Raw genomic sequence first — 56,533 nt, 5'->3', positions numbered from 1 at the left:
GTAGGTGATGGCGGGGTAAATGAACGGAACTGTCGGTTCAGTGATGCCCGCGTCTGCCAGAAGTTTCTTGGCTTGGTCGATGTCCTGCTTGGGGGCATCTGATGAAGGCAAGGAACCCGGGTAAACATCGGCGATGAGTCCGCCGAGCGTCGATCCGCCCGGGCCCATCAGCGCTGCGAGGCCTTCATAGTCAACGGCCGACTTGAAGGCGGCAACAAAGGCGGGGTTGGAACTGATCGACGAAACTGTCGGATCGGCGTTCGCCCACGCGAAGAAGATGTTGTCCTTCTTTTCCGAAACGTTCAGGGAATCCGGCAGATCCTTGAGAAGGTTGCCCGTCAGGTCCAAGGCAATTTCAGGGGCCTTTGACCGTGACAGTGTCAGCTTCTGGTTCTGGATGTCAATGTTGCGCAGGACAACGCGCCCGTACGCCGGCTTTTCGCCCCAGTACTTATCGTTGGCGACAAGAACCAGTTCCTGGCCGGGATCGTTGCGCTCCAGGACATAGGGTCCGCTGCCGGCCGAAGCGGAATCGAGGTACGACTGGGCCGTGTCGGCTGTAGCGGCATCTGGAGTATTCGTACCGCCCTTCTCCTTCACAACCTTCGAATTGACGATGCTGCTTGCCGGCATGGCCATTAGCACCGGAAGGTTCGGCGAGGCCTTGTCCGCCTTGACCACCACAGTGCGGGCGTCCGGTGCTTCGAAGGTCAGCCCTGCGAAGAACGGTGCGGAGCCGCCCTTGAGATTCTGCAGCCGGGTAAGGGAGAAAACCACGTCTTCAGAAGTGATCGGCGAATCATCGGCAAACGTTGCGCCCTCCCGAAGCTTGAACGTGTGCGTCATGCTGTCCGCGGACGATTCAACGCTTTCAGCGAGGTCCGGAACAGGGGTCGTGATGTCATCGCCTTCGAAGGTCATCAGCGTGGAATAAAGGGAGTGCAGGGCTACGTAGGCGGTCTGCTCGTAGGCCCGGCCCGGGTCCAGTGTCTTGTACACGAAGGTAGTATTGGCTACCAGAGTTTGGTTGCCTGCGGAAGAGTTCGAGGAACCACCACCGCCGCATGCGGTAAGGGTCAAGAGCGCCGTGAGCGCCGCTGACACAAGAATCTTGGACGATTTCTTAGCCGGGAGTTGCGATGCTAATGGCATAGGAAAGACTCCTTGAGAGGGGTGTGTGAGGCGGATTACGCGTCCTAATTTGAGAGTGCCAGACTCGGCAGGTCTTGTAAAGCCTTTTCATACAATGTTTACTGTGACTATCCATTTTTAGTGTGTGCGGCGTGCTATACCGGCCCCGCCCGTAGCGTCAGATTTTGCTTTGGAGGGATGACGGTTGATTAGCGAAAGAGTTCGGAACCTGCGCAAAGAGCGGGACATGTCGTTGAGGCAGCTCGCGACGGCGACAGGTCTGTCCGCCGGCATGCTGAGTCAGATTGAGCGGGGTACCACTGATCCCAGCCTTGCAACGATCAGGAAGCTCGCGGCAGTTTTCGGCGCGGATCTTGCGACCCTTTTTGCTGACCCGGCACCGACAGCCGTTCACCATTCAAAAGTCGGAAAGCGTCCGGTGCTCGCCTCCGCGGAAGGCCACATCCCGTACGAACGGCTTACTCCTGGTCGTACCGATCTGGAAGTTTTGCATGGCACCCTGGGCCCCGGAGAAGCCACGTCCGAGGAGGGGTGGTCGCATCCGTCGACCGAATGCGCCTATGTGACCGTCGGAACTCTGACCGCCGAGGTCGGAGGCGTTTTTTATGAACTGCTGACGGGCGAGAGCGTTACTTTCGACTCAAGGGCGTCCCACCGCTATGTCAACCGGGGAGATGTCCCTGCCGAGTTCATCTTGGCTGTCACACCGCCCAATCCTTAAGCGCCGTCCCGCACAAGCCCGCTTGCGGGCAGCGCTCGTGCGGGGGCTAGGCAGGGCTCATCCGTTCAGAGTGGCGGTGGACGATTTTCCAGTTGGCACCGTCCCACCGGAAAACTTCGGTGACGCGTGAACGCCGGACCTCACTGTGGTCTGATGCACTGGCCCCCGTGAGGATGTATCGGACCAGGGAGGTAGAACCCCACGTGTCGATGAGGTGCTCGCTGGCGGTGAGGTAGCTCAACTTTTTGGGTGCCGGCCGATTCTGTCGGTAGGCGTCAAGGTCACCTTGCCCGCGGATCATCCCGGGAAGGTGTGTTTCCCAGGCGGTCAGGTCGGGATCCAGATGACTGTTGAATCTTTCCCAATCAGATTCCAGGAACGCGGAGTACATGTCGTTTAGGGCGCCCACAATCTGCAGGGCGGCTTCATCCCCTTGGGGAGGAGCCGCCCTTTGAGTGCTCATGCAGAAAATTCCCTGATATTGGAGGCGAAGTCGTCCCTGGCGATCTCACCGTCTTTCATGACCCAGGACAGGCTGCGGTAGGCGCTCGTGTCCGTGCTGGGGTCACCGTCGGTGGCAATGAGATCCGCGAACTTGCCTGCCTCCACTGTGCCGAGTTGGTCATCGGCCCCCAGCCAGGTGGCTGGGACAACGGTTGCCGCGGCGAGAGTGGCGCGTGGCCCAAGGCCATTTTCTGACATGTGTTCCAGCTCCCGGACGGCTGCCGATGTTCCCTCGAAATGCCAGAACGGGGGCATGTCACTGCCCAGCATCACGGTGACTCCGGATTTGAGGGCGCTGCGGTAGCTGGCCATGTGCCGCTCTCCTGCGCCGAGTGAACGCTGCTGCATCCACTCGGGCACACCGAGCTCGTCAAAGAATTCTTTACACCGCGTTACGACCAGTGTGGGCACGAGAGCGCAGTCGTTGGCGGCCATCAGGTCGGTGACCTCGTCGGTGAGCTCGTAGCCGTGCTCGACGCAGTCAAGACCGAATTTGACTGCTTCGGCGATTATTCCGGAGGGGCCGGCGTGGGCAGTAACTTTCTTGCCCCAGTCATGGGCGGTGGTGATTGCGGATTCAAGTTCATCGACAGTGACCTGGCGGGTGGTGATGGTCTCGTGCTGACCAGAAATTCCGCCCGAGATCATGATCTTGATGAGGTCCGCTCCGGCTTTGACCTGCTGGCGGACTCCTCTCCGGAATTCGGTGGCCCCGTCGCACTCCAGTGCTCCGGAGGAGGTGTGGCCGTGGCCTCCAGTGCAGGATATTGGCCGTCCTGCCGTGAAGATGCGGGGGCCGGGCACATATCCGGCATCTATGGCTGCGCGCAGGGCGAAATCGGCGTGCCGTTTTTCCCCGACGCAGCGGATTGTTGTCACGCCATTTTGCAGGGAACGGGCGGCGCCGTCCGCCATATAGAGCGCCAGTTCAAAGTCGTTCATGCCTTTGACCAGCGCCCCGCGTGGCCCCGGCAGTGAGAGGGACAGGTGGGTGTGCATGTTGATAAGGCCGGGGGAGACGTACCGCCCGCCCATATCGACCTCGTTTGGGAGGTTGTCCCCGAGCTGGCCGCGGACCTCCACTTCGGGGCCGGCTGCTGCAATGATGTTCTCTCGAACCCAGACGGCTGCCGAAGGCAATGCGTCCTCACGCGAAGCGTCAACGAGGGTCAGGTTGTGAAGCAGGTATTGTTCAGGCATCAGGATCGTGCTTTCTCAAGGTTGGGGCTTAGGGATTCGGGGCTGGTCCAGGCTGGAGTGCCGGATATAGCCACCAGATCCGGTGAAAGGTCGGCCCACAGTTCCGGGTCGGTCTCGAGGGGGTTCTGCGGCCACACGACAAAGTCTGCGACGGCCCCTGCTGACAGGGTGCCAACGTCGGACCTGTTGATGTACGAGCCGGCGTCGCGGGTGTACATGGTCAGAGCCTGCTGGGCATCTATCGCTTCATGGCTTCCCAGCGTGCTGCCATCCCATGCTTTCCGCAGTACTGCCATGGCGGCGCCCGCCAGTGGTGCGCAGGGATGGGTGTCGGATCCGCCGGCAAAAGGGATACCCAGGGCCGACAGTGTCGCCAACGGAACGGCCCTGGCGGCCAAGGGTCCCCAGGCGGCGCGTAGTTCGTCGCTGTAGACGTATGCCAGTGGCGGGTTCAGCGACAGTTTGATGCCCAGATCGGCGCATGCTTTCATGTCCGGGACATCCATCAGAAAGGCGTGGGCGATATTGATTTGTCCGTCGAAGAATTCGACTCCTTCGCTGCGCAACTCTGCAACGGTTCCGTAGACCTCCTCGATCGCGCCGCCGCCCATGGCATGAATGCAGACCGGCCAGCCCCGTTCGGCGGCCAGCGAGAGGATGTCCCTCACTTCCTCATGGGTGTAGTGGGCGCTGCCGGGTGATTGAACGGTCTCGCCATCACGCATCCAAGCGTTCGTGAATTCACCGTCGAGCAGGACCTTGAGTGCCCAGGCCGAGAGCCGGTCGTCGCCGGCCCCTGGGAGGACTGAGCTGCCAAGCACCCTGGCGCGCTCATCAGTTAACGGCTTCCGCCAGTCAAACCGGTTCATCAACAGAATCCGTTGCGGCAGGTTGCTGCGCTTGGCGGACTCCTGGTAGAGGCTCCAGGATGAGTCGAAGGCCCCGGCCAGCCCGGGATCAACAATGGTGGTCAGACCCATGGCAAGCAGTTTCTGGCAGGCTTCGGCGAGGATACTCTCGCGGTATTCCATATCTGCCATGCTCAGGGTGTAGATCGCATCGTTGATCACCCGGACTGGGGGACCCGAAAGGTATCCTGTTTCCGCGTCGTATCCTTCAGTGAAGGCCTGCAGCTTTCCAACCATAAGAGCGGCACCAACGGTGTTGATGACTGCCCGGTCCGGCCGGCGGTAGAGATACACGGGCACATCTAGGGAGACCGCGTCGAGCTCGGACCGGGTGGGCAGGCGGCCCTCGGCCAGGTTTTTTTCGTTCCAGGCAGCGTTGTCAGCCAGGCACCGGATCCAGGCGCTGTTGTTCCCGGCATCGGTCAGCTCCCGGGCCCGCTCACCCACGATGTCCAAAATTTCCGGAATCGAGCGGGCGTGTTCCAGTCGCAGCATGGTGAATTCGTGGGAGACCTTTTCCAGGTGCATGTGCGTATCGATGAAACCAGGCAGAACAGTCCGCCCGGCGAGCTCGCTCCGCTGTGTGCTGTCCCCGCTTAGGGCCTCGATATCGGCATCGGAACCTACAGCGAGGACCCGTCCATCGGCGACGGCCATGGCGGTCTGCGGCGCGGAGTGCTGCCCGAAGGTTTCTATTCGTCCACCCGTGAGTATCCAGTCTGCGATCATGCCCTTATTCCTATCAAGAAAAATCTGTTGTGGCTATAAAACGTCTAGTTTCACTAAACATTCTTGATTCGCGGACCCGGCCATGGCCGCCGTCACTGCTGTCTCTTGGTGTGCCTGCCTCAACCCGCGGCTAGGGGGCCAAGACAGATTCTGATGTGTCTCGTGCCGGTGTCCATCGCAGGTGGGTGCCGGGGGACTGGCTTTCGGGTTCTTTAAGCAGTGACAGCCTCGGCCGCACGGCATCGGTCCTGGCGCTGGGGGGCTTGCGGCGGCCGGCGCGGAACTGGGAGATCCAATCGGCGCCTGCGCCGCGGTATTCCTGCTCGGCCGCGGCGTGCAGGGTCCATTGCGGATCGTACAAGTGAGTCCGTCCCAGGGCTACGAGATCGGCCCGGCCGGCGAGCAGCACGGAATTAACGTCGTCGTAGGTGGAGATCGCTCCTACGGCGATGACCGCTACACCGGCAGGAGCGGCGACTTCCTGTCGGATTCGGTCAGCGAACGGCGTTTGGTAGCTTCGCCCGAATGCGGGAACTTCGTCTTTGGTGATTTGTCCCGTGGATACGTCAATTCCTTCCGCACCATGGTCGACGAAGGCCTGGGCAATGCCGATGGAGTCATCAGCCGTGTTGCCGCCCTCCGCCCAGTCCGTGGCCGAAATCCTTACCGTGATTGGCTTGTGCGCGGGCCAGGCGGCCCGCACGGCGTCGAAGACTTCCAGCGGGAAGCGCAGCCTGTTCTCCAGGCTTCCTCCGTACTCGTCCGTGCGCTGGTTCGAGATGGGGGAAAGGAAGGAAGAGAGAAGGTAGCCGTGGGCGGCGTGGATCTCTAGGAGATCGAAGCCTGCCTCTTCTCCCCGGCGGGTGGCGTCCACAAACTCAGCCTTGATCCGGTCCATTTCGGCGCGGTCAATTTCCCGCGGGATCTGGTTGTCAGGACCGTAAGGCAGGGCAGAGGGACCAACAACCTCCCAGTTGCCGGACTCCAGAGGCTGGTCGATGCCTTGCCACATGAGACGTGTTGATCCTTTACGGCCGGAGTGGCCGATCTGCAGGCCAATTTTCGCTGTGGAGTTCCCATGCACGAAGTCGACCACCCTCTTCCAGCTATCCCGGTGCCGGTCGTTGTAGAGGCCTGAGCAGCCCGGGGTGATGCGTCCCTCGGCGGAAACGCAGACCATTTCTGTCATGACCAGTCCCGGGCCCCCCAATGCTTTTGAACCTAGATGGACAAGGTGGAACTCGCCGGGGTCCCCGTCAACGGCAGAATACATGTCCATGGGGGATACGACGACGCGGTTTTTCAGTTCCAGCCCCCCAATGCGGAAAGGCTGGAACATCGCAGGCGCTGGCGTCGAAAGGCCCTGGGCCGCGGCGAACTGCCGGTCAACGGCCTCAGCGAATTCTGGGTCACGAAGGCGGAGATTTTCCTGTGTGATGCGGCGGGACCTGGTGAGTAGGTTGAACGCGAACTGGGTGGGATCCTGGTCCTTGTACTGGCCGATCCGCTCGAACCATTCCAGTGACGCCTGGGCAGCTCTCTGGGTCGATTCGACTACGGGACGGCGCTCGGTTTCGTAAGCTTTCAGTGCTGCTTCAAGGTCCTGGTGTTCATGGAGGCAGGCAGCAAGGGCCAGTGAGTCTTCCATGGCGAGCTTCGTGCCGGAGCCAATGGAGAAGTGGGCAGTGTGGGCGGCGTCGCCGAGAAGAACGATGTTGTTGTGGCGCCAGCTGCGGTTGCGCACAGTGGTGAAGTTCAGCCACTTGGAGTTGTTGGCCAGGATTTCATGGCCGTCCAGTTCCTCAGCGAAGATTGCCTGGATTTTGGCAATGGCCTTCTCGTCGGAGACACCGGGCGGGAAGACCTCGCCGGTTGTCTCGTCAAAGCCTGCTGCCGCCCACACGTCGGGTGACATTTCGACGATGAACGTTGAGCCCTCGTCTGAGTAGGGGTAGCCGTGGATCTGCATCGTCCCGAAGGGGGTGTCCTTGATGAAGAACTTGAACGCTTCAAAAACCTGGTCGGTGCCGAGCCACATAAACTTGTTTGGCCTCGGGTCAAGGCTTGGACCGAATGATCCCGCGTGGGCAGCACGGATCTGGGAATTCACACCGTCGGCCGCGAGGACCAGGTCGTGCCCGGCTTCGAGTTCACCGATGGGCGGGGCCACGGTACTGAATCGGACGTCGACGCCGAGTTCGATGCAGCGCCGTTGTAGAAGCTCCAGCAGTTCTTTGCGGCTCATTGCCGCGAACCCCTGGCCTCCCACAGTGGTTGTCTGATCCCGGAAGTGGATGTCGATGTCAGACCAGCGGGCGAAGCGCCGGCTCATGTATTCGGCCACGACCGGGTCGGCGTTGCCGATACCTCCGAGGGTTTCATCGGAGAAGACCACGCCAAAGCCGAACGTGTCAGACGCTGCGTTACGCTCCCAGAGCGTGATGTCGTGGGACGGATCGAGTTGCTTCATCAGGGCTGCGAAGTACAGGCCTCCGGGCCCGCCTCCAACGATTGCGATCTTCATAATCTTTTTACACTCTCTCTAGGACTGCGGCGCTGCAGCGTCGGCCAGCATGGTGATGTCGTGCTCAAGGTGTTCGCGCAGCTTGAAATGCTGCAGCTTGCCGCTGGGGTTTCGGGGCAACTCATCGACAAACCGGATGTCACGCGGATATTTGAAGGGAGCGATGGTTGCCTTGACAAAGTCCTGGATTTCTTTGCGTTTAGCGTCGTCGCCGGCGATTCCTTCGCGCAGGACAACGAAGGCACACACCAGAGTTCCCCGTTCGGGGTCCGGTCGGCCTACCACGGCGCTTTCGACCACATCGGCGTGTTGGTCGATGGCGGCTTCGACTTCTGGCGCTCCAATGTTGTACCCGGAGGAAACGATCATGTCATCGGATCGGGACTGGTAGATGAAGTAGCCATCCTCATCCCGGATGAAGGTGTCCCCGGTGATGTTCCATCCGTTGCACACGTACTTCTTTTGCCTGCTGTCATCGAGGTACCGGCACCCTGTGGGGCCGATGACGGCCAGCCTTCCCGGCTGATTGGGACCCACTTCGGCTCCGTCGTCGTCCAGGATTGTGGCGCGGAAGCCAGGTACTGGTTTGCCGGTGGTTCCGGGGCGGATATCGTCTCCGGAAGCTGAGATAAAGACGTGGAGCAGCTCCGTGGAGCCGATACCGTTGACCAGACGGACTCCGGTTTCCTTGTAGACCGCTTCCCAGGTCTCCCTCGACAGGTGTTCGCCGGCGGAGACGCCGACTCTGAGCCGGCGGAGCAGCTCCCCCCGGCCGGCCTTCAGAATGGCGCGATAGGCGGTTGGTGCGGTAAAGAGGACGGTCACCCCAGCCGCGACGGCGTGCTCAGCCAGTTCCACCGGTGTGGCTCGTTCAGTCAGCAGCGAAGACGCGCCGAACCGAAGCGGAAACACCACGAGTCCGCCGAGCCCGAACGTGAAAGCGAGCGGCGGGGAACCGGCGAAGACATCATCGGCCGTGGGGCGCAGAATATGGCGGGCGAAGGTGTCGGCGTTGGCCAGGATGTCGCGGTGAAAGTGCATGGTGATCTTGGGCGTGCCGGTCGTGCCGGACGTTGGCCCAAGCAGGGCCACATCATCAGCCGAGGTCTCAACGTTCGAGAATTTCCCGCTCTTGGCCGCGCAAAGTGCCACCAGATCATCTGCTCCGCTGCCGCCGTATGAAAGCACGGCCACGTTTTCTCCGGCCGCCGCTGCGAGTTCGTCGGTGAAGCGATGGTCAGAAATGGCAACAACCGGCTTGGTCAGACTGATAAGCGTCGCGATCTCGGAAGACCGTAGCATCGGCATCGTGGTGACGACCACTGCGCCGGCCTTGAGAACGCCAAGCCACGCCGCCACGAGCCACGGGTTGTTCGGCCCCCGTAACAGCACGCGGTTTCCCGGTACGACTCCTAGGTCTTCCGTGAGGACCTGTGCCACCTGAGCGGCCCGAAGCTGAAGCTCGCCGTAGGTCCAGGTGATGCCGCCAGGGGTGTGCAGGGCCGGGCGGTCGGCGCCGTACTGTTCCACGGCACCGTCGATCAGTACCGCTCCGGCATTGAGTGTTTCCGGGTACTGAAGCTCCGGAAGCGTAAATTCAAGGGCCGGCCAAGTTTCGGCGGGCGGCAGGTGGTCCCGGGTAAAGGTGTCCACGTGGGCTGACGGTTGCATTGTCATGGCCCTTCTTTCTGTTCTGATAATTCGGTGGAAGATCAGGAGGCGTGGCGGACCATGCCCTCTTGGGCGACGGTGGCCAGCAGGCGTCCCTGGCGGTCGAAAAAGCGTCCCAGAGCCAGGCCCCGGCTGTTCTGTGCAGACAGGGCTTCCTGGGCGTAGAGCACCCAGTCGTCGGCGCGGCCGTCCCGGTGGAACCACATGGAATGGTCCAGGCTTGCTGTTGTCAGCCCGGGGGAGGACCAGTGCAGATTTTTGACCCTCAAAATGGGTTCGAGGATCGTGTAGTCGCATACATAGGCGAGGGCGACGCGATGCAGGTCAGCCGAAGCCTTATCCATAGCCCGGTCGGGCAACCTGCTGAATGCTTTGACCCATACCGCCTGGTGAGCCCGTGTTCCGCCCTCCACACTGACGTACAAGGGCCCGGGAACGTGGCGCATGTCGAAGCTTCGCCCGGCTGCCCAGTACTCGCTGGCGGCACCCTCTGTTCCTGACAGCACTTCCGCTGCGCTTTGCAGGGACTCGGGATCAACTTCCGCGGGGGAGTCGGGCTGGTAGTCCGGTCCCTCCTCACGCACATGGAAGGATCCCATGGCCGCGAAAACCGGCTTGCCGTTCTGATAGCCACGGACGCTGCGGGTTGAGTAGCCCCTGCCGTCACGCAGGCGCTCCACTTCGTAGCGCACAATTGCACCAATCTCGGCAGGGCGCATGAAGTAGCTGTGCATCGAATGCAGCGTCCGGTCGTTACCGACCGAACGCATCATTGCCGCGGCCGCTTGGGCCACCATGTCACCGCCATACGATTTGGGCCACGGAACATACTGGGTGGACGCTTCGTAGGCCTCGTCGGCGTGCTCGGCAGCAACAGGCCTCAGATCGATGGCCCGCAGGAACGTCTCGGACGTCGGGGCCGTCACCGTGAAGGGAGCATGGGTCACGGCTTATGCCCGGCGGTAGTCGGCGAGGGTTTCGTCGGCGACGTCTTCGAGGTTGACCACAATGTTTTCCGGGGTACGGGCAGTCAGCCAGACGAGTTCCTCGGTGACAGACATGTTCGCCTCTACATGGGGCATGAACGGCGGCACGAAAACCCAGTCTCCAGCTTTCATATCCTGGTGCTCCGAAAAGTTTTCCCCGTAGTAGATACGGCCGTGACCGCGCAGCACATATCCACCGGTCTCTGCTTCCCCGTGGTGGTGGGGCAAGGACCGATAGCCGGGGACGTTCGAAACCTGCCCGAACCAAATCTTGGTGGCGGGGGTGTGCTGAATGGAAACTCCGGACACACGGACGGCGTCTCCGGACTGCGCGGTGTTGGTATCTTCCTCTCCTGCACGGGTGACGACCGGGACAACACGGCCGTCCGGTCCTGCGTAGATGGAGTTGTCGCCCTCTGTGAGGTACTCAGTGGTTTTGATGGTCATGGTTTTCACTCCTTGATGCTGGAAGCCGCGACCGCAGTGCGTCCTGCGACCTCGGCCGGATAGATGCGGATCGTGTTCTCGAGGTGCCCAATGCCCTCAATCTCGGTGGTGAGGACGTCGCCGTCCTGAAGGAAGCGCGGGGGGGTCATCCCCATGCCCACTCCGCCGGGTGTGCCGGTGAGAACCAGGTCGCCCGGCCGCAGCTGGGTGAAGCCGGAGATGTAGGCCAAGAGGCGGGCTGGACCGAAAACGAGTGTCGAAGTGTTGCCGGACTGAACCAGTTCTCCGTTGACAAAACCCCGGACCTGGAAGTCTTCGGGGGCGTCATCGGCGGTCAGCATGACGGGTCCCACGGGGGTGCTTGCGTCAAAGGCCTTGCCTTGGAACCACTGCAGCGTCCGGTTCTGCCAGTCACGCATGGAAATGTCGTTCGCCACGGTGTACCCGGCAATTGCCCGGCGTGCCTGCTCTTCGTCTGCCTGAAACAGAGGTGCACCCACAACGACGGCAAGCTCCGCTTCCCAGTCGACCTTTTCGCTGCCACGGATCTTGATGATGTCGCGCGCTCCCGTTAGGGTGTCAGCGAATTTTGCGAACAACGTAGGGTACGTCGGCAGTTCCCGTCCCATCTCCTGAATGTGATCCCCGTAGTTCAGGCCGCAGCAGATGACCTTTCCTGGCCGCAACAAAGGCGCGAAGTCCGCCTCTCCCGCAGGAACGACACTGTCCCCGGGGTCGCTGGAAGCGGCCTGCTGCAGAGTAGTCCGCCATTCGGGGTGGGCAAGGAAGGTGCCCACATCCGTTCCGGGCAACGGGACGTATGAGCCGTTTGCTGTTGCTAGCGCTGCCGTCGTCCCGCCCCCGGACCTGCGCAATGTGGCCAGTTTCATTTCTGCATCCCTCACTGATTGGTATGTCGACTTTTTTACGATCGTCACATATGCTCAAGTTAGCACGGCGGAGGAGATCTGCACAGGACTTTTCCGAAATTTCCCAGATGCCCCTTTTCAGGAGGAACACGTGAGCAACAGGACCGTTAACCCCACCTCAATGGCCAAACCTTCCGGTTATGCCCATGGCATTCTTTCCGGAAATACAGTGTTCCTGGGCGGTCAGACTGCCCTGGACAAAGACATGCAGATCGTCCCTGGCGGCATCGTGGAACAGTTCAAGCAGGCGTTTTCGAACGTCCTGACCACGCTCGTTGAGGCAGGCGGCCAACCCGAGGATCTGGTCAGCGTGACGATTTATCTCACCGACGTGGACGACTACATGGCGAACGGGCGCGAAATCGGCCGGTTGTGGCGGGAAATGGCTGGCTCCGAATACCCCGCAATGGCAGGCATCGGCGTCAGCAGGCTATGGCAAAAAGAGGCCCTCATCGAGATTCAGGGCATTGCGGTGATTCAGGAACGCTGAAGCAAGTCGTTGGCGTAGGCCGCCGCCAACGGGGCAATCAGTTGATGGGTCGAGAGGAAGGCTCCTCTGGCAGCGGGGCCTTGCCAGCCTTCGGGAAGGTAGTCCAAAGGCAGGCTGGGGTCCCTGTAAGGAAAACGCCGCCAAAGAGTCAGCATCGGGACATAAAATCTGAAGGCTTCACGGCGTACTTCCGTCGTGGAGTCTGCCAGGGCCAGACCGGGATCATCGCCGATCCTGGTTACCCACGCCCCGTGGGCGGAGCCGTAAACCGCGAGGAACTCGGCGAACTGCGCGGAAAGGGCGTCAAGATCCCACCATTGCGAAACCTTGCCGGATACGGCCCCTTCCATCATGTAGTCCCCTCGGAAGAAGTCCACGAACTGGATCAGGTCCTTGGATTCCAGCCGGCTTTTGGCTCTATCAAGAACTGCGGCGGGTGCGATACCCACGCCTGAGGCCACGGACCCGAATCCCAGGGCGGCCAGCTCCGTGCGGAGTTGATGCCTCCGGTTTCGTAGGGGTTCGGGGACAGAGTAAACGGCCAAGGTCCACCCGCCGGTGGGCCTTGCTGCCTCTGATGCGAATATGCGCTGATCGCCCTCGAAGAAGACGTCCATGATTTGATCAGAGAGCTTGTACCGGGCAGTCCTGTCCAATTTGACGCTCTCCAGGACGCCCTTCGCTTTCAGTCTGGAGACTGAGGAACGTACACCCGGTGCGTCATAACCAAGATCTCCCAACATCTCAATCAGGACGGAGACCGGGAGTGCATTACCCAGATTCCGGCTGTAGAGGCCGAAAATTGTGATGATCAATTGTTGAATGCGTACGTGCACGGCAGGAGAAGCAGCATCCCGCATCATGTCCCGGTTAGGCTTCCAGCAGAGCAAGAACTGCCTGTCGGAAGTCATCCGGCCATGGCTCCGCTCCGTGCGCACCGGCCGGGACATGGGCGACAGTGACCGTGCCGAACGCTGCCGTTCCAGCCAGGGCCCCGGGGTGAGAATGACCCCTGACTTCAAAGGCATATGTTGCCGAAGTGCGCCCAAGTTGCTCGATTCGAACGGCCGCCGTGACGCGCTGTCCAAACCACAATTTCGCGGTGTAGTTGATCACCTGCTGCACCCGCGGAGCCGTGGGAAAGTAGCCAGGAAGATCAAGCCTGCGAAACAACTCAGCCTCAGCAGATTCGACCCACCGCATAACGGCTGAATTGTGCTGGTGCCCGGAAGCGTCAGTGTCAATCCATTCGACGGTTCGCTCAACATGAGCATGGCCCAGGCTCTCACTCACAGCTTCCAACGTCGCTCCTCCGCTCAGGCATAAACTTTCCACACTGCAAGCCTATACTAAAAATATGACGATCGTGATAGAAGCGACATAGCATAGGGCAAGTTGTCAGCGTCACCCCCAATTTTCTATAGAGGTCTTGTGACGAGCGGCAAGAAGAGAGCATACTGTGACGCACGGCACCTTCTGCCGAGCGCGCCCCAACACTTCCCCTTCGGATGGCGCGCGAGCGAGACAAGGATCAAAGTGACCATGGCTACCGCACACGCAACACAATGGCCCGTCCCACAAAAAACCACTAACCGAGTGTTGTTCGCCTGCTGGCTGGCCATCCTGGCCGAGGGCTATGACGTCGGCGTTCTGGGCGCTGTCCTCCCGAGCTTGGCCGAGTATAAACAATGGGACCTCAGCCCGCTGGAGCTTGGCGGACTGGGCTCCTACGCGCTGATCGGCATGCTCATCGGCGCCATGACCATCGGCACACTTTCAGACCGTATCGGCCGGAAGAGAATGATGTTGGCCTCGGTGGCGATCTTTACCACCATGCAGCTGGCGGCGGCGCTTGCACCCACCCCCGACCTGTTTGGCATGTTCCGCCTGATCGGCGGCATAGGCATGGGCGGGATCATTCCTGTCGCCGCAGCTCTGACCATCGAGTACTCTGCCCCACGGCGCCGGTCCTTTAACTACGGCCTCATGTACTCCGGCTACTCCCTTGGCATCCTCGTTGCGGCCCTGGTCGCGATCGCCCTGCTGCCGACTCTAGGCTGGCGCTGGGTCATCGGTATCGGCTCTCTGCCGGTGCTGCTGCTGCCGATACTGGCGTGGATGGTCCCGGAGTCCCTGGAGTACCTCATGAGCAAAGGCCGCAAGGCCGAGGCAGGCAGGTTGGCCCGCAAACTGGACGTCGCTCCGTTCGTTGAGCAGGACTGGACGCCGGCCCGTCCCACCGGCGAAACCGTGGAGTCCGTCAGCTGGAAGCAATCCCTGGCGGCGATGTTCTCGGGCGGCTACCTCCGGCCCACTGTCTTCTTCTGGATCTCCCTGTTCTGCGGCATGGTTCTCGTTTACGGTCTCAATACCTGGCTGCCCTCGATCATGCGGTCTGCCGGATACGACCTCGGCTCCTCGCTGATGTTCCTTGCAGTTTTCAGCCTCGCCTCTGCTGTGGGCGGAATCGTGCTCGGTCGGGCGGCTGACGCTTACGGCAAAAAGCTGATCCTGGTGACCTTCTACCTGCTTGGCGGCGTCGGCATACTGCTGCTGATGTTCCCCAACATTCTTGTCATCAACTACGTTTTTGTCGCGATGGCCGGAATCGGCTCGATCTCCACTTCCCTCGTGCTCACCGGCTGGGTTGCCGAGTACTACCCGTCCTATGCCCGCGCCACGGCCACCGGTTGGGCTCTGTCCTTCGCTCGCATCGGAGCGATCTCAGGACCCTTGATCGGCGGCTGGATAGCTTCTACGCAGCTAACCTTTCAGTGGAACTTCATCGTCTTCTCCCTCGTCGGCCTGGTAGCTGCCACCGCCGTCGCGCTCATCCCGCGTATTCCAACGGTGAGGCGCAGGGATGCCGCCACTTCTGACCGCCCCGCCATCTCCGCCACAAATAACTGAAAAATCCGCAAAGCCAAAGCGGGGTGGCCAGGTCCTTCAGGGCCTGGCCACCGCGCTTTGCCTTTACGCTGATATTCGTACCACCACCAACTAAATGCCAACCCGACACTCGGGCTTCAGCCATTGGCATCGGTCGCTGCAGAAGCCGCTGAACACTTCAACCAATTGGCCCTCATACCGGCCGAGTGCCGCAACGAGCAAATCTGATGGAGCATTACCCTCACCGGAAGGTCTCGCCCCGCTACAGGGCTTGGCTTTCCACGCCCCAGACCGTGAGGCTACCACCCGGAATGACTACGAGCCCTTTCCACACCAGGTCCTCTAACGGTCCATGCCTCGTAGAGGAGTCGTGGTGGCGCTCCCAACCTGACACTTTTAGCTGTCCACTGGTGGGGTCAATTCCGGTCCGGGGGCAACGCAAGTAGCTAACAGAAGCTTCATACGCAGTGTACAAACCCCACACGGGCGGGAATCCCCTGCGGGCTCACTTTGGCCGTGAAAATGGCCGGGGCGATAGGAAAACACCGCCCGGCAACCCGTCGCTAGCCGCAGCTACACCAGGCAAACCCTCCGGATTCATTTCAGCGTTGCTGGACCACTGAGTCGTCGTACCCGGCACCGTTGATGCGTCGAAGCTATTATCGCGCGCTCTGGTATTCGGCGTGCAGGGCGCGCACGTTCCCCCACCGTTGTTCATGTCCAGGCTGGATGCTTTCCAAGGTCTGATTCAGCGCATGGAATAGATGGACCACAGAATTTGCCAGGCACCACAAACGAGGGCCTGTCCTGGCCGCGGCCGGTTCTTGACCGTAATCACAGATCTTCCCGGATGGGCCGCCGTCCTTTTGACATGAGCCCTGCAGCACCGGGCTCTTGCCAAAAGGGTGGCCAGACAGTCGGCTGCTTTCCGCCGGACCGTTGTACTCGTTGTTGGCATCCTTCAAGGAAAATGGTTAGATGCCACACCGGGACGGTTGCCGCAGGTCCGGCGGTGCCATCCTTAGGGAAGGTGAGCCGTAACCTCGATCTCGATGAGCAGGCCCTCGATCGCCAGGCCAGTCACGCCAACAATGGTTTGGGATGGGTGGACCTGGTCGCCTTGGATCTCTTCGATTGCGGCGGTTATGGTTTCGTATTCTGTGGGTGCCAGGGTGTAGATGGTCCGGCGAACGACGTCCTGCCATGACGCGCCCACCGAGGCCAGCGCGGCCTCGACGTTGCGCATTGCGGCGCGGGTCTGTTCGGCCAGGTCGTCGCCGCCAATGATGCTGAAGTCAGGTGCAAGGGCCACCTGGCCGGCAACATAAGCGACCCTGCCCGTTTCAGCGACCGTGACGTGGCTGAAACCGGGCGCGGGATGGATTTCTGATGGATTGATCAGCTGCCGTGTTGTGGACATTTAGTTTTCCTCTTTCGTCTTGTTTGTGACCTGATGGCCAGCGCCGTTGCCAGGGTCTCGTGCCCAGTCGCACGAGGCCCTGCTACTTGCTTACCGTGGCCTTTTGAGCGGCGCTGCGAATGCGCTGAAGGATCTGAAGCCCGTTTCGGCGTAAGCCTCCCAAAGCGCCGTCCGTCTGCTCCCGGCGATCGCGAAGAAGACGTTCGGCCGCCAATTGACCGGAGACCGCATTGACGCCACCGCCGGGCCATGTGCCCGCTCCGGCGATGTAGAGACCCTTGATGGGGGTGGCGTAACGCGCCAGCTCCAGGGACGGCCGCATCCCGAACAGCTGGTGCTGGTGGTGGCTGCCACTCACGGAGTCTCCGCCTACCAGATTCGGGTTTGCCCGTTCAAGGTCCAGGGGTGTCAGGGTGGTGGAACCGAGGACATGCTTCCGGAGTCCCGGGGCGTAGCGCTCTAGCTTGTCCAGAATGCGTTCAGTGAACGGGCCGGAGGCCTCGTCCCAAGTGGAGCCGCCGAGGTCACCCGCGGCGTCACCGGTGATCTCACCAGGAAGCATTCGGACTTCAACCCAGGCCGTATGGTGGCCAGGAGTGGAGACCCGGCTGGGGTCAACCGCGCTTGCTTGGCCGATCACGAGTAACGGCTCGTCCGGGAGGATGCCGGCTTTAGCCTGCTGGTACGTGCGGGCCATGTCGTCCACGTAAGGACCGAGATGAACATAGGTGACATCCGCCAGCCGGGAATCCTGCCAGGGGATGGGACCGTCCAGCGCCAGATGGATCATCATAGTGCCAGGGCCAAAGGCGTAGCTCTTCGCAGCGTCCTGCATGGATGTCGGAGTCGCCTGATCACTGAGGAGGCGATCGACCAAAAGCGGCAAGGGCGTTGTCGAAACAACTCCCTGCCGCACTTCGATCGTCTCACCGGATTTTAGCTGAACGCCGGTGACCCCTTCGGGTCCCGTTATCACCTGGGTCACATTAGCCCCGGTGCGAATGGTTCCCCCGCGGGCATGGAGGACGGCCGCTATTGCTTCGGGAAGCTTCCCGGCGCCGCCCTCAACAATGCTCATGCCGCCGAGCATGTTTCCGTACAGCTCCAGCAGCGGGAAGAGAGCACCCGAAGCCACGTCCGGAGCGAAATCCAGGTGCATCCCCCAGGCCGCAGCCAGCGACTTTGCCTCCGGGGTGCTGAAATAGCGGTCGCCGAATGTGCGCGTTGAGGACAGCATCAGCGGCGCCAACTCGGAAAGGGGAGTCGACTTCCGCACCTTCCACGCAGCTCGCAGCGCTGAGACCACGGACTTCGATGGCAACGGCTGCACATACAGCGGGAAGTAGACCTGCGTGAAATCGTTGTATAACCGTCCGAGGCGTTCCCAGCCCTTGGCATCCTCGGCGGAATGCTGCTTCCACATAAGGGCTGTTTCTTCGGTGTCGGTGCTGACCCGCAGGCTGGTCCCGTCGGGAAAAGCCGACGCGTATGGGTGGTTGGATGCCACGAAATTGAGGCCATGCCCGCGAAGTTCCTCACCGTACTTGGCGTAGAACGGAGACACCACAAACAAGTTCATGCTCATTGCGTAAAGGTCGTGAGTGTAGCCGGGCAACGTCACCTCCCCGCTGGCGATCGCCCCGCCAATATGGTCTCCCTGCTCCAGGACAAGGACATCGAGGCCGCTGTCGGCCAGAATGGTGGCGCTGACCAGGCCGTGGATTCCGGCTCCAATCACAACTACGTCAACGGTTTGCATGAGAACTCCTGTAATTACGGTGATGGGGCAGGCATAGAAAGCGTGGAAAGCCCAGTCCGCGGCGTTCGTTCGCGCAGACCTGAAGGACTAAAAGTCATGGACCAGAGGTGCGCTCACCATCGAACGTTGATGTGCACCCAGTATCCACAAGCCCTGGGCGACATGCAATAGCATTGAACAAATTCGCTGCGCGTGCCGAAGCCAAATGCAATCGATGCATGCTAAAAATCCCTTGTTTCAGCGAGTTATCGCTTCTCATTCGCGCTGGGCGTGATCGCAATGTCCGCGTATTCGTATAGTGTGACTATAAATTTTTGTGCACTTCTGCTGTATGCTAGGGCGTATGGTCGGCATCAAACTCAAAGAACTGCGCTCCTCTCACGGCATGAGCCTGCGCACGCTGGCGTCGGAAACGGGGCTGTCCCCGACCATGCTTAGCCAGATTGAGCGGGGCGTCACAGAGCCGAGTTTGCGTTCTTTGCGCCTGCTTGCCAACGTTTTCGGCCAAGGCATTTCAGCTCTCTTCGAAGAAGTGGCTGTGCCTGCGGTGCACATCAGTCACGCCGGGGAGCGCTCGAGGATCACGTCGCCCAAAGGGCATATTCAGTACGAACGGCTGGCCCCCGGCAACGGCCAGCTGGAGGTGCTCCGGGGTCTTCTGGGTCCTGGCGAGACTTCCAGTGACGAGCTGTGGTCGCACGCTGCGCTGGAGTGCGCGTATGTCATACAGGGCACGCTGACAGCGATTGTCGGCGAAGCGTCACATGAGGTGAAGGCCGGCGATGCGATCACCCTGGATTCCCGGCTACCCCACCGCTACTGCAACAACGGCACAGAACTTGTGGAGTTCATCCTTTCGGTGAACCCACCGACTCCTTAGGAGGTCCCGTAGTGGATCGCAATACCGTTCAGTGGACCGGATACATCCCGGCGATCACTACCCCCTTCAACCGTGAGGGCGCTCTGGACCTTGCTGCGTTCGAAAAGCAGATGGGATGGATGGGCGAGCAGCGCATGCATGGCGTTGTGCTTGCCGGCACTACCGGCGAGTGGTTTAGCCTCACTGACGAGGAACGTGCAACGCTCTTTAGCGAAGGCGCCCGCAATGCGGACGGAAAAATGTGGGTCCTGGGGGGCTGCAACTCGCTGACCCAAGGCGAGGCCATTCGTCATGCAAAGGCCGCGGAGAAGGCAGGCCTGGACGGCATTTTGGTTACGCCCCCGCCGTATGTGGTGCCGACCCGCAAGGAGACGGTTAAGTTTTACCAGGACATCTCAGACGCCACAGATATCCCGATTTGCATCTATAACTGGCCGCGTGGCTGCATTGTCGACTTGGATCCGGAATTGCTGGCCGAGCTGGCCGAGATCGAGAACGTGGTAGCGATTAAGAACTCCACCGGTGACTTTGGGAAATTTTTGACCGGCCTGTATGAACTGAGCGACAGGGTCCGCTACTTCGGGATTCCCACAAACGCACTGGGTGCTGATTTGGTCACGCTGGGCTACGGCGATGGGCTGATGGGCTCCGGAGCGCCGCTCGGTTCGGACCATCCTGACTTTTGGCGCGCTCTTGCGGCCGGCGACAAGGAGCGTGCCCTGGAACTGGGTGCCCGCGACCGTGTTGTGATGCAGCGGTGGTTTACTCAGGATTACGGTGCACAGTTCGGAAATGCGCAATCGATCATGAAAACCGCCCTTCGCCTCCGTGGCGTCCCGGCCGGATTTGTCCGCGATCCCCTCCTGGAACTCAACGCGGCCGAAGTTTCCATCGTTGAATCCACTCTCAACGAACTTGGTATTGAGACGACCACATTGTCATGACGACCCGTTGTGACGTCGTTGTCATCGGTGGAGGGCTGCTCGGCTGCGCGATCGCGTGGATGACCGTCCGTGACGGCGCCGATGTGGTGTTGCTTGAACGCGATCAGCTCAACCAGCACGCATCCGGCCAGAACGCCGGCAGCCTTCACTTCCAGCTCGAATACCGGATGGTGGAGCAAGGCCTGGAGGCGGCGCGGCAAGCCGCGGAGGCGATGCCCCTTCACCTGGAGGCAGCCCGGCTGTGGGCAAGCCTCGGTGAGGAGCTCGGAGAATCCCTCGGCGTCGTTCAAAAGGGCGGTTTGATGCTGGCCGAAAACGCCGAGCAGGCCCTGGTACTGGAGAAGAAATCGGCGTTGGAGCGCCAGTGGGGGCTCGACGTCCATCTGCTGTCCGGGGACGAGGTGCGCGAGAAAGCCCCGTATCTGTCAAAGAGCGTGGTGGCAGCAGCATTCTGTCCGATCGAGGGCAAGGCTGATACCCGCACGGCAGGCCCTGCACTGGCACGTGGTGCCTCACGGCTCGGCGCCGATATCCGCACTCGGACCAAGGTAGTGTCCTTCGCGCGCTCCTGCGGGCGATGGCTTGTGACAACGGAATTCACAGCCCCCGATGGTGCCCTGGTTCGTGAGACCTTCGACACGGAATCCGTGATGCTGGCACCCGGAGTCTGGACCACAGAACTTGGCACCATGCTCGGGGCCCACCTGCCCACCATTCCGCTGGCGTTGACGATGACAGTGACGATGAAGACCGAGAGATTCATTCCGCATCTCGTCCAGCACGCAGGTACAAGACTCTCACTCAAACAATCGTTGGACGGAAATGTGCTGATTGGCGGCGGCTGGCCAGCCAGACTGGCCACCGATTCTTCTGGACGCCCTGACTTTGATCGGCGCCCGGAGCTGTTGCGCGCATCAGTGGCTGGAAACGCCAGGGCAGCCATAGGCGTAGTGCCCACGATAGCCGGCCTTCCGGCGTTGCGCAGCTGGGTGGGCACGACCACGGTAACCCCCGACCAGCTGCCCCTGGTCGGCCCCGTCACAGGATGTCCTGGGGTCTTTGTTGCCACAGGGGGTTCCGCCTTCACGCTGGGCCCGAGCTTCGCGCGCGTGCTCAGTGACCTCGCCCAAGGCAAAACACCAAACATGGACCTTAGCGCCTATGACCCCAGCCGATATGGAGACAAAGCACATGTCTGACAGCAGCCGCCGGTTGCCCGGAGAACGCGGGGAAGCAATTAAGTTCGACTTCGACGGCAAAGGCATTGAGTGCTTCCGCGGCGAGACGATCGCGACTGCACTGCTGGCAGCGGATGTCCATGCCTTCAATACTTTGCCCAGCGGGGCACCGCGGCAGCCGCTTTGCAACATGGGTACCTGCTTCGACTGCAGCGTCGTTGTCGATGGGACACCCCTGACGCGGGCATGCCTGACGGATGCGCTCGAGGGAATGAACATCCAATCCCAGAAGAGAGTCTGACATGATTGACCTCGCGATCATCGGCGCTGGGCCCGCCGGCATCTCGGCCGCCCTGGCAGCCGCGGCCCACGGCGCGTCGGTGCTGGTCATTGATGAACAACGACGACCTGGCGGACAGATCTTTCGCCGGCCACCTAAGGAATTTACCGGAGCCAAGACCAAATTCTCGGCGGGCTACCCGTGGGCACACGCGCTCCTCGACGAGGCTGAATCCCGTCCCTCCATTACCTGGAAACACACGGCGACAGCATTTGGAATCTTCCGCGATAAGGAAGACGGCGACAACCAGATACAACTGGCAGTCAATGGCCCCGGTGGCGCCGAGCGCATCCCTGCTAAGCGGGTGCTGATCGCCACCGGTGCCTATGATCTGCCTGTAGCGATCCCCGGATGGACACTGCCCGGTGTGATGATGGCCGGCGCCGTTCAGGGCTTCATCAAAAGCCAACGGCTGGTGGCCGGTAGGCGCCTCGTTTTGGCCGGATCGCATCCCCTGTTGATCGTCGTCGCGGAGCAACTGCTTGCCTCCGGGGCTGACATTGCCGAAGTAGCGTTTGCACGTGGATTGCCCGGTGCGGCTGAGGCGGCTCGCAGCCTCCCTGCGGTGCCTGGCCATCTCAGACTCTTCGCCGAGACGGGCATGGCCGTGGCCCGACTGATCAAGGCTGGCGTCAAGATCAGCACCAACACCATCGCCACCCGAGCAATCGGCAAAGACCTTGTGGAGGCTGTGGAACTTTCGCCCGTGGATAGGGACTGGAACGTAACCGGTCGACCCCGCCGCATCGACGCCACCACCCTGGTCCTAGGTTATGGCTTCCTGCCCTCCACCGAGCTGGCCAGGCAGGCAGGCTGCGAAATGCAGTGGGACTCTCCCAAAGGTGGATGGGTCGTGGCCCACGACGACCGGATGCAGACCAGTTCTCCCGGAATCTACGTCGCGGGCGAACCGACAGGGGTCGCTGGTGCCGAACAATCCCGTGCTGAGGGTGCCCTGGCCGGAGCTGCCATTGCCGAAGATCTCGGCTTGGCCAAGCGCGCCGTAGCGACGAAGGAAATCGCCGCCGCCCGCAGAAAAGTCCGCCAGGCTGAGCATTTTTCCACGGTAGTTCAACAGATGTTTGAGCCTCGACGCGGGGCGTTGGCCGCATTGGCAACGCAGGAGACGATCGTCTGCCGTTGCGAGGAAACCACCTGTGGCCACATCAAGGAGGTCCTCGCGGAAAACCCGGAGATGTCCACCGTTAGTGCCGTCAAACTGGAATGCCGCAGCGGGATGGGACCGTGCCAAGGACGGTACTGCGAGATAACAGTGTCCTCTATCGTTGCTGCGGAGCGTGGCCGGCCAGCCCCGCAGGTTGGCGCTTTCACTGCGCATATTCCTGTCAAGCCCGTCCCCGTGGCCGCACTGACCGTACTAGATGACGCTGACCCAGTGCAGGCCGGCTAAACCAACGGACAACGCCGGGGCAGGCCTGACGGTGTGATCGACAAAGAGAAGGGCCGGATCCGCAAAATGCGGATCCGGCCCTTCTTTGTGTGCAGCTCATGCCTTGTTGTCAGTGGCCTTGAAAAGCCTCAGCAAGCCACCATGAGCCTCCGTCAGAGGCGATTTTGGCATCGATCACCAGGGGACGGCTTTGGGTTCCTGCCTGGAAGTCTGCTACCCAGTCCTTCACCGGCTCAAGATCCGCTACCGTTCGGACCGTCACGCCTTCGGCACCGAAACCGCGGGCCACGGCGGCAATGTCCGTCTCGGGGAACGTAACGCTGCCCAGGTCGGCGGACCTGTCAGCCTCGGCGAAATGGTGGACTTCGGCCCCATAAGCGTTGTCGTTGTAAATAATGCAGACCAAGGGCAGTTTGAGACGGACGGCCGTTTCCAGTTCGCTGATGCCCATGAGGAACCCGCCATCACCGGCACCCAGTACCGGTAGCCGCGCGGGCTGGGCCGTCGCTGCTCCGATAGCCGTGTAGAGTCCGAGGCCGATGGCCTGGAATGCCTGCGTAAAGCAGAAACCAAACTCATCGGGAACCGACAGGTACTGGCTCGGATATCCCATGAAGTTTCCTGAATCGACCGAAACGATCCGTTCGGCAGGAAGCAGTGAATCCAGTTCACGGCTCAGCACACGAGGATCAATCACGCCGGTCGTGGAAAGATCCGGTGTCTCCACGTCGCGCCAGCGTGAAGCCTGTTTGATGGAAAGAGCGTTGTCTTCGGTGCGGTATTTCTCTTGAGGACTCGGCTGGACAGCTTTCAATTCTGAAAGGACGTCCGCGGCGGTCAGAGCTGAATCTCCCAAGATCCCCAGTGAGATCTTCCGATTAGCGCCCAAGGACGCATCCTCAACATCGACCTGGACGACGCTGGCCGCGGGTGATATCAGGCGGCCGTGCCGCATGGTCCACATGTTCAACGTGCAACCCCACCCAACGATGAGGTCGGCTCCGCTGATCAGTTCCGCAGTGAGCGGCGAAGAGAAGCCGCCAGAGATGCCGAGGTTAAAAGAGGCTCCATTAAACAGTCCATTGGCTACAGCCGAAGTGGCGACGAGCGCCCCCGCATGCTCAGCCAGGTCGAGTAAGGCGTCCCTGGCACCGCGGCCGCCACGGCCGGCAACAAAGACAGGACGCTCGGCCTTCTGAATGAGCTGAACCAACTGCGTGACCGCTGCAGGATCGGGACGCAGTCGTGCCGGTTCCTGAAGTTCCACGGCCCCGACAGTGTCGGGAGCAGACGCTGACTGGACGTCCAACGGCAGGCTCAACACCACTGTCCTGCGCTCATTTACCGCTGTGCGGTACGCGCGGACCGTATCAGCCACGGCAGATTCGGGGGAATGTATACGCTCGGCCACGGCGCCGACGCTGCGGGCCAGCCCGTCCTGGTCGATCTTGAAATTGGATCGGACGGCAGCGCCCTGAGTGTCGGCCGTCAGCACAAGCATCGGGGTCCGGCTCTTTGCAGCTTCACCGATGCCTGTGATGGCGTTGGTGAGGCCGCAGCCCTGATGCGTACTGACCACGCCTACCTTGCCTGACATCCGGCCGTAGGCATCCGCCATTGTGGCCGCGCCACCTTCATGCCTGGCAGCTGTGTAGGGAACGCCCTCTTGAACCAGCGTGTTCGTGACATCAAAGTTGCCGCTGCCCACCACGCCAAAAACATGTCCCACGCCGAGCTTGGCCAGCGTCTTGCCGACCAGGGTAGAAACGCGGACGTCCCAGCTCATGAGCGTTCCACCAGTGCATACACACGTGCCGGGCTTCCGGTCCCGCCGACGATGGGAAGCGGCGCCACCGCGATCATGGCGCCAATAATGGGGAGCTGATCCACGTTCCGCAAAGACGTCAAGCCGTACTTGTCTGCTCCCAAGAGGTATTCGTGCGCCGGGAACATCGGATCGAATGTGCCTGCCTGGCCGGCGTCAATGCCAACGGTTTCAACGCCGAAGCCGCTGATGCTGTCGTTTTCTGCCATCCACTTGGCTCCTCGTGCTGACACGCCGGGAGTGTGAGGTCCGGCATCATCGGCATTGATGAAGTCAGCAGCGCTGCCGCCCCGTCGGGACCAGCCTGTCCGGTAAATTACCCAACAGTTGGCTGGAAGCGGCCCGTGTTCCTGTTCCCACGCTTCAAAGTGCTCGGGTTCAAGCAGGAAATCGGGGTTTTCCTCCGCTTGCTCGGTTTTGTCGATGACAACCAGCGGACCGACAAGTCGGGAGGGCTCAATCTGATCCACGGATTTGCCGTTTCTGCCGGAGACCCAATGCACGGGCGCATCCAGGTGAGTACCGGCATGTTCTCCAATGGACACATCGTTCCAGGCCCATGCAGGGCCGGCTTCATCGAAGTTACTCACTGGCGAGAGGCTCAATCCGACTGTGTTGGCAAAAGGGTCCGGAAGCCTAAGAATCGGTGTCTCGCTGGTGAGGGGAGTGGTCAGATCGATAAGTTCTGTCGAACCGTCGGCAAGGGCTCCCGCGAGCCCTGTTAGAACAGACATTTTTCTCCTTTTACCGGACGCGGATGGTTCGAGTGCCTGCTCCTGAAGCTGCCGTACACGCATTAGTCATGGAAGCGCGGGGGACCACGCAAGAAGGCACATTCTCCCGAGGGGAGTTGAGGAGAGTCTACCCGCGCTTATCGCAGATGTGTAGCGTTTTCTTTGCGATCAAAAAATTATGTCGAGACGGCTGTCCGGTGTAGGGCTGCAGAGGAGGCTAGGTCCCGCTGATAACGGAGTGCGCGTAACGCTCGGCCTTTGGTCCCAGCATGGCATGCAGCCTGGCAAAGAGTTCCTCTCCTGCCAATCCTGACCAGTTCTCGGGCAGGTACCCTTCCGGCAGTCCAGGATCCATGTAAGGCAATCGGCGCCACTGGGTGACCATGGGTACATAGTCAGCAAATGCCTGCCTCAGCGTCTCGGGCGAGACGTCGTCGCGTTCAGAGCGTTGCTCCCAGCGTTCCAGCACCGGCCGGTGCTGTTCGATGAAGTCGGCGTACAAGGCGTCAAGGGAGGAAAGATCCCACCATTGACGGACTTTGGAACGAATGTCTCCCACGGCAAGATGGGCTCCACGGAAGAGGTCGACGTAGTCAGCCAGCCCAGCGCGTTCCAACTGCTGACTGACCTCGGATGCCAGATTGCCCGGGGCGATCCACAGCCCAGGTGACACTTGGCCGCAGCCAATGCGCGTCAAGATAGTTCGCAGCCTGTGGCGGAGATGTCGCTGGGACTCAGGAATCGAGAATGACGTGAGAATCCACTCGTCGTCGGTAGTCGCTCTGCGGCGGGAAAAAATGCGTTCGTCTCCTGCTCGGAACACATCTTCCAGCCCTGGTGCCAGCCGGTATCCGGCGGAGCGGCCTTGTTTGGTGCTCTCCAGAATACCGCGCTTTTTCAACCGTGACACCGACGACCGTACCCCTGCTGATTCCACCCCAAGGTCGCTAAGGAGTCTTATCAGATCGGAAACCGCAAACGCCCCCCGGTCTCCCCGGGCGTACAGTCCGTACACCGTCACGATCATGTGCTGGTGCCTGGGCATGGGGACAACGTCGGGAGCGGCAGTATCTCGAGCCACGCAACACCTCAACCTTGAATTTGACTGTCTTTCTAGGCTACAGGTGTCCAACGGCGGCAGGCACTTAGGAGAGAAGGCCGGGTGGTGTCGCTATATATGCTTCCGTTAGCGGGAGCCGGTGCAACCCTTCGCGCGATTTGTGCTCAGATGGAACCGGTCATGCTTCACAGCGCAGAAGGAGTTCGAGGTTGCTCACAGAACTTGCCTGTCATACCAGTGATGGTATTGACCTCGCAGCCCAGGTGGGCGGTGCTGCCAGTTTGCCTGCGCTTCTCCTGCTCAAGGGACAGGCGAATTCCCACACCTGGTGGAATGGTCTTCGGGACGCCTTTGAGTCTGAGTTCCGGACCATCACGATGGACTACCGGGGGACTGGTTCGAGCCGCTGACCCGTCGCTGAGTGGACTACGGAGCGTTTCGCGACTGATGCTGTAGAAATTCTTCAAAGCGCCGGCATCTCCTCTGCTTACGTTTACGGCACCTCAATGGGTGGGCGGATCGCCCAAATGCTCGCAGCGCGCTACCCGGACAGGGTGAACGCGTTGGTTCTGGCGTGCACGACCCCTGGCGGGTAGCACGCCGTCGGCGCTCCCGGGAGGTCAATGCCGCACTCGCCCAGGCCAACGCAGCCGGCAGACTACGCGTTTTGCATGACCTGTTCTACACGCCGGCATGGCCGCATTCATCCCAGGACAGTTCTATGCTCGGTGATGCCTCGATGAATCAGCAGGAGTTGGCAGCCCACCGCAAGGCAAGCAGGCACCACGACGTCTGGGACCTCTTGCCCTCAATCATGACCCCGACGCTCATCCTCCACGGAGAGGACGATCTCATGACGCCGGCTGCAAACGCCCGTCTGCTCGCCGGAAGGATCCCCGGGGCTGACCTTCAGGTCTATCCCGGAAGTAGGCATGGCTTCTTTGAGAAATTCGCCCCCCCAGGTCACCCCGGCAGTACTTGAATTTTTTGGACAAACGCGGGGCAGCTAGTCAGCCGGAAGAATCCCCACGCCTCAGGAGTTTATAGCTTTCTATTTACGAGCGTCACAGAAGCAGTATAAGCTGTAGCCACATGAACGCCCGCGAACATGACAAGTGACCCTTCCCTAGGAGACAAAAATGTCTGGTTCACACTCTGATGAGGCCAAGGAAAATTCGCAGGAATTGTGCATCGGCGCACTTCTCGACGAAGAGTTCCGATCAGTGTTCGGAGGTACGCTACCGGTGTCCACGTCGTGGTTCGGCCTGGCTTTTAGCTAGCCTGCTACTTCATCCCAAGGCCCAGATCTAAGGCCGTTATTGGATACTCCGTTGTTTAGTCGACAGACGCAGGGGATGCTTAGTCGCTCTTCCAGGTCAGCCCGAGCATCCCGAAGATGTGGCGGATGGCGTCGCTGTCGTGATGGATTTCTCACAACTGATTCCCCGGGACTTCGGGCTAACGGCTGGGTCACCTGGCCGCTCGAAGACTGCCCAGCTGTAGGACATTGCCGTGGCGGGAGGCGAAGGTAACGCCGTCGAGGTCTGTCGTTTCGTAGATCCAGGCGGCAATTGCCTGCGTCAATTGGCGCGGTCGGGCGCCCTTTAGGGCAGCGGTGTCCAGATCGGCCAGGCCGAGGCTGAGGGCTTCCGGGAGACGCGCCACCTTGGCGGACCGCTCCTGAGCGGCGCGTCTTTCGGGGCAAAAGCCGCGTAAACACTGGCGGAAGTAGGCCTTCTTTAGGTCACTCCCCCGCCCATTTTCGAACGCCGATAACGGATCTTTCGTCAAGCTATAGGCGCGCGGCGGGGGAGAGGTCACCCGTCCGAGAAGAAGGACCTTGAGGCCTGTAATGATTGGTGCCATGGACAAATTTGAGGCCGAGACCGGGGTTGGACAGGACTCGGTCCTGGAAGTTCGCGTGGCGCTGGTCGACAGCGCGCCTGAGATTTGGCGTCGATTCGAGCTCCGGGGCTCCCTGGCTTTGAGCCAGGTGCATCAGGTCCTGCAGGCAGCATTTGGCTGGGACGACGCGCACCTGCACAGGTTTGTAACAAGCGACCCGTTCGCGCCGCTACGGCCGGTCGACGGCGAATTTCCGGAAGTCCCGCAGTGGCTCCCAGGACAGCAGTGTGAAGAACCGGGCGACAGGCCCGAAGAGGATTGCTCCCTGGATCAGCTGCTTACATTGGGCTCAGCCGAAGCGTTCTACGAGTACGACTTTGGAGACAGCTGGCTTCACCGGCTTGAGCTGGTTTCCCGCCGGCCCGCGGACGAAGACAGTCCGCCCGCCCGGCTGATCGATGGCGCCCGGCGCGGCCCCTTGGAAGACTCCGGAGGTTTACCCGGGTACGAAGAGATCATGGACGCGCTGGCCGACCCGACGCACCCTGACCACGCTGAGCACTCAGCCTGGGTCGCCGACATAACCGGCTCCAATGCGCCTTTTGACCCTGCCTTCCTCGACATTCCCGCCGTAACCCGGGCGCTGGCTGAGCAGTTCCGACGTACGCAGTCTGGGGAAAAACGCCGTAAGTGACGGGCAGGAAACAGCCCCTTTTCGGGGCACTCCCCTGCCTGTTTTGAAGAGCCGATAATGGAGATTCTGTCAAGCTGGGGGAGTTGATTCCTTTGCGGGCGACGCACTGTATTGGAGGCCTCCCAATGCCTCGCGACACCAGCAGAAGATGACGTCCACCCTGCCGGCCTTGCTACGACACTAAACCGAACAAACGAACACGCAAAGGGCCCATGGCGCCGCATGGTGGGCGCATCCCATCGGGCATTCGCCGGTCCTGAGTACACCGTTTCGCCAGCAGCAACCCCGCCTAAGAGTGTCGGTGCTTTCAGTTAGCGTTGAGGGCATGGTCTATACAGCAAACGTTCTTCGGGTCATGATCGCTTCACCGTCGGACACGATTGAGGCACGCAATGCGGTCGAATCGGCAATTCATGGGTGGAACGGGGCCAACGCGGAGTCCAAGCAAACGATCCTGCAACCTTGGCGTTGGGAGACCTCATCAGTTCCCGTCCTGGGAGCACATCCGCAGTCGCTGATTAATGCGCAAGGCGTTGATGAATCTGACATCGTTTTCGCCCTCTTCGGCGGCCGACTCGGTTCACCGACTCCTGAGGCCGTGTCCGGAACCGTGGAAGAGATTGAACGAGCCATTGAGCAGGGCAAGCCGGTTCACCTTTACTTCTCGACGGCGCCGCTGCCCAATGACGTGGATATCAAACAGCTCGAAGGACTACGCGCCTTTCGGACTGAGATCAGCCAACGAGGACTCCTGGGCGAATTCAACAACCCCAGTCAGCTCGAACATGAGGTATGGAAAACAATCGAGTATGACATTGCGAAACTCTCACTTGGCGTTCCGGTTACCAAACCCGCAACGCAAGGCGTGCGCTTTTCTGTGCAACCGCAGCAGGAACGGGAAGTTCGCGACTACGACAAGAACGGCAAACCGCGTTATACAACGAGGCATTGGATCGATATAACGAATGAGGGTGATCAGGATGCGCAAGAGGTCGTCTTTGAGCCTGTCGGCGAACAAACCAGCATGCACCTAGCCCACGACGGAACCCCGACCATAATCCATGGGGGACAAACCCGGCGCTTGAACGTCATGTACACCATGGGTGGTAGTTCCCCTGACATCCTCCGAATTCGGTGGGCGGAGAACGGCGAATCCAAGGAACAGGAATTTCACGTGGGTTAGCTCATTTGGCACGGCAAGCCCAGACTGAGAAAGCCCAGCCGCCCCACCAAGGACGCACGTCAAGACGCAGGTTCGGCGACGTAGGAACTTCCGATGCACCTTGAGCTTTCCTTCCTGGAAAGCCCCGCCGCAAATCGCAAGTAAATTGAGCAGTGTTGGCTTCCGGATTTACGGGAGAAACGCCCAGAAAATCCGCCCTTTTGCAGGCACTCCCCCGCCCATTTTGGAACGCCGATAATTATTTTATGTAAAGTTGCTTGCTTTAAGCGTCAAGTAATTTGTTATGTTCAGAATACACCTAACACTCTTGTTGCCCAATCAGAACGGGCTGAGAACGGCGCGACTAGTACTGAGCGGTTACCCCTCTACCAGCGACTATGAACTCACATTGTGCCGTCGTGGTGTGAATACGAAGGAGTCATCAGTCGATTGGCACTCCGAGTCGTTCTAAGTCCAAGCGCAATGCAGGGCCTCTAAGTCTGTTGTTCTCACAGAGGCTCATCGCTAGAGGCAAGTAGTCCACCGACCATTTCACGGCCTGCATGACTTCCAGCCCTGCTTTGTTGGTCCGGGAAAGACTTCTGATCAAGTTCAGTCCACCTAGGTATCCCCAGTCCTTGGTCAGGCCGCCTTGAGCATTTGGGTTTTTCAGGCCGCGTTTGACTCTTAGAGCTGTTTCTACGGCTGCTTCCCTGCCGATGCTTTCTTGGAGGTTCGCTGCTATTGCGAGAACTCCTTTTTCTCGTGCTTGATTGACAGCGATTACCCGTGCTGCGTATGTACGGAGTGTTGTGGGGTTGAGGTAACCTGCGGTTGATTCTCCCCACAATGCGAGGCCTTCTTCGGTGGCTACTGTGGAGCCCATGGTTAGGGCGGCTAGTGGTTCCACTTGCTGCCTGGCATTTTCCCAGCGGAGGACGTGGCCCCCAACCTCGTGCACGAGGAGCCTGTTGGCGTCATCTGGAGTGAAGGAAGTATTAGAGCGGATCCGTAGGCGTTTTAGGGGACCGTTTACGCTCGCCCTGGCTGACATATGCGTGCTGGTTTCCACAGTCCATTCATTCAGGCTGTACTTTGACAGGGCCTTTTTGAAGCGGCCGGCAAGGGCTTCGGCCGTTACAGACGCTTGGTTTGTACCTGCCGAATGAACGGGTTGCTCCAATATTGACATCGCTTCCCTTACTAAGTCGGGATGCGGGAGGCCATCGAGGGAAACTGCAGCGTGCCGGTATTCGTCGTCGTCGCCGGATGCCAGGGAGACTGCCCTTGCCCGGCACTGGTGCAGGTGCTCTTCGACGCCGATAAGGAGGTCTCCGGACAAATCTGTACGTGCCATGTCGGAGACGTCGTCGAGTGCGCTGAGGTAGCCAGCTATGTCAATTTCTGGGTAGTGGAAGGCGTGCGGGTATTCGGGGCGTCCTTCCTGAATGGCCTTGGCGAGGGCTTCCCGGTGAGATGGCGCATTGTGGGGTTGCGTCCATGTGCTGGTGGAGAAGTTTTTGGCAATGCTTTCAAGCGCTGTGAGGATGCGTTGGGTCATGGCCGTTCGGCCTCTCCTAATCGCAACCATCGTTCTCTGTTGAGGCCGACTTTTCGTGCCCGTTCGCTTGCATTTTTTTGGTTTGGGTCTTGTCCATCGGCTACAGCGGTTAAGGCGTCTTCAGCTAGATTGATGATTTTTCCAAGAAGTTGGTAGTCAACGGAGGCTGTTGTGGGGTCGGCTTCCAGTAGGTTCAACGCCGTTTCGGCTATAGCGTTCAGGGCGTTGAGATCGGCTGCTTTAACTGGTGGCCTGTCACCATTGAGAAGCTCCGTGACAAGTGTGGTGTTCAGGAGGTCGCCTAGGAGATCGTTTGAAAGTCGAAGCATTTCGCGCCGCACAGAGTCATCATGTGTTTCCATGACCAAGCGCCCGGCGGCGCCGGAAATTACTTGCATGGTCTGACGCGCTGCTGTGTCATTGCCCCGGTCTTGGGCGATGAGGCGGCGAAGAGGAAGAAGGACAAGTGATCCAAACCGGACAGCTTCAAGTCTTTGTTGTTGGTCATCGGACCGGACTGCTACGCCGGTGTAATTGTGAAGCAAGGGGGCGAGCCGGAGGAGTGCCGGGTCGGGGGTCCCCGCTGTGGAGGTCTTTTCGATTTCTCGCTTCAGGTCTATCTCAAGGAGGTTGAAGAGTTCCCGCCAGCCGTCCAGGAGGCTTTCTCGAAGGCTTTTTGCTTCCTTCGTTTGACCGCGGGCGTTAAGGTCGCGGATTCGACCGTTGACGTCCGGCGATGTGGTGCTGAACAGATCAACCCACTCGCCAACAGAGATTTTCCCCTGCTCTCTTAGCTGGCGACATAGGTGGAGGTCCTGAAGCAGTTGAGGCCAGTGTTCATCGGCGAAGTCTGGGTCCGCTTCCCGCCCGGCCGAAACCCTTCCGCGTATCCATAGAAGTCTTGCGGTCACGCTCATGGGTGCCTCTTTGCCCCATAGAGCGGTGGAGATCGCGGCGACGCGCTCTTGGTCAGCGCTTACTTCTTTCAGCATCTCTTTGTGGTTGAACTTTGAATTTGTGCGGAGCACTCGATGCAGGCAGATGAGCGAGTGCACAACGGCTAGTTTGGATCTTTCCGGCATCGGGCTTAGTTCAGCTAGCGAAGGGATGCGAGGGCGTACCCTCAGCCTGTGAGATGCTTCTCGGGGATCGAATGGTTGCCAACTTCGGGGGCTTGTCGTAGTGCCGAAAGGAACGATCATCGGCGAAAGGAGTAGAACCTCCGCTATGAATCGCCCAAGTGGTATTTGGGCGGATTGATGAACTTCAACGGCTCGGTTCTGCCCTTTTTGGACAACCCAGGCAAGACCGCGGTCTGGTGACTGAGTCAGGTGCCGGCACCAGCGGTCCACCAAACCATCAACCAGATACTCGCGGTTGGGGTCTTGAAGGTCCTCACCGGAAATGCTTGTCGAACCGATAGAAGGGCGGACGTACTCCCGTACGACTCGGTCGAGTATGCAAAGACTTAGGGGTTCCCATTTGCCTTCATCGGACTGCCCAAATTCGGACCCGGCGCTGCCCGCTGCCTCGTCCTCATGAAGTCGAGGCATCCACGTGGACAAGGCAGCCCGTTGCGTCAATCGCGCTTGGACGGCAGCAGTAAATAATGCTGGTTGTTCCCGATACACCTCTGCTATGAGGGACGCCCATACGCCAACGCGCATGAAGTCAGCCAAAGACGTGCCGTCGTCAAGAGTGCCCAGAACCCTTATGGTTTCCCGAAAGGTGTCCTCAACCTGCGTAAAAAGCGTGTCTGCGCCAGCCAGGATAGCTGCGGCTTTCGTGTCGGGTGCGAATCGGTTGAGGGTAGCAGCGGGGATTTCGTCAAGTTTTTCCACAGGAGTAGCTGAAACTGTGGCAGCATCCCCTTCTTTACCGGAAGGGCCGGCCACCAGAGATCGGCCCACAAGATACCAACCTCTTTTTGGCAGATGTCCAGCGTCTCTCCGGGTGTCTTTAGGTCCACCCCGTCCAATGTCCCCGACCGCGACCTTGTTGAAATCACAAACCCAAACCGCTCCAGTGGGATTATCAGGCACATCCACGCCGAAAAGAACTGCCACATGCCGCGCCAGCTTTATCGCAGTGACTTCCGTTCTTCGCCCACCTGAAGCAGCAGGAGGCGGGGGCAGCACACGCAGGAAGTCCATAAATCTCGCAAGCTCGTAGAGGTAGTTGAATCAGCCTATGCTCCAACAGTAGGTTATGCAAGACAACATGATTTTCTAGTATGCAGTGAAAATCTATTCACAGCAGTGAAGTGACTGATGTAGGCTTCATTCACTCGGGAGATCGAGTCAGGACCGAAAATGGAGGCAACCATGGAAACGACACATACTCAGCAGCCAGGTGGACCCGCACGCGGAAAGAGCATGGCCAAGTCCTTTGTCCGCAAGGTGGCAGCTCTCTTGGTCACCTTGGGCCTGATGGCCGGCGTTGGTCTTGCGACCGCTGCGCCTTCCCAGGCCGCATCGTCCTACTGCGGCAACGGGCAATGCACGGTGTACCTCGACTGGAACGAAACAGTAGCCCTGAGCAAGGGACGAGTGCCCAAATTCAACGCTGGGCCGCTCACTGTCCCCATCGCCGCCGGACTGGCCGGCCATATCCTGATCGCGAAGGGATGGGTCAACCGCGGAAACTGCGTAGCATTCACCGCCAACTATCGCCCATGGGCTAACCAAGGCATGCTCGGATGGCGCTGCCGCTAGTCACAGAAAAGAAGGGCCGCAGCCCCCGCGACCAAAGCGCTTTCTCGGGGTCGCGGGTGTCACCTGTCCCTTAGGTGCTAGGTAGTAAATTACGCAAAACGCCCGGCTGGAAGTTCCAGCCGGGCGTTTTGCGTGAGCAGCCGCTGGGTCCCCCGGGCGTCCTGAGTAATTTACGTCAACCTTCGCATTCGATGCAGTAGGAATGGCCATTGTTTTCCCGCGCCAGCTGCGACCGGTGCCGAACGAGGAAACAGGAATAGCAGGTGAACTCGTCCGCGGCCTGTGGAATCACCTGCACGACGAGCTCGTCGGAGATGATTTCACCACCAGGTGTCAGCCCTTCGTCGAGGGCATCGGCCTCGTCCAGCTCGGTGACGACGCTGCGGGCATCTGGGGCGTTCGCGGACTGCAAGTCCTCCAGGGAACGCTTCTGGGATTCCTTGACGTCTGAACGGACTTCGTCATAGTCGGCTGCCACGTAGGTGCTTCTTCCTTCTCTGTCTCTCTCGTGCTCATTTCGGACGAGACTGTAACGTACGCGGTTACGCGGTTGTTCCTCGAAACAGACACAAGGAATGTTGGAGCGCATGAGGCGTGCGGCCAACACTTCGCCCTCCGCAGACCAATAAATACTCAGGACGTAACTGGTGCTTCAGGATTCACAACACCTGCGCCAGAATTTGGCGAAGCTCCGGTCAAATAGCGGTTGACCGAAGCTTCAGTTCATTATGACCCCTGCAACCTTAGAAACTGCTGGGAACTGGCAACCCACGGGCTCGCCGCCGCCGCTCCGCACTTGTAAGACCAAGGGCGGTCCCAAAATGAACCGGACGCCACTCCTCCGCCACTGCCTCCCTTAGCGATGAAAGCCCCGGGGTTGTTGCTGCCACTGCCGCCTGTCGGCCGATAGCCGTTATGCCAAGTACCCTTGCCTGATAGAAATGATGGAGCAGGCCGGACTTGGACAAGGCCACTAGCAAGACCGCCACGTGGCTTGCCTGAAGCGCAAAAAGGTGCAGCGCTCCAATTGAATCTACGGAACCCGGATGGCAGGCCGTCACCTCGTTTACTGGAGGCAAGCCCTGCCAAAGTCATCCCCGTTTATCACCACCGAAGACACCCTTTTCAGGGGTACTCCCCCGCGTGTTTTAAGAGCCGATAGTGGATATTCTGTCGGGTTGGTTGTCGGATCCAGTTTTATGCTCGCTGAGGTCGGCTATGTGCCGCGTATTTTGTGGAGGTACTCGCGAAGGCCCGGGATGGCGAAGTCGACCTTGCCGTACGCTGGGGCTTCGATGAGTCCAGCGGCGATTAAACGGGCGCGGTAGTTGGCCACGACGTTGCTCTTGGCATTGAGCCTTTTTCCGATGTCGCCGGCGGCAACAGGCCCCTCGTCCTGGGCCATGGCATGGAGGAAGTCTTTGTCCTTGTCTGAGGCCGTGGAGAGGGCGGCTTCTATGACTGTCATTTCGTGGCGCCGGGTCGCGGCACGGATCGCTTGGGTGACGTTTTCCTCCTCAAGGGCAAGGTCATTGATTTCAGCTTGCCTCCAGAGCTGGTAGCCGATGAGTTGGATCAGGAAGGGGTAGCCCCCGGTTGCCTGTGCTGCGTGCCGGATCTCTTCGTCGCTGATCCTGATTCCGGCTTGCCTGAAGGTGTCTGTGAAGGAACGCTCGACTTCCTTGACGGCCGCGGCATGGAGGTCGATGCGGTCTGCCCGGCGCAGGAAGGTCGCGACTCCCTCGTTGAGCAGGTCCGAGACCGCTGCTGGAAGTCCGGCGAAGATGAGACCTATCGGAAGGCCGTCCCGGATGAAATGCTGGACGTCCGCGGCAAGCTGGGACAGCTCTGCGCGGTCGGCCGCGTGGATCTCATCGACGGTAAAGAGCAGCCCGGTCCTTTTCTCGGCGAGTAGGTTCAGGAGCTGGCCGCCCAGCCGTCGCCAATCGACCTGGCGCTCGGGCGGCAGCTGCGTGGTCACGGTGAAGCCTGCCACGCCGAGGGCGGTAATCCTGCGGCCGCTGGGGCCGGAGCCGAGTTCCTCCACGTGAAGCCGCATGGTCTCGCCGATCCTCCCAACGAAGCCGGCCGTGGCGGTTTCGGAAATCACGATCCATCCTTGCTCCCGCGCTTTGTCCTGAGCTGCGCTCAGCAGGGCGGTCTTGCCGATGCCTCTGGCGCCGGTGATGATGGTCAGCAATCCAGGTGCCCCGGAACCGAGCTGCAGGCCGTACTCGAACTCGTCGAGGGTGCCCTCGCGTCCTATGAGTTCCGGGGGAGTGGCGCCTGCCGTGGGGCGGAAGGGATTCCTCATCCAAAACAACTTCTGTGAGTCCTTGTGAGTCTTGTGAGCGCTTGTGAGTCTACACTCTTGTCGATTCAAAGGGCTGACCACTCTGTCTGTTTACTGGAGGTTACAGGGGGCGGCGCTCATTCCAGTTTGGCGTGGCGCAGGTACTGGTAGACGGTTTCGCGGCTGATTCCGTAGTCACGGGCGAGTAAGGCTTTCGGTACACCGCTGCCGGCACGCTGGACCAGTTCAGCCGCCCGTTCCGGCGTTAGGGTCTTTTTCCGGCCTTTGTAAACGCCGCGCTGCTTGGCCAGGGCGATCCCTTCCTTTTGGCGTTCCCGGATAAGGGAACGCTCAAATTCGGCGAAGGCCCCCATGACGGAGAGCATGAGGTTGGCCATGGGGGAGTCCTCTCCCGTGAAGACCAAGCTTTCTTTGACGAACTCCACCCGCACGCCCTTGCGTGTCAGGGCCTGGACGAGAACACGCAAGTCATCGAGGTTTCGCGCAAGCCGGTCCATGCTGTGCACAACCACAGTGTCCCCGTCGCGGGCGAACCGTAGCAGTTCCGTGAGCTGTGGCCTGGCCGTGTCCCTCCCTGAGGCCTTGTCCGTGAAGACCCGGTCCAGAACATGGCCCTCAAGCTGACGTTTCTCGTTCTGGTCCAAAGTGCTCACGCGCACGTACCCGATCCGCTGTCCAGTCATCGGTGCCTCCAAACTTCCGTCTGTGAGGTTGAGTTCTAGAACCGTCCTGCAAAGAAGTCAAGACCCTAACCGATCAATTGTCCGATTGGGGTGTACTCAGTTGACGCACCAGGGTGCCGAGAGCGGCGGCCCGACCGCGCGGCGCGAGCTTTCCAGGGAGATTACCGCGGCGCGTCCGCCCAAATTCTGATCACACCGGCGGCAATGTCTATGGCCGCCTCCGCTACTCCAGAGAGCCCCGCTCGTACTCCATCTCCCGGTTTCCAAGGCGGGACGGGTCTCGAGTCGCTGCGGGTACAGTGGAGCGTCCAGGAGGAAGGCGGGTACCTGGTGGTTGACCAGAGACGGGTGAAGCGTGAGACAGTCCCGCAAGCGGCTGAGCAGACACCGAATACAGTGGCACGCGATGAGCGGCGACTGCAGCTTCTGCAGGCAGCCCAGGAAGTTTTTGTAGCCAGTGGTTACCAGGGTGCCAACATGGACGATATTGCCCAAGCGGCCTATGTGAGCAAGCCGGTTCTGTACGAGTACTTCCCATCCAAGCGTGGGCTGTACCTCGAGCTGCTGGACATTAGCCTCAAGGCACTCGGCGATGTATTGCAGGAGTCCGTCCGTTCCACGAAGCTCAATAAAGAACGGGTGCATGATGCTATCCGGGCTTATTTTGGCTACATTGCCCGTGACGATGGTGCTTATCGCCTCGCCTTCGAATCCGGCCTGAGTAATGATCCTGACGTCCGCGTGAGGCGGGAGGCATTCAGAAGTGGATTCGCCAGCGCAATTGCCCAAATCACATCAGCGAGGACGCTCAATTGCCGCTTGTCGAAGCGGAACTGCTGGGTAGGGCTTTGATGGGTCTGGCTCAATCAAGCGCACGTTATTGGGTAGAGGACAACGCTGAACAAGGCAGCGCTGCCCTTGGCATGGACGCGGCCAGCGAGCTTGTTTACCGCCTGGCGTGGCGGGGTATTTCACGCTTTCCCAAGGAGACTTAGAAATGACTGAGGTGTCACCCGGGGCATGCCAACGTGGATAGCTCTTGACCGCGTCGCCTTTTCTCCGACCGTTCCGCAGTGAACCGACGGTGGCTTTTCGACGTTACTATCTGCTCCTTCACGACCCAGTTTTGTGCGGCAGAAACGCAAGCGGCCTTAGACCGCCGAATGATCGGCTTGATTCGCTTGCGGGGCTTCGGGGGATCACCGGTACGTGCCCTTAGAGTGACTGCATGGGTAGTAGTTTCCTCATCGGTTTAGCTGCAGTTGTAGCCATCGGCCCAGCGCCCGGAGGCGGCGAACACTCGGATTCCGCGGCTATCGGGTTTAGCATCGTGCCATGTCGAATTCGTGGAAAGAATTCAAAGCCTTTGCCATGGGCGGCAACATGTTTGATCTTGCCCTGGGCTTCATCATCGGCACGGCCTTCGCCGCACTCGTGGACAGCCTCGCCAACGACATCCTGCTGCAGTTCGTCGCTGCGATCTTCGGCGCGCCGGACTTCAGCCAGATGAGCTTCACGGCGAACGACGCCGAAATAAGATACGGCAGCTTCATCACCGTGCTGATCCGGTTCCTGCTGCTGGCTCTGGTGCTGTTCGGGATCGTCAAACTCCTCAAACGCTTTGGCATGGGCAACTTCCGCGCCCAGGGCCAACAGGAATGCCCCTACTGCAAAGAATTCGTGGCCATCGACGCCATCAAATGCAAATACTGCACCGCCGACATCGACCCGGGGCAACTGGAGGAAGAAGACATCGAGCTGCTGAAAAAGCGTGAAGGCTGGCAAAATCCCAACGACGGCATTGCCTAACCCGGCCTTAAATTAGACCCAGAGGAGACATATCGGACCGTGTAATGGCCTCAGGCCGTTGGGCGCTGTTTTCTGTGAACGAGACTCCAGTGGGGTTATGCCGGACCGGCCCGCCGTAGTGCCGCCTGGGGCGGTGTGCGGTGGGTGAGTGTTTGGACGTCGTACTTTTTCAGTAGCCAGATCGCCAGGAGCCAGGGCAGGACGCCGTATATGACCTGCGCGGTAAAGCTGCCGGAGGACAGCACGAGGTAGGACTGCCACAGGTTGGCGTAGCCGTGGAGGATGACGATCCAGAACAGGCTGCCGGTGTTGTTGGACAGCCAGGTCAGCACGATGGTGTACCCGACAACGCCGACGGTCAGGCCGACCAGCGAGAATGCCGCCTGCAGTAACCCCGCCGCATCTGTCATCAGCGGCAGTAGCACCACCGAGGGCAGATGCCATGATCCCCAGGCCACACCAAGGATCCAGCTGGCCCGTTCGGCTGTCCGCGTCCTTTGCAGATAGGGCAGTGCGAAGCCGCGCCATCCGAGTTCTTCGGCCAGCCCGGTGCAGACGATGAGGAACAACAGGAAGGGAACTGCAAGCATCACAGGGACCAGGAAGCTGTACTCCAACGATGCCATGCCGCCTGTCACCCAGCCCAGGGCCACTGCGGCCAGGCTAAGAACGATGGGGAACAGGAACACGAACAAGATCCACTTTCCCGGAACCCGTGCCCTGAGCAGGCGGGAGAAAAGATCCCGCAGCCCTGGACGCCCGTCCACCAGCGCAATGACGATAACGCCCGCCATGGACGGGCCAAACGAGAAGCACAACAAGACCACTGCCAGGAGGACGCCCGGGTCAGTTCCGCCGGTGCCGAGCAGGAGGAAGTTCGCCTCGTTCGTGGGAGATATGCTTCGCGGGACCAGGTGGAGGTACGCGGGAATTTGTACCGCCCAGGTGATGCCGTAGGCAAGAACCAGGAAGAGCGGCCAAGCCCACCGGACACCCGCCGAGTTGCTCATAAGAACAATTCTGAAGCTGACACAGGATCAGCGAAACCATGTCCAAGACGTATTGCCCTGAATTCCCGACTTGCTGAAACCTGGACCGAAAACACGAGCGATGACGGGGCGGTACGACCATGAATGAGAGGCCATAGCCCTCGGCGGGCCGATAGCGTTGCACGCTGATATGCGGGTTGCCACCGAAACCGCCCCGGGCATTACTGTGGCCCTAGGCAGTCTCAGTACCTAAGCGAGGGGGATCTATGGCAGCGAAGCCGCCGGCAATGTCACCGTCCGGTCAGCCGGTTGAGGAAGTACTTGACCGGGCCACGGGTCCCCGCCGGGCCGAGGCAGAGGAACTGCTCGCACTCCTGGCCGGGATTAGCAGCGAGCAGCCTGTGGTGTGGGCAGGCCGGATTATTGGCCTTGGCGAGTATGAGTACCGCTACGAAAGCGGCCACCGCGGCCGCGCTCCGGTGCTCGCGTTCGCGCCGGGACCTGCAAAACATACGGTCTATCTGGCTAACGATTTCTCAAAGCGCTGGCCCGACCTGATGGAACGGCTCGGCCCGCACCGCGCCAGCCAAGCCTGCCTCTACCTTACGCGCTTGACCGGCGTGGACCGCAGCGTGCTGCGCGAGCTGCTGGAACGCTCACTGGCGGAGACCCTGTCAAAGGCGCACTGACCCGGGTCCATCCCTCAGCCGGGCGCACTGCGTGCGTCGATTTCGACCTTCACCCAGTACGCCAGGGCGGCAGGCCCGCGGATCTGGTCCTGGGGGACACTGATCCACCCGGGACCCATCGGACGGTCCTTGCCCATGTACGCTGGCGTCCCGCGACGCCGGAGCAGCTCGTCATACTCGGCGGGATTGGTGCGCACGAGCAGGTCACCGTGACGGCCGGCGGAGAGCGTCATCCGGTCTTCCACCATGAAGGACAACCCACCGAACATACGCACCTCACGCACATTTCGATACCCGGCCAGAAGCTCACGGACCCGCTAAGCAAGGGCCTCCCGCGGGCCGGATTCGGTCGCCGTCATTGCCAGCCCTCCATCCTGCGGGCGTGCCCGAGGTAGTGCAGATCAGACGCTGATCCGGCCACGGACAGCTCCCTCGATAGCAGTGAAATACCCAAGATGCCTGCCCGCATCCTACGGCTACTCGACGCCGGCGGCACCGGTCGAGGCGTCCGGTGAGGCCATCGCCGAGGCAACGCTACTCGGGCCAACTCCACACTGCGTGCTCACCCTTTGGGGGGGCGGCAGTGTTCTGCCGCCCCATTGATGGTGCGGTGGCAACGGGTTAGGGTGTGGTGCACCATGCAACAGGAGAGGTAACGACCGATGTCCGGTGAACCAGTGTTCTTCGAGATTGGCGTTCAGGACGCCGCCCGTGGCAGGCGCTTCTACGGGACACTCTTTGACTGGGAACTGGTGCCCGGACCGGGAGAAGACGGCTACTCGATCAGCACCGCCGGGATTCCAGGAGGCATCCACGGAGGTGACTCCGACGCCTCCCCCTACCTGTTCTTCAAGGTGGACGATCTGGACGCCGCCCTGGCGCGGGTCCGTGACCTCGGCGGATCCGTTGACGACCCCGACCTCGGCGACACGAACGCCGCCGAATACGGGCGGTTCAAACTCTGCAAGGACGATCAAGGCTCAACCTTCGGCCTGCACGAACCCCCACCTAACAGGAAAGGATAAACCTGCGCCACGAAGCTGATCCTGACAGGAGGTCGCTGTCTTGACCAGCCAAAGACCAACAGCGCCGCTGCCACAGCGCTGGTCAGACGTCGAGAATTGAACCTAGGCAAGGGGCAGGCCATCTGATACTAGAATTGGCTAGGGAACTGCGGGGCAGCGCTTATCGCTTCCCGTACTTACGATGGACAGCCTGCTTGCTCACGCCCAGACACAGTGCTATGGCTTCCCAGGAAAGCCCCGCCTGCCGGGCCCTCCTCACCAGGGAAGCTTCATTGCGCCCGACTTCCTTCTGCAGCTCAGCAACGGCCTGCAACGCTTCAGCCGGACCTTTGCCGTCCATGGACGCAACCAATGATTTCATGCGATCCACCTCCATCCCGTCAACAAGCGTTGACGGGATGGAGCGCGTCAACGCTTGTTGACAGAGGCGTCAGATTGAATGTTTCGTGACCGTTCAGCTTTTGGCGCAGGAGGGACAATCAAGCCGGGGTGACCGGTAACTAATCGCCGTCCTGCAGCGCGGCGTGCTTAGGATAAAAAGGTGAACTGTCGGCAGGAGGCCGGCAGCAACGACAGACCGTAGCAAGACTCCAGAGGATTCACAGGCTACGAAGAGATCATGGACATCTTGCCAACCGTCGCATTCTGACGGCGCCGGGCACGCAGCCTGGGTGGCCGACACAAGCGGTTCCGATGCGCCTTTTGACCCCGCGCCTTCCTAGACATAACCGCCGTGAACCGGGCGCTGGCTAGAGAAGCTGACTCAAACTAGTGGGAAGCATAGTTACTTTCAACTTGATGATGCCTCTGCGGTTCAGCAGCTGGCGGGACCATGCCACCCGATAAAGTTGATGCCATGGGGGAGAAGAAGAACGACGAGCAGTACCAGCGGTTCATCAACCGCCCGTACTACTACGGGTATGCCGCGGGCGGTAAAACTGTTCATGCTTACACCAAGGAAGAATGGGGTCTCGGTGCCAGTTCGGGCGGCGGCGACCATAACTTGATCCGTTCCTTCTACTCCAGCCTTCTCTTGACGGTTCTGGTGGCGCCGGTCTCGCTGTTCTGCCTGCTCCTCGGGATCCTCGCGATCTTCAAGATGCCGATCATGGGGCTGGTCATGGTGTTCTTCGGGCTTCTCCTTGGCCTTGCAGTCGTCCAGGGATACTTCAACATCACGGAAGAATGGCGGGGGCGCAAGGCCCGAAAACTCAAGGGCCTCCCGAAGCCGTGGTGGGAGGCCGACGATGACCGCGCCTACGAATGGTTTCTGAAGCACCCGGATCCGCGTATCCAGATGCCCCTGGAGTACTTCCCGTATTCCGTGAGGCTCCGTAAGGAAATGCCGGAAGGGGCTTCTCGGCGTTGAGGGCTGACTTGCACCCTGATCGTGGGGATTTTGAAGACATACCCCTGCCGCGTTCTGGTTCATCGGGATCTTCCCGCTGGGCTGAGCCAAAAAACCCCCTTACGAGATACTCCAGGAGCCCCAACGTGAAGAGAATCCTCGCCGCAGCGGCCATTGCAGCAGTCGCGGGCCTGACGGCATGCAGCTCAACTGCTATAGAACCCAACGGCCCCAGCTCCATACCTGCGGAGACAGCCATCACCACGCAGGCATCACCGTCAGAATCATCAACAGCAGTTGCGGCAGGCAGCGCAAAAGAGGCCTGCGAGACCTACAACGCGCTCTACGCAGAGTACAAAGCCCTTCCCGGCGCCGATCCGAACGCCTATGAGGACATCTACCTGAAGGCGCAGGACGCAAAAACCACCGTCCCAGGAGATCTGAACGGTCTGTTCGCGGCGCTGAGCGTTCTGGCTATGAATCACTCGGCGGCGGCCAAAAACGGGGGCCAGCCTGAGCAGGTATCCAAGGACGCCGTCCGGGACGCCGTCTTCGCCAGTGCAGGCACCTGCACTGCCGAGGGCGTCACGCTCCGGCTCTAAAACCATCCAGCACAAAACACAGGGCACCGCCCGACGGGGATCGAATGAACATCATGGCAGCGCCGGAACGCCGGCGCCAGAAACAGTACAGCCGCGGATGAGCTGCGGGGTTGCTGGCCTTGGCCCTGCTCCTCAGCCGGAACGGAGACTAAGACGCTGTCGTCTGGCGCTTTCTCCACCTTCGACGCCGCCGGCGCGGAGCAGATCCGAGCGAGCAAGACCGCACGACTGGATATGAGCTCCGGGACCGTGCAGAAGGCCGCCTTCCGCACGAGGTCTGACTTCAGCGAATCCGGGACGGCGTGCAGCGCTACGGCATCGACGCCGAAGCCGCGGAAGGTTAGATCAGCGACATTCAAATGGATCCAGGTTCAAGCAGTGACCACTAGCTGTACTAGCCCTCGGGCACGGACACGAGCTTGGATGTGAACTACAATTTCCGCTACGACGGCACCGAGGAAACGCAGGTAATCATTCGTCCACGTCCTCACGGCAGCCTAGGAACATGCTGAGGATCGGGATTTTCCGAAACAAGGGACTGGACGACGCTGCCCTGCTTGCCCAGATCCGTTTTATAGATAGGACCCACTATGGTTTACGACCGTGAGCGTGAGCGGCGAAACGATGCCGTGTACGCCGAGCACAAGAGTGCCGTAGCAGCCGGAGAGAAGCGCGCTCTACGCAAGACCAGCATCGGCGAGCTGCACAGCTACCCCGCAGATGAGATCGGGTTTACTCCCGGACGTGGCCAGGTTCAGATCAGCACCTGGTGGGGCATGGGAATTCTCGCAGTTGTTGCCGCATTCTTGACTGCCCTTTCGGTGCTGATCTTGCTGGCCCCGCTGGGACAGGGCGAAGGTCCGTTCTGGGGTGCGCTGTTCCTCACGGCTCTGTCCGGGGGCTTCACCTTCTATGCATTCATACTGGCCCGAGACGAATACCGCGCGAAGCAGCTGCGCAAGCTGCGCGGCTCCCCGAAGCCGGGCACTTCCGGCGTAGTGGACATCAATCTCCTGGAGCTGGGACAGGAACGTCCCGACCGGCCCGACTCGTCCCGACAGGATCCGCTCTGATGTTCGACCAGGACATGGTCGCCCGGCGGCTGCCTGGAACCTGTCCTTCGCTCTGGCCAAAGTCTTCGGTGCCGCCCGGCTTCGCTGCATGGATCCTTTCTACGACAGTTAGCAATATCTGTCGTAGAAAAGATCCGATTTAAGCACCCCGAGCCTCAGCGGCTGCGCCCGCCGACGTCGTCGTCGTCGGTGATAATGACGATCACGACGACAACGGCCAGGACGGCCGGCAGTGACGAAGACGGCAAGCGGCGGCGTGGTGCTGACTATGCCATCTCTTCGGATGCTGGTACCGAGAAGGTCAGCCTCTTCTAAGTATTAGTATTCTTACATCAGCCGTGTTACTTGACATAACATAATTATCGGCGTTTGAAAAACGCCGGGGGAGTGCCTGTAAAGGGCTGTCTCCTGCCGTCAGTTCGAGGGATTTCTGCCCGATTCGAAGTCACAACTGCCCAGCCAGCGCAAAAGTCGTACCCGTAGAAGCTTCGCCCGAGCCAGCGCGAGCAGCTGATCCACGGAGCAATCCTCTTCAGGCCTGTCGCCACTCAAGTGAATCTTGGACGGCAGGACCGTGCCCTGGCTACGCGAGACGTTGACGTCTTCGTGGTGCCTATCGTCAAGGAAAAGAAGTTAAGCAGCCCGAGGACGGGTCTGCTTAAAGAGCGTTAATCGCGGATGTAAAAGTCAACTGTTGGTTGCCTTGAACAACAGCTTTACTTAACATCGGTTATCGGCTCTTTAAAACGGGCGGGGGAGTGCTTGGAAAGGGGCTGTCCCCCGCAGGAGCGCGAGAACCCGGAGCTATTGTGCAGTTGGGCGGGTGGAGTTGAAGGCTGAAGTGTGGCTGTGATAACGAAGACGGCGAGCAGGACAATTTTGATGCTGCCGGCATAGTTGATGGCATGGAACAAGGTGAGGCTCTGGCGGCCTGTTCTGGTGCTGGCATTCTGGATTGCGGCAATACCTACCTGCGCCAGGGACACTGCTGCAGCGCCGAGTCCTGAAGCTGCAGAGGCGACCGACCTGGCCTGTCATACTGGTCAACATGGGTGGGGACCGTAAAAGCGAGGCGCTGAACAATCGACACGATGCTCGTTTTTATGGCGACGAGGCAGCCCGGGAGGCTTTGGGGTGGAGTCTGAGGCGCTCCAAATCCTGGCCGCGGACGGGCGCGTCTGCTGTTGCTTTAGTGCAGGACGGTGTGCTGGCAACGGCAAGCGTAGGCGCCCCGCTGGAAGCGGACTACGAAATCGGGTCGGTCTCGAAGGGCATCACCGGGCTCCTCTATGCCGATGCCCTCCAACGTGGGGAGCTCGACGGCGGAACCACTCTAGGCGACCTGCTGCCCCTTGAGGGCTCCGAACCGGCCATGGTTTCGCTGGAATCCATAACCCGGCACGCTTCCGGATTACCGCGTCTGCCCTCATCCCAGGCCACCTTCCGTCAGTCGGTAGCCCTATGGCGCCGCGGGACCAACCCGTACGGCGAGACGCTTGAGGAACTGCTAGCCCAGGCCCGGCAAACGCGGTTACTGTCCCCCAAGCCCCGCTACTCAAATCTCGGCTTCGAACTACTCGGCCACGCCATCGCCGCTGGAGCCCGAACAACGTACCGGGACCTCATGACCCAGCGGATCGCCGGGCCCCTGGGGCTGCATTCACTGTATGCGCCTTCTTTCCCTGACGAACTCCGGCAGACGGCACTGCCGGGCAAGAGCCGGGCCGGACGCACCATGGAGCCATGGACTGGAGAAGCCCTGGCTCCGGCTGGAGGCTGGCGCGCCAGCATTCAGGACATGGGCATCTTAGCCCTGGCACTTCTGCAGGGGAACGCGCCAGGGAGCGCAGCTCTGGACCCGGTGGTACAATTTGCCGGCCCTGCCGCACGAATAGGCATCGCTTGGATCAGCCTTGACGTCAAAGGTCGGACGGTCACTTGGCACAACGGCGCTACCGGGGGTTTCCGCTCATGGGTAGGGCTGGACCGGGAGGCCGGTACCGCCGTCGTACTGCTCTCAGCGACGGCCTCACCGCTGGACCGGCACGGCTTCAGACTCCTCCTCAACCCGCCCAGCCGGGGTAATTACCGACGAAATCGGAAAGCCTAGATTTCTAACTCCGCAGGCAGCCCGGCGATCGTGTCGTTTTGTGGTAACCCTCATGCTAAAAGCCTTAGCATAAACGAGCGAAGCTCGAGGCTGCGCTCGGATCGTAGCTTTACAAAATGGGCGTTATCGACTCTTCTATGGTTGTCAACGTAGCGATGGCTTATGGCAGTTGGCATTGAGCGTGCGGTAGATCCGTCGGGCGAGGTAGCGTTTCACGCACCGACGGATCTCCTTCTTGGTTAGAGCTTCTGCCTTCCGCTTGGCTACGTATGCGATGGTTTCTGGATCGAATGCCGTCCTTGTTAGAGCAATCATGTGCAGTGCTTTATTGCGGGTCCTGTCGCCTCCGCGGTTGAGCCTGTGACGGACGGTATTACCGGATGAAGCGGGAATGGGGTTGACTCCGGCCAAGGAGGCGAAAGCTGCCTCGGAACGTACTCGGCCTTGATGAGACCAAGCGGTGAGACAAATGGCTGCCGTGACTGGTCCGAAGCCGGCTTCCTGCAGCAGGGGCGCGGCTTCGCTTACCTCAACCAGTTCGGTGATGCGGGAGCCGTTTGCTTTGATTTCAGCATCAAGGTCGCTGATCCGCTTAGCGAGCCTAACGGCTTCGGAACGGGCTACCGACACCGCAAGAGGTTCTTCACGGGCCGCCAGCGCGACACCTCCAGTATCTGACTCCCGGTCAACGAGCTGCGCACATCCAACTACAAATCATTCGTCCGGAGCAGTTCGGTCAACGCATTCACGGTCCTGGTCCGGTCGGTTGTCATCGACTGACGTGCACAGACCAGGACCCGCAAGGCCGCGCGGACCCCTTCATTCAGCCGTGGCCGGCGCAACTTATCCTCTTCCAAGGCAAGGACCGCAGAAGCGATCCGGTGCGCGTCCAACGGATCCGACTTTCCAACCCCACGACGCGGCAAGGCATCCATGCGCGTGGCTTCGGCGACCTGGTAACCGGCGGCTGCGACAGCCCCGGCCAGCACGGCACCATAAGAAGCGGCGCCCTCGATCACCCACAGAGTGGCTAGATCGGCTTCGGTGCGACGAGCGACCCAAGCTATAGCGCGACTGATCCCGGCCCCAGTCGCCGAGAAATCCCGGATGTCGATCCATTCGCCGCTTGGCACGGCGATGATGGCGAAGACGTGCTTCCGGGCATGGGTGTCGACACCCACGACAAACGGGTGGGAACAGGCATCGATAGTCATAGCGGTTCTGGCACCTTCCTCATTTCGCGGACATGGTCAGGGCCGTTACGGGCCGGAACCTGTCCGGGTAGAGGTCACTTCGGAACAGCACTGTGACGAGCCACGCCCCGTGCGGAGCGGACAATCTTCTGATCAAGTCACCGAGGTGGGCCGGACAGGTGCCGGCCGCCCCACCCAGCAGACGGACATGTCGATAACAGGACACCCAGAAAGAGCCGGGGCCAAGCGTTTAATGAGTCACGACCGCCAGGGTGGAACGGCCTGCACTTACTCTGCCAGCCAATCTTAGACCAGCCACCCCAATCCTCACAGGCGTTTGTAAAACGCCGGGGGAGTGCCTGTGAAAGGGCGGGGAGGCGGCTTTCTCATGCGTTCTGATCGCAGATTGGGGGCACTCACTCTGGACAGCTCTGGCTAGCTAGGTGTGTCGTGCCAAGGTTGACGCGCACAGTGTAGGAGCGCCGTGAGCGGCAACCCAATGGTGAAGGAGGTATCCGATGGAAGATCCACGAGGCGTGGCACGAACATTGGCAAAAGGACCCGGGCTGAGTGAAGGATCTGTGGTTAAAGTACTGGGCCCACGGTGGATCTGCAGACATCTTCGAGTTCGATGCCTACCTGCGCGGCCTCACGGAACGAGACCCGTTCGAGCTGAGGATTCTTGCCTGGGCAATTGAGGACTTATCCCACGATGCGCCTGCCCAAGACTTGGTCACTTGAGGCCATTCCCTCACCTCTGGTTCTTTGGGGAAATGTGGCCGCACACTGTTACCAGAACCTTGGACCGGCCGGGCCGGATAATGCGGGACACCCTGAACCTGGTACCGCCTTGGCTCAGGAATGGTGGGTGGTCAGCTGGTTGCTGAGTCCGGAGAGCAGGACGCTGAGTCCTTGGTCGAGTTCTGCGGCGCCGTCGTACTCGGCCAGGACCGGGCCCAGTGCGCGGAGGTGGGGAAAGTCTTTGGCCGGCAGGCGGTGCAGGCCAAGGCGGAGGATGGCTTCGCTTTCGTCCGGATCCACGATGTATTCCTGCAGTTCGTTCAGGATGTGCCCGTAGAGGAACCCGTAGTAGGCGCGGTAGACGTGAAGGGCTGTTGCCGGGGTGAAGCCGGCCTCTATCAGCAGCGCCAGAATCTGCTCCAGTGGCCGCAACGTCCCCAAGGGCCGCAGGCCAAGGGGTGTGGAGAGGGGCCGGGTGACCAGCAACGGCACCACGTTGGGGTGCCGCAGGGCCAGGAGCCGGAGATCATGGGCGATCTTGCGCAACTGGGCCTGCCAGTCCGGGTCATCGGGAAAGATGGCCAGTTCGTCAAAAACCATTTCGGAGACCCCGTCCAGCAGGGCTGCCCGGTTGGCCGCGTAGCGGTAAAGGCTCATGGGATCGCATTGCAGCTCCTGGCCCAAGCGACGCATCGACAATGCTTCCAGGCCATCTTTGTCCACAAGCGTCAACGCCGTGGAGAGCACGAGTTCCCTGCTCAGGCGCACTTTGCGGACACCTGCCGGATTATTCGATTCTTTGGGGGAGGCCATGTCGTATCCGTCCTGTTTGTGGAGTCAGGTCCACCCGTCGGGACGATACCTAAGCTTGCTTATTAGGCAGTCTACATGTAAAGTCTACATTGTAGAGAAGTTGTCGACATGGTTTCAGTAAAGGGATCACGGTTTGCATGGCCGCCACGGCCGCTCACATCACCGTCTCAGGAGAACCATTGACTACGCACACCCAGAACGAGCACTCCAGCACTGTCCGCAACGCTAACGACATCAAGATTTCGACCCGGACCCTTGAGTTCGCTGTCTACGTTGCGGCGGTCATAGCCACTATTATCACGGCCACAGTTGTTGGGGACGACGCCAGCGAAAACGGTGTTGACGTGTTCAATGCCAATGACGCAATGCAGTACATCACCTTCCTCACGGTCGGCCTGATGGTGGCCCGCGGCCTGGCGAAGGCCGGCAACCGGGTCAGCAACAACCACGCCTAAAAAGGCGCTCTTCCGGCCCCGGGCCGGGAACTGACTGATCCTGGCGCGGCACCACAACGGTGTTGCGCCAGGACTGTCCTGTCTTACCTTTTTTGTTTGGCCTGCTTGGGGTGAAGGACCCGATACTTTGGGCAGTACCGCTTGGTGTCCCGTGCAAGGGCACCGGGTTTGAGGCCGCTGTAGCCGAACGGCGGAAAATTTTGCACCGTGTTTGAAAAGAGCCGTTCATGGCGCATTCACAGTTCGACCAGTTCCTCCAGGAAGCCACCTACCGCGACCAGGATTCCACATCCACTCTTGACGGAGACTCCTTCTACGGCCTATACACCAGCTGGTGCCACGTCTCCCGCCACTCCCCCCGGCCGGAGCACACCTTCTGGGCCGCGATGAAGCACCGAGTCAGTCCCGGGCAGTGCCTGCGCATGACGGGCCCAGCGGCAACGGACTACATCCTGAACAGCTACCGGGCTGTCGTCTAACCCCATGCTGACCAAACGAGAAGACGATACATCCCCCGGGATCTATGCCAGCTATCGGGACAGCGTCCCGGACGCCACTGCACCCGAAGCCACTCCCGCTGACGGGCCAGATACCCCCGCCGCCGTCGAGGACCTCGACCTCACCCCACGCGGCCTCGCCGACGCACCCGCCCTACAGCAGGATCCCGACAGCCTCGTCCACACCGGAAACAGCTAGGCACCACACAGCCGAAGCCAAATCAGGACTGGACCAGGCGCCGGGGGCGCCACTCATCAACCAACAGCGCATAATAACCGCGGAGCGCATCATGACCCCTGCACGGACCTTCGAATCGATCGTAATCATTTTCAACCCCAACAGCACCGGCGACGCACCTGCACTCGCCGAGCAACTGCGGATAGAGCTCGGAGAGCTTCTCCCCTATGCTGCGGACATCAAACTTCAACCCACAGCTCATGCCGGCCACGCCGTCGAGTTGGCAAGGGCCGCTGCCCGCACCGGCCGGGACGTGCTGGTCGTCTCGGTAAGCGGGGACGGGGGCTATAACGAAGTTGTCAACGGCGTGATGCAAGCCGGCAACCCGCACGCGGTATGCGCCGTCTTGGCTGCGGGCAACGCCAACGACCACAGCCGCATCATTGCAACGCAGCCCCTGGAGCACGCCATCGCCGCAGGTGCGGTGCGAAATATTGACCTCCTGCGTATCAGCAAGGGCGCAACAGCAGACGCGCCCGCTGAGTACGCCCACTCCTACATCGGCTTCGGCCTCACCCCGGTCATGGCGATCGATCTGGAAAAGGGCAGCAAGGGCGCGTTGAAGGAAATGTTCTCCGTCATGCGCACCTTTTCCAAGTTCAAGCCGTTCGAAATCCGCCCGACGGAGGGCAAGCGCCGGAAGTTCGACAGCCTTGTCTTCGCCAACATCGCCGAGATGGCGAAGTACGCCACTCTCAGTGAAGCCGATGACCAGATATCGGACGGCAAATTCGAAGTCGTGATCTTCCCCCACAGGTCAAAGTTCCGGATCCTGCTGACGGCACTGCGCGCTGCCACCCAAGGCCTGGGAGACCAGCCCAGCGTCAGCAGCTACGCCTTCACCACCCTTAAACCCATCCCGTATCAAATCGACGGAGAAGTGAAATCCGTTGAAGCGCACACACGGGTCATCATCGAATCGGCCCCGGCTGCCCTCGCCACCTTGGGCTAAAGAACCGATTGAACCACCCCTTTAGGAATAGGACACCCGGTGCACGCCGCAATCGACCAACAACCAGACACTGAATCAACGCGTTACCGTCTGCTCATGCCCGGGAAGGGCCCGCGCCTCACGCCCAGGATTGTCACCACCAGCTCCTTGACCTCCCACGTGCACACCCTGGCTGGCCCGCTGGATTCCACGGGCCACGTCTTTGTGCTGCTGCACGGCATCGGCATGTCCCACCGCTACTACCGGCGGCTCCAGGCCCTTCTGGCCAGGCACGGGAAAGCCCATGCCATCGACCTGCCCGGCTTCGGCGGAACACCGACACCGGCCCGGCAGCTTTCGATTGCCGACTACGCAGCCCACACCGCGGCGACACTGGAAAAAATGGGCGCCTCCCGCGTGGTGGTGATCGGGCACTCGATGGGTACCCAGATCGCGACCGAACTGGCAGTTCAACGCCCCGATCTGGTCTCGCACCTCGTGCTCCTGGGACCTGTGGTGGAACCAACCCGGCGAACAGTCTTCCAGCAAAGCCTGTCCCTGGGTCTTGACTCGCTGCTCGAAAGCCCCGCCGGCAACGCCACAGTCTTCACCGACTACGCCCGCTCCGGCCCGCGCTGGTACCTCACCGAACTCCCCGTCATGATGACCTACGACCTCAACGCCCGACTGGCCCTGGCAAACCAACCCACCCTGGTCATCCGCGGATCACGTGATCCCGTAGCGCCAAGGCTCTGGTGCGAAAAACTGACAGCTACCGCCCCCGACGGGCGCTTCCTGGAAATACCGGGCAAACCCCACATCGTCCAACATGGCGGCGCCGCCGCCACAGCCGCAAGCATACTGGCTCTAACCCGCCAGCAGCTCTAACAGTTACGACCAGAGGCCATCGAGGAACACGCAGGGTCAGTTTCGACAGCCCGTGAAGCAGACGCGGAGCTTGGCCTGTTAGGAAACTTTTTTAGCAGAGCGGAAGTCAGCTAAAGTGCGGGTGGTCCTGCTGGCAGTATCAACGTTCTCCGCCAGCGGCGCAGTCGCTATTGACGCTGCTGCCACCTTGCACCCGTTTCGCTGCGTCAGAATTGGGCACACCCAAAACTGACATACGCTTCCTTGCCTGGTCCTCCGGGCAACCGGAATTAACCCACGGTTTGCCGAGAAGTCCGGTGCGCCCGCCCACAGCCGGGGACAATTTTCATAGGTTATCCACCGCTACTGCTGCCAGGGAGCTACCCCAACGGCTCCTGCTTCCAGCCGTGGATAACCCGAATTGACCCCAGCTATGGACAGGTCAGTGTTCGCCGCCAGCTCCGGCCACGTGATCAGCAGGTCCGGGGCTGTCCGCCCGAGGCAGGTTGACGGAATATCCATTATCGGCGTGGAAGCGCGGATGCAGAAGTCACTGCGGGGAATCCCGGTAGTTTCTGGCAGATGAGCGGCCTGGCCATTCTTAGGCCTGCACGGCTCGCGGCTCTTCAGCTGCGGTATTGTTGCTGGCCCATCCCGTTCGCGCTAGTCATGTGAAGAACCGGCCCGGACGCTGTCAGGCAGTGTCCGGGCCGGTTGGGAGTATCTGTCTCTGCAATGTGCCTTATTGTGTTGGCGCCTTGGAGTAGTGAGGTACCCGCGGCAGCGTCGTCATCGTGTGCCGGCGGTAGCTTCGACCTCGAGGTCCTCGGGTGCCGTCAAATCCATGTCGAGCAGTTGCACTACTCTGGATTTGGTGATGTAGCGGTGAGTTAGCCATAGGACGATGAAGACTGGCACCCCGATGTAAGAGGAAAGCACCTCCATGCCCCTTCCGGCGAGCACTGCTTCGTAGTTTTGTCCTGCAATGACCAGGATCAACAGGGTGAATGCCAACAGTGGCCCGATGGGAAATAGGGATGCTTTGTACGGCAGGTCGCTGACTTTGTTTCCCTGGGCCAGGAAGCCGCGCCTGAAGCGGTAGTGGGAGATGGCGATTCCCGCCCACACGATGAAACCGCACAGGCCTGACATGTTGAGTAGCCAGGAGTAGGCCGCGCCCTGACCGATGATTGCGGAGAGGAACCCGAGAAGTCCCACGCATGCGGTAGCCAGCAACGCCGGGATTGGCACGCCACGGGCATTGGTGCGGCCGAAGATCCTGGGGGCCATGCCGTCGTGGGCCATGGCGTACAGCATCCGGGTGGAGGCATAGAGTCCGGAGTTGCCTGCGGAGAGGATGGCGGTGAGTATCACCGCGTTCATCAAGGCCGCAGCGAAGGCAATCCCTGCCCGGGAGAAGACCAGGGTAAATGGTGATCCTGCGATGTCGGCCTCGCCGGAGGCCAGCAGGCTGGGATCGTTGAATGGGATCAGGCATCCGATGATGAAGATGGCGCCGATGTAGAAGAGCATGATGCGCCAAAAGACAGTGCGGATAGCCTTCGGCACTTCGCGGCGTGGGTCCTTGGCTTCGCCTGCAGCCACACCCACGAGCTCGGTGCCTTGGAAGGAGAATCCGGCAATCATGAAGACCGAGATGATCGAGAGCCAACCCCCGTGGAACACGTCATCGCGGTTTTCCCAGTTGCTCAGTCCCGGGGAATTATCTCCGAGGATGCCGAAGATCATTAGCACGCCGGCGATCAGGAAGAGCACCACTGCAGTGACCTTGATAAGTGAGAGCCAGAACTCTGACTCGCCAAACGACTTCGCGGAGAGGGCATTGAGCCCGGTCAATACAAGCAGGAAGATCCCGGCCCACACCCATCCAGGGACCCCGGGGAACCAGAAGTCCATGATGATTCCGGCTGCGACCAGCTCGGCAGCCACTGTAATGGCCCAGTTGAACCAGTAGTTCCAACCGATCGCGAACCCAAAGGAGGGTGAGACAAAACGGGTGGCAAAGGACTGGAAGGATCCAGCGACCGGAATTTTGGCCGACATCTCGCCCAGTGACTGCATCAACAGGAAAACCATCAACCCGACCAGCGCGTAGGCGGCCAACGCTCCGCCAGGACCCGCCTGGGAAATGGTGCCACCCGAGGCTACGAACAGTCCGGTTCCAATTGCGCCGCCTATCGCTATCATCTGCAGGTGACGGCTGCTCAGCCCGCGCTTTAGTTCGTTCGCTGCTTCACCGGAGCTTCCAGCGGCCCCTGTCGCAACGGGCAATCCGTGTTGTGTCACTTCATGGGATCTGATTTCTGTGGATGTTCCGCTCATTGGCGTCATGCAACACCACCAGCGGGAAGTGGTGCGAACGTGCTCGGGTTCCAGGCGCAGCCCACGGCCCGACCGGTGCAGGCATCTGTGGCTGCGGGGTCGATCAGGATAGCCGAAACATTCCCGGTGGCTGCCTGTGCAGTGAGTCCCGAGCTTAGTAGCGGCCTTGAACCGGAGCGCAGGAAGGTTTCAGGGGTGCCGGGAGCAATGATGAGTTCATTGGTTTGCGTGTGGGAGCTAGGTCCCATGGTGCCTCCGAAAAGGTAGCTGCGGTCGATTTAGGCTTTCCGACCGCGGGCCGGAAAGAACGGTGATCAAGCTAACACACGCGAAGTACGGGACCTTTGCTGTAGAGAGGATTGCAACCGGGGCACGCGAAGTCCTTATGAATAGTGATGGAATCCTCAGCTGAGCGTAAGACTTGGTGATGCTGGTCTCCTGGTGCATAAGCGCTGCTGAAGGCCTGCTATGGACGCCAGCTACGTCCGCTAAGCACTTCGTGCTCTCTAAGTGCAGCCACCCACTTCTCGGCGCGCAGGTTGGAACTTAATCCCGATCACTTACCCCTGTGGGCTGTACAGATGCACAGCTTCAAGGTCGTGAACAAGTGGGTTTATCCGTTGAACCGCCATCCTCGTTCCGATTAGATCGATGCAGCGCTTATTCCTGAGCCAGAAATTACGTAGGAGAATTGTGACTTCGAGGATGAGTTCCAAAAAAGGCTCCGGTTGGGACGATGTACAGGTCGGAGACACTGTGCAGGTAGTTGGTAATGGACGCACAGAGTACGTTGGCAAAGTCGATGCCCGTACATCGGACGGCGACGTCATCTGGGTTCACGATCCAGTCGGGGGTCGCCGGCTTTTTCACATCCACGATGGTTACGCCCTACGGCTGGGCCAGTGAGGATCTAATTTTGCTTCGCGTCTCAAAGGGTGAGCGGATTCGGGTGGTGTCTGCGACACCGGTTTGTTTTGTTGGGGTCGAGATTAGCTCGGCGAGGACTTCTGTGGGCGTTCGGTAGCCGTGTCCGTGTCGTTTGAGTGGCAGGCGGTCGCGTTGCGGCGACATTCCCGAAGATTTCGGGTCCGTGGAAGGATAGGTCGGTGCTTCTCGGGAAGTACATGCGCAGGGAA

At 60.3% G+C, this 56,533-nt stretch carries 53 protein-coding genes and 3 pseudogenes (1 of these 56 cut by a window edge); 27 read left to right on the top strand and 29 right to left on the bottom strand.

The window, feature by feature from the left end; all coding sequences use genetic code 11:
* On the bottom strand, positions 1–999 hold the 5' portion of the coding sequence (locus AC5RT4_RS14925) for an ABC transporter substrate-binding protein (RefSeq protein ID WP_494106257.1). 465 nt of this gene lie to the left of the window's left edge; only the first 999 of its 1,464 coding nucleotides appear in the window; its start codon is at positions 997–999; the stop codon falls past the left edge of the window.
* A gap of 337 nt (positions 1,000–1,336) precedes the next feature.
* On the opposite strand from AC5RT4_RS14925, the gene AC5RT4_RS14920 reads away from it, so the two are divergent.
* On the top strand, positions 1,337–1,873 hold the full coding sequence (locus AC5RT4_RS14920) for a helix-turn-helix domain-containing protein (protein WP_494106256.1): 537 nt from the start codon (positions 1,337–1,339) through the stop codon (positions 1,871–1,873).
* 46 nt (positions 1,874–1,919) lie between these two features.
* Here AC5RT4_RS14920 and AC5RT4_RS14915 read toward each other — a convergent pair whose 3' ends face one another.
* From AC5RT4_RS14915 to AC5RT4_RS14880, 8 genes are all read right to left on the bottom strand, one after another.
* Entirely contained in the window at positions 1,920–2,336 is a 417-nt protein-coding gene (locus AC5RT4_RS14915) for a nuclear transport factor 2 family protein (protein ID WP_494106255.1), read from the bottom strand.
* Complete coding sequence (locus AC5RT4_RS14910) at positions 2,333–3,577, bottom strand: amidohydrolase family protein (protein ID WP_494106254.1); 1,245 nt, start codon at positions 3,575–3,577, stop codon at positions 2,333–2,335. Before AC5RT4_RS14910 ends, AC5RT4_RS14915 begins: the two co-directional genes overlap by 4 nt.
* Complete coding sequence (locus tag AC5RT4_RS14905; protein WP_494106253.1) at positions 3,577–5,214, bottom strand: amidohydrolase; 1,638 nt, start codon at positions 5,212–5,214, stop codon at positions 3,577–3,579. Before AC5RT4_RS14905 ends, AC5RT4_RS14910 begins: the two co-directional genes overlap by 1 nt.
* A gap of 130 nt (positions 5,215–5,344) precedes the next feature.
* Entirely contained in the window at positions 5,345–7,738 is a 2,394-nt protein-coding gene (locus AC5RT4_RS14900) for a bifunctional salicylyl-CoA 5-hydroxylase/oxidoreductase (protein WP_494106252.1), read from the bottom strand.
* A gap of 18 nt (positions 7,739–7,756) precedes the next feature.
* On the bottom strand, positions 7,757–9,415 hold the full coding sequence (locus AC5RT4_RS14895; RefSeq protein WP_494106251.1) for an AMP-binding protein: 1,659 nt from the start codon (positions 9,413–9,415) through the stop codon (positions 7,757–7,759).
* 35 nt (positions 9,416–9,450) lie between these two features.
* Complete coding sequence (locus AC5RT4_RS14890; RefSeq protein ID WP_494106250.1) at positions 9,451–10,356, bottom strand: acyl-CoA thioesterase; 906 nt, start codon at positions 10,354–10,356, stop codon at positions 9,451–9,453.
* Between the two features lie 3 nt (positions 10,357–10,359).
* Positions 10,360–10,842: a cupin domain-containing protein gene (locus tag AC5RT4_RS14885; protein ID WP_494106249.1), complete on the bottom strand. Its 483-nt coding sequence runs from the start codon at positions 10,840–10,842 to the stop codon at positions 10,360–10,362.
* A 5-nt stretch (positions 10,843–10,847) separates the two neighbouring features.
* Positions 10,848–11,732 (bottom strand): fumarylacetoacetate hydrolase family protein, encoded by an 885-nt coding sequence (locus AC5RT4_RS14880; RefSeq protein WP_494106248.1) that lies wholly within the window; start codon positions 11,730–11,732, stop codon positions 10,848–10,850.
* A 130-nt stretch (positions 11,733–11,862) separates the two neighbouring features.
* Between AC5RT4_RS14880 and AC5RT4_RS14875 the strand changes: the two genes are divergently transcribed.
* Positions 11,863–12,261 carry a RidA family protein gene (locus tag AC5RT4_RS14875; protein WP_494106247.1) on the top strand — a complete coding sequence of 133 codons (399 nt, stop codon included), beginning with the start codon at positions 11,863–11,865 and terminating at the stop codon, positions 12,259–12,261.
* On the opposite strand, the gene AC5RT4_RS14870 is transcribed toward AC5RT4_RS14875, so the two are convergent.
* Positions 12,249–13,076: a PaaX family transcriptional regulator gene (locus AC5RT4_RS14870; RefSeq protein WP_494106246.1), complete on the bottom strand. Its 828-nt coding sequence runs from the start codon at positions 13,074–13,076 to the stop codon at positions 12,249–12,251. The two genes, AC5RT4_RS14875 and AC5RT4_RS14870, sit on opposite strands and share 13 nt — an antisense overlap.
* Positions 13,077–13,131: 55 nt before the next feature.
* Positions 13,132–13,554 carry an acyl-CoA thioesterase gene (locus AC5RT4_RS14865; RefSeq protein ID WP_494106305.1) on the bottom strand — a complete coding sequence of 141 codons (423 nt, stop codon included), beginning with the start codon at positions 13,552–13,554 and terminating at the stop codon, positions 13,132–13,134.
* A gap of 249 nt (positions 13,555–13,803) precedes the next feature.
* On the opposite strand from AC5RT4_RS14865, the gene AC5RT4_RS14860 reads away from it, so the two are divergent.
* Positions 13,804–15,171, top strand: a complete 1,368-nt coding sequence (locus AC5RT4_RS14860) for an MFS transporter (RefSeq protein ID WP_494106245.1) — start codon at positions 13,804–13,806, stop codon at positions 15,169–15,171.
* 1,000 nt (positions 15,172–16,171) lie between these two features.
* Here AC5RT4_RS14860 and AC5RT4_RS14855 read toward each other — a convergent pair.
* Positions 16,172–16,570, bottom strand: a complete 399-nt coding sequence (locus AC5RT4_RS14855) for a RidA family protein (protein ID WP_494106244.1) — start codon at positions 16,568–16,570, stop codon at positions 16,172–16,174.
* A gap of 82 nt (positions 16,571–16,652) precedes the next feature.
* The gene (locus tag AC5RT4_RS14850) at positions 16,653–18,329 is read right to left on the bottom strand and encodes a phytoene desaturase family protein (protein WP_494106243.1); all 1,677 of its coding nucleotides are present in this window, start codon (positions 18,327–18,329) and stop codon (positions 16,653–16,655) included.
* A 343-nt stretch (positions 18,330–18,672) separates the two neighbouring features.
* Between AC5RT4_RS14850 and AC5RT4_RS14845 the strand changes: the two genes are divergently transcribed.
* The 5 genes from AC5RT4_RS14845 to AC5RT4_RS14825 are packed head-to-tail and all read left to right on the top strand — an operon-like array spanning position 18,673 to position 23,082.
* Complete coding sequence (locus tag AC5RT4_RS14845; protein ID WP_494106242.1) at positions 18,673–19,209, top strand: helix-turn-helix domain-containing protein; 537 nt, start codon at positions 18,673–18,675, stop codon at positions 19,207–19,209.
* A gap of 11 nt (positions 19,210–19,220) precedes the next feature.
* Positions 19,221–20,153 carry a dihydrodipicolinate synthase family protein gene (locus tag AC5RT4_RS14840; protein WP_494106241.1) on the top strand — a complete coding sequence of 311 codons (933 nt, stop codon included), beginning with the start codon at positions 19,221–19,223 and terminating at the stop codon, positions 20,151–20,153.
* Entirely contained in the window at positions 20,150–21,352 is a 1,203-nt protein-coding gene (locus AC5RT4_RS14835) for an NAD(P)/FAD-dependent oxidoreductase (protein ID WP_494106240.1), read from the top strand. Before AC5RT4_RS14840 ends, AC5RT4_RS14835 begins: the two co-directional genes overlap by 4 nt.
* Complete coding sequence (locus AC5RT4_RS14830) at positions 21,345–21,632, top strand: (2Fe-2S)-binding protein (RefSeq protein WP_494106239.1); 288 nt, start codon at positions 21,345–21,347, stop codon at positions 21,630–21,632. Before AC5RT4_RS14835 ends, AC5RT4_RS14830 begins: the two co-directional genes overlap by 8 nt.
* A 1-nt stretch (position 21,633) precedes the next feature.
* Positions 21,634–23,082 (top strand): FAD-dependent oxidoreductase, encoded by a 1,449-nt coding sequence (locus AC5RT4_RS14825; protein ID WP_494106238.1) that lies wholly within the window; start codon positions 21,634–21,636, stop codon positions 23,080–23,082.
* Between the two features lie 109 nt (positions 23,083–23,191).
* Here the strand turns inward: AC5RT4_RS14825 and AC5RT4_RS14820 are convergent, their stop codons facing one another.
* The 3 genes from AC5RT4_RS14820 to AC5RT4_RS14810 form a co-directional block, all read right to left on the bottom strand.
* On the bottom strand, positions 23,192–24,868 hold the full coding sequence (locus tag AC5RT4_RS14820; protein WP_494106237.1) for a thiamine pyrophosphate-binding protein: 1,677 nt from the start codon (positions 24,866–24,868) through the stop codon (positions 23,192–23,194).
* The gene (locus AC5RT4_RS14815) at positions 24,865–25,641 is read right to left on the bottom strand and encodes a cyclase family protein (protein ID WP_494106236.1); all 777 of its coding nucleotides are present in this window, start codon (positions 25,639–25,641) and stop codon (positions 24,865–24,867) included. The genes AC5RT4_RS14820 and AC5RT4_RS14815 overlap by 4 nt, the downstream gene beginning before the upstream one ends.
* Positions 25,642–25,858: 217 nt before the next feature.
* Positions 25,859–26,668, bottom strand: coding sequence for a PaaX family transcriptional regulator (locus AC5RT4_RS14810; RefSeq protein ID WP_494106235.1), 810 nt, complete (start codon positions 26,666–26,668; stop codon positions 25,859–25,861).
* Positions 26,669–26,910: 242 nt separating this feature from the next.
* Between AC5RT4_RS14810 and AC5RT4_RS14805 the strand changes: the two genes are divergently transcribed.
* The 3 genes from AC5RT4_RS14805 (at position 26,911) to AC5RT4_RS14795 (ending at position 27,683) form a co-directional block, all read left to right on the top strand.
* Complete coding sequence (locus AC5RT4_RS14805) at positions 26,911–27,111, top strand: hypothetical protein (protein ID WP_494106234.1); 201 nt, start codon at positions 26,911–26,913, stop codon at positions 27,109–27,111.
* 48 nt (positions 27,112–27,159) lie between these two features.
* Entirely contained in the window at positions 27,160–27,297 is a 138-nt protein-coding gene (locus AC5RT4_RS14800) for an alpha/beta fold hydrolase (protein WP_494106304.1), read from the top strand.
* Positions 27,298–27,422: 125 nt separating this feature from the next.
* On the top strand, positions 27,423–27,683 hold the full coding sequence (locus AC5RT4_RS14795) for an alpha/beta fold hydrolase (protein ID WP_494106233.1): 261 nt from the start codon (positions 27,423–27,425) through the stop codon (positions 27,681–27,683).
* Between the two features lie 488 nt (positions 27,684–28,171).
* On the opposite strand, the gene AC5RT4_RS14790 is transcribed toward AC5RT4_RS14795, so the two are convergent.
* Positions 28,172–28,366 carry a hypothetical protein gene (locus AC5RT4_RS14790; RefSeq protein ID WP_494106232.1) on the bottom strand — a complete coding sequence of 65 codons (195 nt, stop codon included), beginning with the start codon at positions 28,364–28,366 and terminating at the stop codon, positions 28,172–28,174.
* A 199-nt stretch (positions 28,367–28,565) separates the two neighbouring features.
* On the opposite strand from AC5RT4_RS14790, the gene AC5RT4_RS14785 reads away from it, so the two are divergent.
* Positions 28,566–29,240, top strand: coding sequence for a plasmid pRiA4b ORF-3 family protein (locus AC5RT4_RS14785; protein ID WP_494106231.1), 675 nt, complete (start codon positions 28,566–28,568; stop codon positions 29,238–29,240).
* Positions 29,241–29,565: 325 nt separating this feature from the next.
* Positions 29,566–30,423 (top strand): DUF4062 domain-containing protein, encoded by an 858-nt coding sequence (locus AC5RT4_RS14780; RefSeq protein ID WP_494106230.1) that lies wholly within the window; start codon positions 29,566–29,568, stop codon positions 30,421–30,423.
* 421 nt (positions 30,424–30,844) lie between these two features.
* Here the strand turns inward: AC5RT4_RS14780 and AC5RT4_RS14775 are convergent, their stop codons facing one another.
* Positions 30,845–31,963, bottom strand: coding sequence for a tyrosine/phenylalanine carboxypeptidase domain-containing protein (locus AC5RT4_RS14775; RefSeq protein WP_494040208.1), 1,119 nt, complete (start codon positions 31,961–31,963; stop codon positions 30,845–30,847).
* Complete coding sequence (locus AC5RT4_RS14770) at positions 31,960–33,018, bottom strand: hypothetical protein (RefSeq protein ID WP_494106229.1); 1,059 nt, start codon at positions 33,016–33,018, stop codon at positions 31,960–31,962. Before AC5RT4_RS14770 ends, AC5RT4_RS14775 begins: the two co-directional genes overlap by 4 nt.
* Positions 33,019–34,287: 1,269 nt before the next feature.
* Here AC5RT4_RS14770 and AC5RT4_RS14765 point away from each other — a divergent pair.
* Complete coding sequence (locus AC5RT4_RS14765) at positions 34,288–34,677, top strand: hypothetical protein (protein ID WP_494106228.1); 390 nt, start codon at positions 34,288–34,290, stop codon at positions 34,675–34,677.
* Positions 34,678–34,852: 175 nt separating this feature from the next.
* Here the strand turns inward: AC5RT4_RS14765 and AC5RT4_RS14760 are convergent, their stop codons facing one another.
* The 3 genes from AC5RT4_RS14760 to AC5RT4_RS14750 form a co-directional block, all read right to left on the bottom strand.
* Positions 34,853–35,155: a DUF4193 domain-containing protein gene (locus tag AC5RT4_RS14760; protein ID WP_494106227.1), complete on the bottom strand. Its 303-nt coding sequence runs from the start codon at positions 35,153–35,155 to the stop codon at positions 34,853–34,855.
* A gap of 738 nt (positions 35,156–35,893) precedes the next feature.
* Entirely contained in the window at positions 35,894–36,991 is a 1,098-nt protein-coding gene (locus tag AC5RT4_RS14755) for an ATP-binding protein (RefSeq protein ID WP_494106226.1), read from the bottom strand.
* A 116-nt stretch (positions 36,992–37,107) separates the two neighbouring features.
* Positions 37,108–37,674: a recombinase family protein gene (locus AC5RT4_RS14750; RefSeq protein WP_494040213.1), complete on the bottom strand. Its 567-nt coding sequence runs from the start codon at positions 37,672–37,674 to the stop codon at positions 37,108–37,110.
* 348 nt (positions 37,675–38,022) lie between these two features.
* Here AC5RT4_RS14750 and AC5RT4_RS14745 point away from each other — a divergent pair.
* Positions 38,023–38,669: pseudogene (locus AC5RT4_RS14745) on the top strand (TetR/AcrR family transcriptional regulator).
* Between the two features lie 340 nt (positions 38,670–39,009).
* The gene (gene mscL, locus AC5RT4_RS14740) at positions 39,010–39,483 is read left to right on the top strand and encodes a large conductance mechanosensitive channel protein MscL (RefSeq protein ID WP_494040215.1); all 474 of its coding nucleotides are present in this window, start codon (positions 39,010–39,012) and stop codon (positions 39,481–39,483) included.
* A 95-nt stretch (positions 39,484–39,578) separates the two neighbouring features.
* Here mscL and AC5RT4_RS14735 read toward each other — a convergent pair whose 3' ends face one another.
* Positions 39,579–40,493 (bottom strand): CPBP family intramembrane glutamic endopeptidase, encoded by a 915-nt coding sequence (locus AC5RT4_RS14735; RefSeq protein ID WP_494106225.1) that lies wholly within the window; start codon positions 40,491–40,493, stop codon positions 39,579–39,581.
* A gap of 245 nt (positions 40,494–40,738) precedes the next feature.
* On the opposite strand from AC5RT4_RS14735, the gene AC5RT4_RS14730 reads away from it, so the two are divergent.
* Entirely contained in the window at positions 40,739–41,161 is a 423-nt protein-coding gene (locus AC5RT4_RS14730) for a DUF1801 domain-containing protein (RefSeq protein WP_494106224.1), read from the top strand.
* 14 nt (positions 41,162–41,175) lie between these two features.
* Here AC5RT4_RS14730 and AC5RT4_RS14725 read toward each other — a convergent pair whose 3' ends face one another.
* Positions 41,176–41,463: a TfoX/Sxy family protein gene (locus tag AC5RT4_RS14725; RefSeq protein WP_494106303.1), complete on the bottom strand. Its 288-nt coding sequence runs from the start codon at positions 41,461–41,463 to the stop codon at positions 41,176–41,178.
* Positions 41,464–41,823: 360 nt separating this feature from the next.
* On the opposite strand from AC5RT4_RS14725, the gene AC5RT4_RS14720 reads away from it, so the two are divergent.
* Positions 41,824–42,186: a VOC family protein gene (locus AC5RT4_RS14720; protein WP_494106223.1), complete on the top strand. Its 363-nt coding sequence runs from the start codon at positions 41,824–41,826 to the stop codon at positions 42,184–42,186.
* 160 nt (positions 42,187–42,346) lie between these two features.
* Here AC5RT4_RS14720 and AC5RT4_RS14715 read toward each other — a convergent pair whose 3' ends face one another.
* The gene (locus AC5RT4_RS14715) at positions 42,347–42,562 is read right to left on the bottom strand and encodes an AsnC family protein (RefSeq protein ID WP_494106222.1); all 216 of its coding nucleotides are present in this window, start codon (positions 42,560–42,562) and stop codon (positions 42,347–42,349) included.
* A 456-nt stretch (positions 42,563–43,018) separates the two neighbouring features.
* Here AC5RT4_RS14715 and AC5RT4_RS14710 point away from each other — a divergent pair, with 456 nt between their 5' ends.
* The 4 genes from AC5RT4_RS14710 (at position 43,019) to AC5RT4_RS14695 (ending at position 47,319) form a co-directional block, all read left to right on the top strand.
* A complete protein-coding gene (locus AC5RT4_RS14710) occupies positions 43,019–43,555 on the top strand; it encodes a hypothetical protein (protein WP_494106221.1) in 537 nt (178 codons plus the stop codon).
* A 125-nt stretch (positions 43,556–43,680) separates the two neighbouring features.
* Positions 43,681–44,136, top strand: a complete 456-nt coding sequence (locus tag AC5RT4_RS14705) for a hypothetical protein (protein WP_494106220.1) — start codon at positions 43,681–43,683, stop codon at positions 44,134–44,136.
* Positions 44,137–44,726: 590 nt separating this feature from the next.
* On the top strand, positions 44,727–45,209 hold the full coding sequence (locus tag AC5RT4_RS14700; protein WP_494106219.1) for a hypothetical protein: 483 nt from the start codon (positions 44,727–44,729) through the stop codon (positions 45,207–45,209).
* Between the two features lie 1,048 nt (positions 45,210–46,257).
* Entirely contained in the window at positions 46,258–47,319 is a 1,062-nt protein-coding gene (locus AC5RT4_RS14695; RefSeq protein WP_494040224.1) for a serine hydrolase domain-containing protein, read from the top strand.
* 144 nt (positions 47,320–47,463) lie between these two features.
* Here AC5RT4_RS14695 and AC5RT4_RS14690 read toward each other — a convergent pair.
* Both AC5RT4_RS14690 and AC5RT4_RS14685 read right to left on the bottom strand, forming a co-directional pair.
* Positions 47,464–48,533 (bottom strand): annotated as a pseudogene (locus AC5RT4_RS14690) (IS110 family RNA-guided transposase).
* A gap of 834 nt (positions 48,534–49,367) precedes the next feature.
* A complete protein-coding gene (locus AC5RT4_RS14685; protein WP_494040225.1) occupies positions 49,368–50,066 on the bottom strand; it encodes a TetR/AcrR family transcriptional regulator C-terminal domain-containing protein in 699 nt (232 codons plus the stop codon).
* Positions 50,067–50,245: 179 nt separating this feature from the next.
* On the opposite strand from AC5RT4_RS14685, the gene AC5RT4_RS14680 reads away from it, so the two are divergent.
* The 5 genes from AC5RT4_RS14680 to AC5RT4_RS14660 all read left to right on the top strand — a co-directional run bounded on the left by AC5RT4_RS14680 (position 50,246) and on the right by AC5RT4_RS14660 (position 53,075).
* Positions 50,246–50,521, top strand: coding sequence for a hypothetical protein (locus AC5RT4_RS14680; RefSeq protein ID WP_494040226.1), 276 nt, complete (start codon positions 50,246–50,248; stop codon positions 50,519–50,521).
* A 227-nt stretch (positions 50,522–50,748) separates the two neighbouring features.
* Positions 50,749–51,000: a hypothetical protein gene (locus AC5RT4_RS14675; RefSeq protein ID WP_494106218.1), complete on the top strand. Its 252-nt coding sequence runs from the start codon at positions 50,749–50,751 to the stop codon at positions 50,998–51,000.
* Between the two features lie 4 nt (positions 51,001–51,004).
* Positions 51,005–51,217 carry a hypothetical protein gene (locus AC5RT4_RS14670; protein ID WP_494106217.1) on the top strand — a complete coding sequence of 71 codons (213 nt, stop codon included), beginning with the start codon at positions 51,005–51,007 and terminating at the stop codon, positions 51,215–51,217.
* Positions 51,218–51,308: 91 nt separating this feature from the next.
* The gene (locus AC5RT4_RS14665; protein ID WP_494106216.1) at positions 51,309–52,208 is read left to right on the top strand and encodes a diacylglycerol/lipid kinase family protein; all 900 of its coding nucleotides are present in this window, start codon (positions 51,309–51,311) and stop codon (positions 52,206–52,208) included.
* Positions 52,209–52,304: 96 nt separating this feature from the next.
* Complete coding sequence (locus AC5RT4_RS14660; protein WP_494040230.1) at positions 52,305–53,075, top strand: alpha/beta fold hydrolase; 771 nt, start codon at positions 52,305–52,307, stop codon at positions 53,073–53,075.
* A gap of 768 nt (positions 53,076–53,843) precedes the next feature.
* On the opposite strand, the gene AC5RT4_RS14655 is transcribed toward AC5RT4_RS14660, so the two are convergent.
* Both AC5RT4_RS14655 and AC5RT4_RS14650 read right to left on the bottom strand, forming a co-directional pair.
* Positions 53,844–55,262 (bottom strand): amino acid permease, encoded by a 1,419-nt coding sequence (locus tag AC5RT4_RS14655; RefSeq protein WP_494106215.1) that lies wholly within the window; start codon positions 55,260–55,262, stop codon positions 53,844–53,846.
* A 1,083-nt stretch (positions 55,263–56,345) separates the two neighbouring features.
* A pseudogene (locus AC5RT4_RS14650) lies at positions 56,346–56,533 on the bottom strand (IS30 family transposase); the annotation flags it as partial.

The organism is Arthrobacter sp. sptzw42, assembly GCF_059089685.1.
The sequence above is the reverse complement of the archived record's forward strand: the minus strand, read 5'-3'. Positions and strand labels throughout refer to the sequence as shown.

Bases quoted from the DNA above. Each gene is read 5' to 3' on its own strand.
- AC5RT4_RS14700 (WP_494106219.1), top strand. From the start codon at position 44,727: ATGGTTTACGACCGTGAGCGTGAGCGGCGAAACGATGCCGTGTACGCC.
- AC5RT4_RS14830 (WP_494106239.1), top strand. From the start codon at position 21,345: ATGTCTGACAGCAGCCGCCGGTTGCCCGGAGAACGCGGGGAAGCAATT.
- AC5RT4_RS14715 (WP_494106222.1), bottom strand. From the start codon at position 42,562: ATGGAGGTGGATCGCATGAAATCATTGGTTGCGTCCATGGACGGCAAA.
- AC5RT4_RS14695 (WP_494040224.1), top strand. From the start codon at position 46,258: ATGGGTGGGGACCGTAAAAGCGAGGCGCTGAACAATCGACACGATGCT.
- AC5RT4_RS14710 (WP_494106221.1), top strand. From the start codon at position 43,019: ATGCCACCCGATAAAGTTGATGCCATGGGGGAGAAGAAGAACGACGAG.
- AC5RT4_RS14755 (WP_494106226.1), bottom strand. From the start codon at position 36,991: ATGAGGAATCCCTTCCGCCCCACGGCAGGCGCCACTCCCCCGGAACTC.
- AC5RT4_RS14720 (WP_494106223.1), top strand. From the start codon at position 41,824: ATGTCCGGTGAACCAGTGTTCTTCGAGATTGGCGTTCAGGACGCCGCC.
- AC5RT4_RS14825 (WP_494106238.1), top strand. From the start codon at position 21,634: ATGATTGACCTCGCGATCATCGGCGCTGGGCCCGCCGGCATCTCGGCC.
- AC5RT4_RS14850 (WP_494106243.1), bottom strand. From the start codon at position 18,329: ATGCAAACCGTTGACGTAGTTGTGATTGGAGCCGGAATCCACGGCCTG.
- AC5RT4_RS14660 (WP_494040230.1), top strand. From the start codon at position 52,305: ATGCCCGGGAAGGGCCCGCGCCTCACGCCCAGGATTGTCACCACCAGC.
- AC5RT4_RS14735 (WP_494106225.1), bottom strand. From the start codon at position 40,493: ATGAGCAACTCGGCGGGTGTCCGGTGGGCTTGGCCGCTCTTCCTGGTT.
- AC5RT4_RS14910 (WP_494106254.1), bottom strand. From the start codon at position 3,577: ATGCCTGAACAATACCTGCTTCACAACCTGACCCTCGTTGACGCTTCG.
- AC5RT4_RS14835 (WP_494106240.1), top strand. From the start codon at position 20,150: ATGACGACCCGTTGTGACGTCGTTGTCATCGGTGGAGGGCTGCTCGGC.
- AC5RT4_RS14665 (WP_494106216.1), top strand. From the start codon at position 51,309: ATGACCCCTGCACGGACCTTCGAATCGATCGTAATCATTTTCAACCCC.
- AC5RT4_RS14685 (WP_494040225.1), bottom strand. From the start codon at position 50,066: ATGGCCTCCCCCAAAGAATCGAATAATCCGGCAGGTGTCCGCAAAGTG.
- AC5RT4_RS14655 (WP_494106215.1), bottom strand. From the start codon at position 55,262: ATGATAGCGATAGGCGGCGCAATTGGAACCGGACTGTTCGTAGCCTCG.
- AC5RT4_RS14900 (WP_494106252.1), bottom strand. From the start codon at position 7,738: ATGAAGATCGCAATCGTTGGAGGCGGGCCCGGAGGCCTGTACTTCGCA.
- AC5RT4_RS14785 (WP_494106231.1), top strand. From the start codon at position 28,566: ATGGACAAATTTGAGGCCGAGACCGGGGTTGGACAGGACTCGGTCCTG.
- AC5RT4_RS14675 (WP_494106218.1), top strand. From the start codon at position 50,749: ATGGCGCATTCACAGTTCGACCAGTTCCTCCAGGAAGCCACCTACCGC.
- AC5RT4_RS14795 (WP_494106233.1), top strand. From the start codon at position 27,423: ATGCTCGGTGATGCCTCGATGAATCAGCAGGAGTTGGCAGCCCACCGC.
- AC5RT4_RS14855 (WP_494106244.1), bottom strand. From the start codon at position 16,570: ATGTCCACAACACGGCAGCTGATCAATCCATCAGAAATCCATCCCGCG.
- AC5RT4_RS14915 (WP_494106255.1), bottom strand. From the start codon at position 2,336: ATGAGCACTCAAAGGGCGGCTCCTCCCCAAGGGGATGAAGCCGCCCTG.
- AC5RT4_RS14810 (WP_494106235.1), bottom strand. From the start codon at position 26,668: ATGATCGTGACGGTGTACGGACTGTACGCCCGGGGAGACCGGGGGGCG.
- AC5RT4_RS14815 (WP_494106236.1), bottom strand. From the start codon at position 25,641: ATGTCTGTTCTAACAGGGCTCGCGGGAGCCCTTGCCGACGGTTCGACA.
- AC5RT4_RS14765 (WP_494106228.1), top strand. From the start codon at position 34,288: ATGGAAACGACACATACTCAGCAGCCAGGTGGACCCGCACGCGGAAAG.
- AC5RT4_RS14730 (WP_494106224.1), top strand. From the start codon at position 40,739: ATGGCAGCGAAGCCGCCGGCAATGTCACCGTCCGGTCAGCCGGTTGAG.
- AC5RT4_RS14670 (WP_494106217.1), top strand. From the start codon at position 51,005: ATGCTGACCAAACGAGAAGACGATACATCCCCCGGGATCTATGCCAGC.
- AC5RT4_RS14905 (WP_494106253.1), bottom strand. From the start codon at position 5,214: ATGATCGCAGACTGGATACTCACGGGTGGACGAATAGAAACCTTCGGG.
- AC5RT4_RS14880 (WP_494106248.1), bottom strand. From the start codon at position 11,732: ATGAAACTGGCCACATTGCGCAGGTCCGGGGGCGGGACGACGGCAGCG.
- AC5RT4_RS14895 (WP_494106251.1), bottom strand. From the start codon at position 9,415: ATGACAATGCAACCGTCAGCCCACGTGGACACCTTTACCCGGGACCAC.
- AC5RT4_RS14845 (WP_494106242.1), top strand. From the start codon at position 18,673: ATGGTCGGCATCAAACTCAAAGAACTGCGCTCCTCTCACGGCATGAGC.
- AC5RT4_RS14860 (WP_494106245.1), top strand. From the start codon at position 13,804: ATGGCTACCGCACACGCAACACAATGGCCCGTCCCACAAAAAACCACT.
- AC5RT4_RS14750 (WP_494040213.1), bottom strand. From the start codon at position 37,674: ATGACTGGACAGCGGATCGGGTACGTGCGCGTGAGCACTTTGGACCAG.
- AC5RT4_RS14820 (WP_494106237.1), bottom strand. From the start codon at position 24,868: ATGAGCTGGGACGTCCGCGTTTCTACCCTGGTCGGCAAGACGCTGGCC.
- mscL (WP_494040215.1), top strand. From the start codon at position 39,010: ATGTCGAATTCGTGGAAAGAATTCAAAGCCTTTGCCATGGGCGGCAAC.
- AC5RT4_RS14780 (WP_494106230.1), top strand. From the start codon at position 29,566: ATGGTCTATACAGCAAACGTTCTTCGGGTCATGATCGCTTCACCGTCG.
- AC5RT4_RS14775 (WP_494040208.1), bottom strand. From the start codon at position 31,963: ATGACCCAACGCATCCTCACAGCGCTTGAAAGCATTGCCAAAAACTTC.
- AC5RT4_RS14885 (WP_494106249.1), bottom strand. From the start codon at position 10,842: ATGACCATCAAAACCACTGAGTACCTCACAGAGGGCGACAACTCCATC.